Origin of the sequence: Xanthomonas prunicola (assembly GCF_002846205.1) — a bacterium.
In the GTDB taxonomy this organism is placed as follows: domain Bacteria; phylum Pseudomonadota; class Gammaproteobacteria; order Xanthomonadales; family Xanthomonadaceae; genus Xanthomonas; species Xanthomonas prunicola.
The window spans coordinates 57,672-103,618 of record NZ_PHKV01000010.1; the positions used below are offsets into that span (position 1 = coordinate 57,672).

Annotated in this window: 38 protein-coding genes and 1 pseudogene (1 of these 39 only partly in view); 11 read left to right on the top strand and 28 right to left on the bottom strand. The window is 65.5% G+C overall.

The window, feature by feature from the left end:
* A protein-coding gene (locus XpruCFBP8353_RS19960; RefSeq protein WP_243391172.1) for a helix-turn-helix domain-containing protein crosses the window boundary here: on the top strand, positions 1-264 show its 3' portion. 30 nt of this gene lie to the left of the window's left edge; 264 of the gene's 294 nt are visible here — the last part of the coding sequence; the start codon falls outside the window, past its left edge; the stop codon is at positions 262-264.
* A gap of 24 nt (positions 265-288) precedes the next feature.
* Positions 289-1,587, top strand: a complete 1,299-nt coding sequence (locus XpruCFBP8353_RS19965) for a type II toxin-antitoxin system HipA family toxin (protein WP_341475820.1) — start codon at positions 289-291, stop codon at positions 1,585-1,587.
* A 47-nt stretch (positions 1,588-1,634) separates the two neighbouring features.
* Here XpruCFBP8353_RS19965 and egtD read toward each other — a convergent pair whose 3' ends face one another.
* Together egtD and egtB are read right to left on the bottom strand one after the other, a co-directional pair.
* Positions 1,635-2,621, bottom strand: a complete 987-nt coding sequence (gene egtD, locus XpruCFBP8353_RS19970; protein WP_101364790.1) for an L-histidine N(alpha)-methyltransferase — start codon at positions 2,619-2,621, stop codon at positions 1,635-1,637.
* Complete coding sequence (gene egtB / locus XpruCFBP8353_RS19975) at positions 2,618-3,907, bottom strand: ergothioneine biosynthesis protein EgtB (protein ID WP_101364791.1); 1,290 nt, start codon at positions 3,905-3,907, stop codon at positions 2,618-2,620. The genes egtD and egtB overlap by 4 nt, the downstream gene beginning before the upstream one ends.
* 65 nt (positions 3,908-3,972) lie before the next feature.
* Between egtB and XpruCFBP8353_RS19980 the strand changes: the two genes are divergently transcribed.
* Positions 3,973-5,154 (top strand): aminotransferase class V-fold PLP-dependent enzyme, encoded by a 1,182-nt coding sequence (locus XpruCFBP8353_RS19980; RefSeq protein ID WP_101364792.1) that lies wholly within the window; start codon positions 3,973-3,975, stop codon positions 5,152-5,154.
* Positions 5,155-5,235: 81 nt separating this feature from the next.
* On the opposite strand, the gene XpruCFBP8353_RS19985 is transcribed toward XpruCFBP8353_RS19980, so the two are convergent.
* From XpruCFBP8353_RS19985 to XpruCFBP8353_RS20000, 4 genes are read right to left on the bottom strand one after another with little or no spacing between them, the layout of a single operon-like run.
* Positions 5,236-6,708, bottom strand: coding sequence for an ABC transporter permease/substrate-binding protein (locus tag XpruCFBP8353_RS19985; protein ID WP_101364793.1), 1,473 nt, complete (start codon positions 6,706-6,708; stop codon positions 5,236-5,238).
* The gene (locus XpruCFBP8353_RS19990) at positions 6,705-7,442 is read right to left on the bottom strand and encodes an ATP-binding cassette domain-containing protein (protein ID WP_101364794.1); all 738 of its coding nucleotides are present in this window, start codon (positions 7,440-7,442) and stop codon (positions 6,705-6,707) included. Before XpruCFBP8353_RS19990 ends, XpruCFBP8353_RS19985 begins: the two co-directional genes overlap by 4 nt.
* 48 nt (positions 7,443-7,490) lie before the next feature.
* Positions 7,491-7,886 (bottom strand): EF-hand domain-containing protein, encoded by a 396-nt coding sequence (locus XpruCFBP8353_RS19995; RefSeq protein ID WP_162301131.1) that lies wholly within the window; start codon positions 7,884-7,886, stop codon positions 7,491-7,493.
* Complete coding sequence (locus tag XpruCFBP8353_RS20000; protein ID WP_101364822.1) at positions 7,876-9,081, bottom strand: DesA family fatty acid desaturase; 1,206 nt, start codon at positions 9,079-9,081, stop codon at positions 7,876-7,878. The genes XpruCFBP8353_RS19995 and XpruCFBP8353_RS20000 overlap by 11 nt, the downstream gene beginning before the upstream one ends.
* Positions 9,082-9,232: 151 nt before the next feature.
* On the opposite strand from XpruCFBP8353_RS20000, the gene XpruCFBP8353_RS20005 reads away from it, so the two are divergent.
* The 3 genes from XpruCFBP8353_RS20005 (at position 9,233) to XpruCFBP8353_RS20015 (ending at position 12,640) form a co-directional block, all read left to right on the top strand.
* Complete coding sequence (locus tag XpruCFBP8353_RS20005; RefSeq protein ID WP_101364795.1) at positions 9,233-10,069, top strand: ABC transporter ATP-binding protein; 837 nt, start codon at positions 9,233-9,235, stop codon at positions 10,067-10,069.
* Positions 10,070-10,165: 96 nt separating this feature from the next.
* Positions 10,166-11,176 carry a TIGR00266 family protein gene (locus tag XpruCFBP8353_RS20010; RefSeq protein WP_101364796.1) on the top strand — a complete coding sequence of 337 codons (1,011 nt, stop codon included), beginning with the start codon at positions 10,166-10,168 and terminating at the stop codon, positions 11,174-11,176.
* A 426-nt stretch (positions 11,177-11,602) separates the two neighbouring features.
* The gene (locus XpruCFBP8353_RS20015; RefSeq protein ID WP_101364797.1) at positions 11,603-12,640 is read left to right on the top strand and encodes a patatin-like phospholipase family protein; all 1,038 of its coding nucleotides are present in this window, start codon (positions 11,603-11,605) and stop codon (positions 12,638-12,640) included.
* Between the two features lie 220 nt (positions 12,641-12,860).
* Here XpruCFBP8353_RS20015 and XpruCFBP8353_RS20020 read toward each other — a convergent pair whose 3' ends face one another.
* Together XpruCFBP8353_RS20020 and XpruCFBP8353_RS20025 are read right to left on the bottom strand one after the other, a co-directional pair.
* The gene (locus XpruCFBP8353_RS20020; RefSeq protein WP_101364798.1) at positions 12,861-15,074 is read right to left on the bottom strand and encodes a TonB-dependent siderophore receptor; all 2,214 of its coding nucleotides are present in this window, start codon (positions 15,072-15,074) and stop codon (positions 12,861-12,863) included.
* 293 nt (positions 15,075-15,367) lie between these two features.
* Complete coding sequence (locus XpruCFBP8353_RS20025; RefSeq protein WP_101364799.1) at positions 15,368-15,850, bottom strand: Lrp/AsnC family transcriptional regulator; 483 nt, start codon at positions 15,848-15,850, stop codon at positions 15,368-15,370.
* Positions 15,851-15,978: 128 nt separating this feature from the next.
* On the opposite strand from XpruCFBP8353_RS20025, the gene phhA reads away from it, so the two are divergent.
* Together phhA and XpruCFBP8353_RS20035 are read left to right on the top strand one after the other, a co-directional pair.
* Positions 15,979-16,869, top strand: a complete 891-nt coding sequence (phhA, locus tag XpruCFBP8353_RS20030; protein ID WP_101364800.1) for a phenylalanine 4-monooxygenase — start codon at positions 15,979-15,981, stop codon at positions 16,867-16,869.
* 129 nt (positions 16,870-16,998) lie between these two features.
* Positions 16,999-17,643 (top strand): DMP19 family protein, encoded by a 645-nt coding sequence (locus XpruCFBP8353_RS20035; protein ID WP_101364801.1) that lies wholly within the window; start codon positions 16,999-17,001, stop codon positions 17,641-17,643.
* 122 nt (positions 17,644-17,765) lie between these two features.
* On the opposite strand, the gene XpruCFBP8353_RS20040 is transcribed toward XpruCFBP8353_RS20035, so the two are convergent.
* From XpruCFBP8353_RS20040 to XpruCFBP8353_RS20110, 14 genes are all read right to left on the bottom strand, one after another.
* The gene (locus XpruCFBP8353_RS20040; RefSeq protein ID WP_243391171.1) at positions 17,766-19,115 is read right to left on the bottom strand and encodes a diguanylate cyclase domain-containing protein; all 1,350 of its coding nucleotides are present in this window, start codon (positions 19,113-19,115) and stop codon (positions 17,766-17,768) included.
* Between the two features lie 268 nt (positions 19,116-19,383).
* Entirely contained in the window at positions 19,384-20,847 is a 1,464-nt protein-coding gene (locus XpruCFBP8353_RS20045) for an ATPase domain-containing protein (RefSeq protein ID WP_101364802.1), read from the bottom strand.
* Positions 20,844-21,182, bottom strand: coding sequence for a hypothetical protein (locus XpruCFBP8353_RS20050; RefSeq protein ID WP_244298189.1), 339 nt, complete (start codon positions 21,180-21,182; stop codon positions 20,844-20,846). Before XpruCFBP8353_RS20050 ends, XpruCFBP8353_RS20045 begins: the two co-directional genes overlap by 4 nt.
* A gap of 713 nt (positions 21,183-21,895) precedes the next feature.
* On the bottom strand, positions 21,896-23,629 hold the full coding sequence (locus XpruCFBP8353_RS20055; protein WP_101364824.1) for a M61 family metallopeptidase: 1,734 nt from the start codon (positions 23,627-23,629) through the stop codon (positions 21,896-21,898).
* Between the two features lie 439 nt (positions 23,630-24,068).
* Entirely contained in the window at positions 24,069-25,181 is a 1,113-nt protein-coding gene (locus tag XpruCFBP8353_RS20060; RefSeq protein ID WP_162301132.1) for a GDSL-type esterase/lipase family protein, read from the bottom strand.
* A gap of 550 nt (positions 25,182-25,731) precedes the next feature.
* Positions 25,732-26,388, bottom strand: coding sequence for an RpiB/LacA/LacB family sugar-phosphate isomerase (locus XpruCFBP8353_RS20065; RefSeq protein WP_101364803.1), 657 nt, complete (start codon positions 26,386-26,388; stop codon positions 25,732-25,734).
* Positions 26,389-26,697: 309 nt separating this feature from the next.
* On the bottom strand, positions 26,698-27,453 hold the full coding sequence (kduD, locus tag XpruCFBP8353_RS20070) for a 2-dehydro-3-deoxy-D-gluconate 5-dehydrogenase KduD (RefSeq protein WP_101364804.1): 756 nt from the start codon (positions 27,451-27,453) through the stop codon (positions 26,698-26,700).
* Positions 27,454-27,634: 181 nt separating this feature from the next.
* On the bottom strand, positions 27,635-28,489 hold the full coding sequence (gene kduI, locus XpruCFBP8353_RS20075) for a 5-dehydro-4-deoxy-D-glucuronate isomerase (RefSeq protein WP_101364805.1): 855 nt from the start codon (positions 28,487-28,489) through the stop codon (positions 27,635-27,637).
* Between the two features lie 1,008 nt (positions 28,490-29,497).
* Positions 29,498-30,556 (bottom strand): LacI family DNA-binding transcriptional regulator, encoded by a 1,059-nt coding sequence (locus tag XpruCFBP8353_RS20085; RefSeq protein ID WP_162301133.1) that lies wholly within the window; start codon positions 30,554-30,556, stop codon positions 29,498-29,500.
* A gap of 141 nt (positions 30,557-30,697) precedes the next feature.
* Positions 30,698-32,281 (bottom strand): family 43 glycosylhydrolase, encoded by a 1,584-nt coding sequence (locus XpruCFBP8353_RS20090; RefSeq protein WP_101364808.1) that lies wholly within the window; start codon positions 32,279-32,281, stop codon positions 30,698-30,700.
* A 199-nt stretch (positions 32,282-32,480) separates the two neighbouring features.
* Positions 32,481-33,764, bottom strand: coding sequence for a TRAP transporter large permease (locus XpruCFBP8353_RS20095; RefSeq protein ID WP_101364809.1), 1,284 nt, complete (start codon positions 33,762-33,764; stop codon positions 32,481-32,483).
* Positions 33,764-34,285 (bottom strand): TRAP transporter small permease, encoded by a 522-nt coding sequence (locus tag XpruCFBP8353_RS20100; RefSeq protein WP_162301134.1) that lies wholly within the window; start codon positions 34,283-34,285, stop codon positions 33,764-33,766. Before XpruCFBP8353_RS20100 ends, XpruCFBP8353_RS20095 begins: the two co-directional genes overlap by 1 nt.
* 10 nt (positions 34,286-34,295) lie before the next feature.
* Positions 34,296-35,294: a TRAP transporter substrate-binding protein gene (locus tag XpruCFBP8353_RS20105; RefSeq protein WP_101364810.1), complete on the bottom strand. Its 999-nt coding sequence runs from the start codon at positions 35,292-35,294 to the stop codon at positions 34,296-34,298.
* A gap of 37 nt (positions 35,295-35,331) precedes the next feature.
* Positions 35,332-36,153, bottom strand: coding sequence for a 2-keto-4-pentenoate hydratase (locus XpruCFBP8353_RS20110; RefSeq protein WP_101364811.1), 822 nt, complete (start codon positions 36,151-36,153; stop codon positions 35,332-35,334).
* A gap of 139 nt (positions 36,154-36,292) precedes the next feature.
* Between XpruCFBP8353_RS20110 and XpruCFBP8353_RS20115 the strand changes: the two genes are divergently transcribed.
* From XpruCFBP8353_RS20115 to XpruCFBP8353_RS20125, 3 genes and pseudogenes are all read left to right on the top strand, one after another.
* The gene (locus XpruCFBP8353_RS20115) at positions 36,293-37,369 is read left to right on the top strand and encodes an alpha/beta hydrolase (RefSeq protein ID WP_101364812.1); all 1,077 of its coding nucleotides are present in this window, start codon (positions 36,293-36,295) and stop codon (positions 37,367-37,369) included.
* Positions 37,366-38,988 (top strand): carboxylesterase/lipase family protein, encoded by a 1,623-nt coding sequence (locus XpruCFBP8353_RS20120; protein ID WP_101364813.1) that lies wholly within the window; start codon positions 37,366-37,368, stop codon positions 38,986-38,988. The genes XpruCFBP8353_RS20115 and XpruCFBP8353_RS20120 overlap by 4 nt, the downstream gene beginning before the upstream one ends.
* 160 nt (positions 38,989-39,148) lie before the next feature.
* Positions 39,149-40,078: pseudogene (locus XpruCFBP8353_RS20125) on the top strand (rhamnogalacturonan acetylesterase).
* A 147-nt stretch (positions 40,079-40,225) separates the two neighbouring features.
* Here the strand turns inward: XpruCFBP8353_RS20125 and XpruCFBP8353_RS20130 are convergent.
* From XpruCFBP8353_RS20130 to XpruCFBP8353_RS20155, 6 genes are all read right to left on the bottom strand, one after another.
* Positions 40,226-40,432, bottom strand: a complete 207-nt coding sequence (locus XpruCFBP8353_RS20130; protein WP_243391169.1) for a hypothetical protein — start codon at positions 40,430-40,432, stop codon at positions 40,226-40,228.
* A gap of 552 nt (positions 40,433-40,984) precedes the next feature.
* On the bottom strand, positions 40,985-41,137 hold the full coding sequence (locus XpruCFBP8353_RS23750) for a hypothetical protein (RefSeq protein WP_157935131.1): 153 nt from the start codon (positions 41,135-41,137) through the stop codon (positions 40,985-40,987).
* A gap of 41 nt (positions 41,138-41,178) precedes the next feature.
* Positions 41,179-41,721, bottom strand: coding sequence for a hypothetical protein (locus XpruCFBP8353_RS20140; RefSeq protein WP_101364814.1), 543 nt, complete (start codon positions 41,719-41,721; stop codon positions 41,179-41,181).
* A gap of 231 nt (positions 41,722-41,952) precedes the next feature.
* Entirely contained in the window at positions 41,953-42,447 is a 495-nt protein-coding gene (locus tag XpruCFBP8353_RS20145) for a metallophosphoesterase family protein (protein WP_101364815.1), read from the bottom strand.
* Positions 42,448-42,633: 186 nt separating this feature from the next.
* On the bottom strand, positions 42,634-44,817 hold the full coding sequence (glgB, locus tag XpruCFBP8353_RS20150; RefSeq protein ID WP_101364816.1) for a 1,4-alpha-glucan branching protein GlgB: 2,184 nt from the start codon (positions 44,815-44,817) through the stop codon (positions 42,634-42,636).
* A gap of 11 nt (positions 44,818-44,828) precedes the next feature.
* Positions 44,829-45,947: putative maltokinase (locus XpruCFBP8353_RS20155; protein ID WP_165789579.1), on the bottom strand; the 1,119-nt coding region annotated here is incomplete at its 5' end.

Sequence of the window (45,947 nt, forward strand, 5' to 3'; positions counted from 1 at the left end):
ACGATGGGTATCACCGTGTTCCCCATCCAGACGACGCAACAACTGGGTCCTCTGCTCAAGGCGCTGCGCAAGCAGCAAGGCCTAACCCAGGATCAGTTGGCCGAGCAGTTGGGCATTACCCGCCAAGCGGTCAGCGCACTGGAACGCAAGCCTGAGGGCGCCACATTCGAACGCTTGATGCGCGTCTGGGCGATTCTGAACGTGGAGGTTTCGCTGAACCTGCGCAACAACGGCTCCTCGAATCCCTCCGAAGAGGCTTGGTAGGGCGTGGCCGAACTGTGCGTATGGATGAATGGATTGCGCGTCGCTCGTTGGCGAGAGGATGTGCAAGGAGCGCGGCTGACCTACCTCTCCGAATGGCTCCACTCGCCCCAGGCACGGCCACTGTCCCTATCACTTCCGTTGTTGCCCGAAGGACAGTCGCATCGCGGTGATGTCGTCACCCATTATTTCGACAATCTGCTGCCCGATAGCACGGACATCCGTCGTCGTATGCGGGAACGTTTCAAAACCGACTCGGCCGGCACATTCGACCTGCTTCAGGCGGTCGGCCGCGATTGTGTCGGCGCAATCCAGTTGCTTGCAATTGATGCCGAACCCGAGCATTTGCGCAGCATCCAGAGCAGAGCACTGAGCGATACCGAGGTTGCCGCTGTGCTGCGCGGCGTCACCGCGCCGCTGCTGCCCGGCCAGCATGGCGATAACGACGACTTCCGGCTGTCATTGGCAGGCGCTCAGGAAAAAACTGCGCTATTACATCATCAGCATCAGTGGTGCGTGCCCCTGGGGAGCACGCCGAGCACGCACATCTTCAAGCTGCCGCTGGGGCTGGTCGGCAACATGCGCGCGGACATGCAGGCCTCAGTGGAAAACGAATGGCTGTGCGCGCAGCTGCTCGCCGCATTTGGCATTCCCGTGGCTGTCACCACGTTGGGAAGGTTCCAAGAGCAGCGCGCCCTGATAGTTGAACGTTTCGACCGGCGTCTATCGCCGGACGGACAGTGGTGGATGCGCCTTCCCCAGGAAGACCTGTGCCAGGCATTCGGTGTGTCTTCGTCGAAAAAGTACGAGAACGACGGCGGCCCCGGCATCGTGGCGATCATGGAGTTACTCAGGCAGTCGAGCCAACCTTCCGACCGTGAAATCTTCTTCAAGGCGCAGATCCTGTTCTGGCTGATCGCCGCAACTGACGGACACGCCAAGAATTTCAGTCTGATGATTGAGCCCGGCGGCCGTTTCCGCATGACGCCGCTCTACGACGTTTTATCCGTTTATCCCATCCTCGGACGCGGCGCACAGCAGCTAGATCCACATCGCGCGGCATTGGCGATGGCCGTGGTTGGAAAAAATAGGCATCGTCGCTTGAAAGATATCCGCCGTCGCCATTGGAACGACACTGCACGTGCCTGTGGGGTGCGTGCTGGTGCCGAACCCTGGATCGAAGAATTAATGGAACAGCTGGAAAGCGCATTGGATTTTGTTGCAAACACGCTTCCAGCAGAGTTTCCGGTCCCCCTGGCAGATACTGTCTTCAGTGGCATGAGAGAAGCGGCCAAGCATCTGCGTGAGATGCCATCTGATCGCTAATCGCAACCGAACACGCGTTTTGACTGTTCGGACTTTGCGCTGCAACCTTACAACGGCCGCAACAAGCGCAGCCCGAACCAATCCTTGGCATCGTTCCAGCCATGCGTCACCTTGAGCCCGGCGGCTGCAGCCAGTTCGGCAAAGCGCGCGTCGGTGTACTTGCAGCTGTATTCGACCTGCATCGCTTCGCCGTCGGCAAATTCCACATCCTTGCCGCCGACCTGCACGCGCTGCGCGCGTTGGCTGATCAGGAAGGTTTCGATGCGGCCGCGCTCACGCGCATACACCGCGTGGTGACGGAATCCTTCCAGATCGAAATTGCTGCCGATCTCGCGGTTGAGCCGCGCCAGCAGGTTCAGGGTGAACTCGGCAGTGACGCCGGCCGCATCGTTATAGGCGGCTTCGATCAGCCCCACGTCCTTGTCCAGATCGATGCCGATCAGGGCGCAGCCATCACTGCCCATGGTCTGGCGCATCGCATCCAGCAACTCGATAGCCGCAGCGTCGGCGAAGTTGCCCAACGTGGAGCCGGGGAAGAACACCACGTGGCGCCGCGCCGGGCGCTGCGCATCGGGCAGACGCAGCGGCTTTGTGAAGTCGGTGCACACCGGCAGCATCTGGATCTGTGGAAATTGCTGTGTCAGTCGCGCGGTGCTTTCCAACAGCGCGGTGCGCGAGATTTCCAGCGGCGTGTAGGCCACCACATCGCGCAGGCCCTGCAGCAGCAATTCGGTCTTGCGCCCGCTGCCGCTGCCGTATTCGACCACGTGCACGCTGGCACCGATCGCTTGCGCGATCGAGGTCATGCTGGCCTCCAACAAACCGAGTTCGGTGCTGGTGAGGTAATACTCCGGCTGCTGCGTAATGGCTTCGAACAACTGCGAACCACGCGCATCGTAGAAATATTTCGACGGCAGCGTCTTGGGCGTTTGCGACAACCCCGTCAATGCATCGGCAGTGATGTCGTCCGGTTGAGGGCGCAGGTCGGTCAGCGCAGCGTACGCGCGTTGCAGGGCATGGGCGGCGGCGTTCAAGGCAGATCCTTGGCAAGGCGCACGCCGGCAAATTGCCAACGCGCATCGGAGGGGAAGAAGTTGCGGTAACTGGCACGCAGGTGGCTAGCCGGGCTGGCGCAACTGCCGCCGCGTAGTACCCACTGCGCATTCATGAATTTGCCGTTGTATTCGCCCAGCGATCCGGGCCAGGGGGTAAAACCGGGATACGGCAGATACGCGCTGCCGGTCCATTCCCAGACATCGCCGAACAGCTGCTGGATGCCGGTGTCCACTGCTGCAGCCCCGCGCGGATGCAACGCATCGGTGTCGACGAAGTTGCCCTGCACCGACACGCCGATCGCGGCCTGTTCCCACTCGGCTTCGGTGGGCAAGCGCGCACCGGCCCAGCGCGCGAATGCGTCGGCTTCGAACAGACTCAGATGGCAGACCGGTGCATGCGGATCGCGCGTGCGCCAACCGTTCAGCGTGAACTCGCGGCCCGCCGCATCCCAGTACAAGGGATGCTGCCAACCTTGCGCCTGCACCATCGCCCAGCCATCGCTGAGCCAGGCACCGGCGCTGCGATAACCGCCGGCCTCGATGAATTGCTGGAACTCGGCGTTCGTCACCACGCGGTTCGCCAACGCATGCGCGCCGACCAGCACGCGGTGGCGCGGCGATTCGTTGTCGTAGGCAAAGGTAGCGGCCTGTGGCCAGGGTGCAGCGCCCATCTCGACGATCTGTTCGTCGCGCGTATGCCAGCGCAACGTGCTGGCAACGGCCGCCGGTGGCGCAGCGGCATCACGATAGGCCGGCTGCAACGGGTTGCTCCACAACGCATGCTTGATGTCGGTGAGCAACAACTCCTGATGCTGCTGCTCGTGCTGGATGCCGAGCTGCACGATGGTGCAAGCCTGCGCATCGAGCAGGCCATCGCGCAGGCGCTGCTGCATTTGCGCATCGACCGCAGCGCGGTAATCGCGCACCTGCTGCAACGAGGGCCGTGACAGCACCCCACGGCGCGCGCGCGCATGCATCGGGCCGACGCTTTGGTAGTAGCTGTTGAACAGGAAATCCCAGGCTGGGTCGAACACGCGGTACGCCGGATCGGCTTGCAATACGAAGCGTTCGAAAAACCACGTGGTATGCGCCAGATGCCATTTGCTGGGACTCGCATCGGGCATGCTCTGCACCATCGCGTCTTCGGCGCTCAAGGGTGCGGCGAGACGATCGCTCAACGCGCGGGTCTGCGCGTAACGTTCCAGCAGCGTCAACTGCTGTGGCTGGTGGTGGCCCAGCAGAGATGAGAGTGCAGACATCGCCATATGCTTGAGGAGCGCCTGTGAACGCGCCGTGTCGGCAGCGTGGCAGCCAGCGGTAAGCTGTCGCCATGTCTTCTTTTTCTCTGTCCAGCCTGCTCCCCGCGCCCGTCGAATGGGAACACCGCCAGCAGGCATTTGCGTTACCTGCCGACATCACCTATCTGGATGCCGCCTCGCGCGGCCCGCTGCTGCGCGCGGTGCAAGCGGTCGCGCATCAGGCGGTGGATGCGCTGGCCACCCCGTGGCAGCTGCCGTTCGATGCCTGGCTGCAGGACATCGAGCATTTGCGCATGCTCGCTGCAGGCCTGTTCGACGCCGATGCCGACGGCGTGGCGATGCTGCCCTCGGCCGCGCACGGCCTGGCGACCGCCGCACGCAACCTGCCGCTGCAACGCGGCGAGGCGGTGCTGCTGCTGGAAGGCCAGTTCCCCTCGAACCTGCTGATCTGGCAACGCCGCTGTGCCGAGGTGGGTGCGCACATCGTGGCGGTGTCCACGGCCGGTGGCGATGCCTTGACCGCAGCGGTGCTGCAGGCCATCGCCCAGACACCGGCCTTGCGCATCGTCACCTTGCCGCATGCGTATTGGCTGGATGGACGACAGCTCGATCTGGACCGCATCAGCGCCGCGGTGCACGCACGCGGTGCGGCGCTGGTGCTGGATCTGAGCCAGAGCCTGGGCGTGCTGCCGACCGACCTGCCGCGCTGGCGGCCGGATTTCGTGGTCAGCGTCGGCCACAAATGGCTGCTGGGGCCGATGGGGCTGGCCTGGCTGTGGGTGGCCCCGCACTGGCGGGTGCACGGCGTGCCGATCGAAGAACACTGGATCGGCCGCGATGCCGGCAGCAGCTGGGAATTTCCGGTCGCCCAGGCGCCGTCCTATCGCAGCGGTGCGCGCCGGTTCGATGCCGGCGGCGTTGCCGATCCAATGCGGATCGCGATGGCGACGGTGGCCTTGCAGCAGGTCGCTGCCTGGCGACCGGCGCGCATCGCGCAGGCGCTGGGCGCGCTCACCGCGCGCTGGGATGCGGCGCTGCAGGCACGCGGTCTGGGCAGTTGGTGCACGCCCGCCCACGCGGCGCATCTGACCGCGTTGCAGCCGCCAGCCAATCAGCTGGATGCGGTGGCGACGGCGTTCGGCGCGCGCGGGGCGATCTGTACACGCCGACACGGACGTTTGCGTATCGCACCGCACCTCAATGTCACCGAGGATGCGCTCTCAGCCCTGATCGCAGCGCTGCCAGCCGCATAACCCGTAGGAGCGGACCCGGCCGCGACGGGGCTTACCCGATAGCGCCCAGTCGCGGCCGGGTCCGGGTACGCTCCTACGGGCTCAGCCGCGCTGGCGGATGCGCAGCCCACGCGGCGTGACCCAGCGCTCCAGGCCTTCGAACAGCGCCTGCACGATCAGTGCGAGCACCGCCGCAGGAATCGCGCCTTCCAGGATCAAGCCGATGTCGTCCAGGCGGATGCCAGTGAGGATCGGTTGGCCGTAGCCGCCTGCGCCGATCAACGCGCCCAGCGTGGCGGTGCCCACGTTGATCACCGCCGCGGTCTGGATGCCGGCCACGACGGTGCGACGCGCCAGCGGCAGTTCCACCCGCCACAGGCGCGTCCATGCCGGCAGCCCGATCGCCTCGGCGGTCTGGCGCAACTCGCGCGGGATCGAGGTCAGCCCGGCATGCGTGTTGCGCACGATCGGCAGCAGGCTGTAGAGAAACAACGCAGCAATCGCCGGTTTGGCGCCAATGCCGAACAACGGAATCATGAAGACGAACACCGCCAGCGATGGCAAGGTCTGCAGCACGCCGGTCAACGACAGCACCACCTGCCCGAGCCGCGGCCGCCGGGCCGCCAGCACGCCCAGCGGCAACGCGATCAGCAAGGCAAGGCCCAACGAGATGCCGACCAGGGCCAGATGCTCGCGCGTATGCCGCAGCAGACGCGCCACACGCGAGTCGGCTGCCGATGCCGGCGCAACGCCCAGCCACTGCGCAGCCACCGCCGCCTCGGACTGACGCTCCAGCTTCACCTGTGCGTTGAGCCGCTGCATGGTCGCCTCGTCGATGCGCCCCTGCAGCCCCTGCAATGTCTTGAGCATCGCCGGCGAGCGCTGCGCCAGGTCCTTGCGATATAAAAAAATCGCTTGGTAATCGGGGAAATAGTGGCGGTCGTCGCGCAGCACCTGCAGCTGGTAATACGGAATTTCCGCATCGGTGCTGTACAGATCGGTGACCTCGATCGCTCCGCTCTGCAGCGCGCGATAGGCCAGATCGTGATCCAGCCCGGTCGCGGTCTGCGGCAGTGCATAGGCGGCGCGCACGCCCGGCCAGCCATCGGCGCGCTGCATGAATTCGTTGCTCAGCCCGATCTTGAGCGATGGATGCCGTGCCAGATCCGACATCGATGCGATGCCAAGCGCCTGCGCGCGCTCGACGCGCATGCCGAAGGCATAGGTGTTCTGGAAGCCGAGCGAGTCGGTCATCGCCAGCCCGCGTGCATCCAGTGCGGCGCGCAGTTCGGCCTGGCTGGCCTTGGGCAGCTGCAGCAGTTCCTGCGCCAGCGTGCCGGTGTATTCGGCGTACGCATCGATCTGCCCGGTTTCCAGCGCGCGCCACAGGATGCGCGTGCCACCGAGCTGCGCGCGGTGTTGCACATCCACGCCGTCGCGCTGCCCGGCGGCGGTGGCGATCTCGCCCAGCAGCACGGCCTCGGTGAAGTTCTTCGAGCCGATGGTGACCTGCGCGGCCTGCGCGCCGAGACTGCAGATCAGCAACACCGCAGCGATGAGCGCACGCGCCATCATGCGGCATCGCCGATGCTGCGCTGGGCGGTGAGGAAGCGCTGCACGAACGCATCGGCTGGCTGCTCCAGCAAATCGCGCGCAGTGCCTTGCTGCACAACGCGGCCAGCGCGCATCAGCACCAGACTATCGGCCAGGTAAGCCGCTTCGGCGACGTCATGCGTCACCACCACCACGGCCTTGCCCAGCTGCGCAAACAGTTCGCGCATCTGCGCCTGCAGGTCGTACCGCACGATGGGGTCGAGCGCACCGAGCGGTTCGTCCAGCAACAAGGCCGGTGGGTCCAGCATCAATGCGCGAATCAGGCCGACACGCTGGCGTTGACCACCGGAGAGTTCGGCCGGGTAGCGCGCCAGCAACTCCGTTGGCAGTTGGCACAATGCGCATAGCGTCTCCAGGCGCGCATTGATGCGCTCACGCGTCCAGCCCAGCGTCTGTGCCAGCAAGGTCACGTTGCTGCGCGCGTCCAGATGCGGAAACAACCCGCCTTCCTGGATCACGTAGCCGATACGTTGCCGCTGCGCCTGCAGGTTGGCGCGCTGCAATGGCGTGCCGTCGAAGGCGACCGTGCCGCTGTCCGGCCACTCCAGCCCGACCAGCAAGCGCAACACGGTGGATTTGCCGGCGCCGCTGGGGCCGATCAACGCCGTCGTGATGCCGCTGGCGAAAGTCAGCGAGACCGCGTCGAGCGCGATGGCCTGGCCGTAGCGACGGCTGACCTGGTCGAGAGTGAACATGCGCGCGAGCTTGCAGAACGCGACGTCAGACGCGCGCGAAGATGCGCATCAACGCGGCGGCGCCAGCAATTCGCGTGCGCTCAGATAGCCATCGCCGTTGGCGTCCTGGCGTGCGAAGCGCTCGATCAAGGTGGCGCGATGCGCGGCGCGGGTGATCGGCTTGCCGCGGCGGCCGGGCAGTTCATCGCCTTGCAGCACGCCATCGTGATTGGTATCGCGCTGGTCGAAGGCATAACTCATCCAGGCCAGATACTCGTCAAGACTCACCCGCCCATCGCCATCGGTATCCATGCGTTGCAGATATTGCTGGCTGTCCTGCACCTGGGACTGCGCTGCAACTGCAGGCAGCAATGCAAGACCTGCGATCAGTACCGTACGTACGATCACGCCGCACCCGCCATGTGCACGCAACCTTGCGCGCCTGCCGCCCGCTTTACGCACCACTCAGCGCATACCCTTTGAGTCGCGCCGCATACGCCTGCAGGGCAGCATTACCGCTGGCTTCGGCCTCGTGACACCACTGCTGCAACTGCCTGAGCCGTTCGGACGCATCATGGCTACGCGCTTCCAGCACAGCGGTCAGCCGCGCGCGATACTCGACCAGGGTGCGCATGCGCGGGCGCTGCGCCACCCAGGACTGCAACTGCGCGCGCGCATCCGGCTTGAGCCAGCGCCCGTCATCGACCAGACCCTTGCGCAAACGCCGTGGCAACAACTCGCGCAGCTTGGCGCCGGTGGCGGCGGCTTCCTCGCGCAAGGCCGGCTTGAGCACGTTGCGCTGGTAGTCGGTCATGGCCTGGAAGCGGTGCGACAGCAGTGCCTTGAGCGTATCGGCATCGGGCACGGCGATATTGGGGCGGATATCCAGCGACGGCGCCACGCGCAGTACTTTGGCCAGACCCACGGCCTGCAATCCGCGAATCGCAATCCAGCCGATATCCAGTTCCCAACGCCGCATCGAAAATCGTGCCGAACTCGGGAATGCGTGATGGTTGTTGTGCAGTTCTTCGCCGCCGATCCACAGCGCCCACGGCGTGAGGTTGGTGGAGGTGTCGGCGGATTCGAAATTGCGATAGCCCCACCAATGGCCCAGACCATTGACCACGCCGGCAGCCCAGAACGGAATCCACGCCATCTGGATCGCCCATAGCGCGATGCCCGGCAACCCGAACAACACGGAATTGATCACCAGCAAGGCGATCGGGCCGGCATTGGCATGCGGGGTGTACAGATGCCGCTCGATCCAGTCGGTCGGCGCACCCTTGCCGTACTGCTCGATATCGGCGCGCTGCGTACGGGCCTCGCGATACAACTCCACGCCGCGCCAGAACACCTGCCTGATGCCCTTGGTCTGCGGGCTGTGCGGGTCTTCCTCGGTCTCCACCCTGGCGTGGTGCTTGCGATGGATGGCCACCCATTCGCGGGTGATCATCGAGGTGGTGAGCCAGGTCCAGAAACGGAAGAAGTGCGCCACCACTGGATGGAAATCCACGCCACGGTGCGCCTGGCTGCGATGCAGGTACAAGGTCACCGCAAAGATGGTGAGCTGGGTGAACACCAGCAGCACCGCCAGCATGCCCCACACACCCAGCCCGGCCACGCCGGCGGTCAGGAAGTCGATGATCGTATCGGACAGCATCGGCAGTTCCACGGTGGCGGTGTCTCGTTGGTCGATGCAGACATGATGGGGGCGATCGCGGCAAACTTCACCCTTCGGATGCGTAGGGTGATGCCTGCTTTCTAAAGCGGTTCACACGTGCCTTCTTTCCCCACTGCCAGATGTCCTACGTATGACTGCTGCCACCGATGTTGCCGATTCTTTTGCCGATGCGGATGCGCTGATCGAACTCGACCAGGCAAGTGTGATGCGCGGCCAGGTCCGTGTGCTGCATGCATTGCGTTTGCGCATCGCACTGGGCCAGCACACCGCCATCCTTGGCCCCAACGGCTGCGGTAAGTCGTCTTTCATCAAGCTCATCACGCGCGAGCTGTATCCGTTGGCGCGGGGCGATGGCCAGCCTGCGGTGAAGGTGCTGGGACAGGCGCGTTGGCAGGTGGATCGGTTGCGCTCGCAGCTGGGGATCGTCACCGGCGATCTGAGCGTCAACCTGGCCGACACGCCGGGGCTGGATGTGGAAAGCGCGGTGCTGTCGGGGTTTTTCGCCAGCTACGTGGTACCGCCGCATCGCGAGATCAGCGACGACATGCGTGCGCGTGCACGCGAAGCGCTTGCCCTGGCACACGCATTGCCGCTGCTGGACCGGCCATTTGCCGAGTTGTCGGCCGGCGAGACCCGCCGCGTGCTGATCGCGCGCGCCCTGGTCAACCGCCCGCAGGCGCTGTTGCTGGACGAGCCGTCCACCGGCCTGGATCTGGTGGCGCGCCAGCACCTGCTCGAGACGATGCGGCACCTCGCCCGGCAAGGCATCACGCTGGTGCTGGTAACCCATCACATCGAGGAAATCGTGCCGGAGATCGCACGGGTGATCCTGCTGCGCGCCGGCAAGGTGGTCGCCGACGGCCCGCGCGATGCGCTGCTCACCGATGCCAGCCTGTCGGCCGTATTCGACGGCCCGGTGCGGGTGCAGCGCGACGGCGAGCGCTGTTGGGCGACGGTTGGGGAGTGACACCGCGCGGGAGTGCGAACGCATGACCTTGGACACGGGACGCCGCCGCGGCGGTTGCGCTTAGACTCGCCGCACACACAGACAGGAGTCGTCCCGATGGCCCAGTGGTATTTCCATAATCCTGGACAGGCCGAGCGTATCGGCCCGCTCGACGATGCCAGCGCCCGCGCGCATGCGCAGCGCCAACCCGATGCGTTGACCTGGCGCGATGGGCTCGATGGCTGGACCCCGGCCCGTCAGCTGGCCGAGCTGCAGGGCGGCGGCAGCGCGCCGCCACCGCTGACCGGCATGGCCGGGCGCGCGGATGAGATCGACTACCGCATCGTCGGCAACGACATGCAGTTCGTCGAAGTCGAGCTGGACCCGGGAGAAAGCGCGATCGCCGAGGCTGGCGCGCTGATGTACAAGGACGCCGCCGTGCAGATGGACACCGTGTTCGGCGACGGCTCGCATGCCGGCCAGAGCGGCGGCGGCGGGCTGATGGGCAAACTGGTATCGGCCGGCAAACGCGTGGTCACTGGCGAAAGCATGTTTACCACCGTGTTCACCCACGCAGGCAGCGGCAAGGCCAAGGTCGCGTTCGCAGCGCCCTACCCGGGCACGGTGCTGGCGCTGCGCCTGTCCGAGCATGGTGGCCAGCTGATCTGCCAGAAAGACAGCTTTTTGGCCGGCGCACGCGGCGTGTCGCTGGGCATCGCCTTCCAAAAGAAAATCCTCACCGGCCTGTTCGGCGGCGAGGGCTTCATCATGCAGAAACTCGAAGGCGACGGCTGGGTGTTCGTGCATGCCGGCGGCACCGTGGTGGAACGCGAGCTCGGCCCAGGCGAGCGCATCGACGTGGACACCGGCTGCGTGGTCGCCTATCACGCCGGCGTGGACATGGACGTGCGCCGCGTCACCGGCCTGAAGAGCATGTTCTTCGGCGGCGAAGGCGTGTTCCTGGCCACCCTCACCGGCCCGGGCAAGGTCTGGCTGCAATCGCTGCCGTTCTCGCGCATGGCCGGCCGCATGCTGCAGGCCGCCCCGCAAGCCGGCGGCCAGCAACGTGGCGAAGGCTCGGTGCTGGGCGGCTTGGGCCGCTTGCTGGATGGCGATAACCGGTTTTGATGGGGTGAAGCGGCAGGCGGGTGTGCTGTCACCCTTCTCCCGCCGGGAAAAGGTGGCGCGTAGCGCCGGATGAGGGGACGGGCGAAGCCTGCTGCGGTCTCATTCCCCTGCGGCTTCGCTCCGCACCCTCACCCCCTCTCCGCGCCCCGGCCTGCGCTTGCGACACGGGCGCTCCAAGGCACGCGCGCCGTGGCGCGCAAGCGGTGCCTTCTCGCCCCGCGGGGAGAGGTGCTCTGGTTCCGTGCTGCATGCAGGTGGCTGCGGTCATCGCACGCATGAACCGGCGCGCCCTTCTCCCGCCGGAACAAGGGAGTGCAGCGCTTGCAGACGATGCCGTTCTGAATGAGCTCCACTCACGCCAACCACCAGCGCCACAGTGACGGCGCGCGTGTATTCTCCCTCGCCTTTCCCATCGACGTTTTCGCCATGATCGCGCCCCGCTGCTCTCGCTTGCTCGCCCTGTTGTCCATGCTCGGTCTGCTCAGCGCCTGCGGGGGCGAGCCGCGTCCGGCGGCGCCGGCGCCCGTGGTGCAGACGCCTTCGGACGCGCCCCCCAAGCCGGTCAAGATCGGTATCGCGCTCGGTGGCGGGGCGGCCAAGGGCTTTGCGCATATCGGGGTGATCAAGATGCTCGAGGCCAACGGCTTCGCACCGGTGGTGGTGTCCGGCACCAGCGCCGGCAGCGTGGTGGGCGCGTTGTACGCCAGCGGCATGGATGCGTTCGAAATGCAGGAAAAGGCCGTCGCGCTCGACCAGACCAGCATCCGCGATGTGCGGCTGTTTTCCGGCGGCCTGGTGCAAGGCCAGAAACTGCAGGACTACGTCAACGATCAACTCGGCGGCAAGCCCATCGAGAAGTTGCGCAAGCCATTCGCGGCGGTTGCCACGCGGCTGGAAGATGGCGAGCGCACCGTGTTCGTGCGCGGCAACGCCGGTCAGGCGGTGCGTGCGTCCAGCAGCATTCCGGGCGTGTTCGAGCCGGTGACCATCGGCAAATACCACTTCGTCGATGGCGGCGTGGTCAGTCCCGTGCCGGTGGATGCGGCGCGCCAGCTGGGTGCCGAATTCGTGGTGGCGGTGGATATTTCCAGCAAGGCCAGTGGCAAGAACCCGGGCGATCTGCTGGGCACGGTGAACCAGTCGATTTCGATCATGGGCCAGCGCCTGGGCGAGGCCGAACTCAAACGTGCCGACGTGGTCGTTCGCCCCAAGGTCAACGATATCGGCTCGGCCGATTTCAACCAGCGTGCTGCGGCAATCCTGGAAGGCGAGCGCGCTGCAATGGCGGTGATGCCGCAGATTCGCGCCAAGATCGCGCAGCTGCAGGCCGCGCGCAGCAGCGCGACACGGACTGCTGCCGATCAGGCGAAAGCGGCCAAGCAGCAAGCCTACGAACGCTGCCTGGAACAACGCTCGCGTTGGGAAAAATTGCGCGGCAAGCAAGAGGCCTGCGTGGCGCCGTGAAGCGGGCGCTAGGCTTCGCGACATGGCCGTGCGATGCGACTGCCACGCGGGTGATTTGATGCAGGAGTTGTAACGCCGTGAGGTCGGGCGTCGCGCGGTGGGTTGCTGCGTTATGCCGCGTTGGCGCATATCAAGACGGCATCGCAGCCTTGGCCGCGATGCTATCCCGATAACCGTGCTGCCGGTGTTGCACCGTTATGGAACAAGCCTTGCCTTTGCCTCAATACCGCCAGCGCAGCGACACACTGACAAAGCGCGGTTCGCCGTAGTTCTGATAATCCAGATTCGCCCAATAGGTTTTATCGAACGCGTTGCGCACAGCAAGCGATGCGGTCCACTGGTCGCTGATGCGGTAGTTGGCGTTGAAATGCACCAGCGCGTACGGGTTCTGCACTACAGTGACTGGCGTGGTGGCACCGCTGCCGTCACCGGTGGGCCGTTCGATATTGAAGCCGCGTACCGCGCTCTGCCAGCTCACGCCGCCGCCGATGCTCAACCGATCCCACGCACCCGGCAGGCGCCATTGGGTGGAGAGCTGCAGATAGTCTTCCGGCAGATTGGCGTAGATCGCATCGGTCGGCGCGCGGGTGACCTTGACGTGGGTATAGCCGGCGTTGATGGTCCAGCCGGGTCGCACTTCGCCATTGAAGTCCACTTCCCAGCCACGGCTCTTGGTGCCGTCCACACCGATGTAGGCCGAGCTGCCATCCGGTAGCGAGGCTTCCGGCTGGCTCATGTCGCGCACCGCGTAGTTGTCCTGCTTGGCTTCGAACACGGCGGCGGTGGCCATCGCATGACCATCGAACAACTGCGCCTTGATGCCGGCTTCCAGGTTGGACCCTTCCACCGGTGCGAGCAGGTTGTTGTCCTTGTCGCGGTAATTCTGCGGGTTGAAGATTTCGGTGTAGCTGGCATAAACCGATACATCCGGCACGATGTCGTACACAAGCCCCACATATGGAGTGACCTCGTCGCTCACTTCATAGCGGCCGCTGGTGCCGGTGTAAGTGCCGTTGCCATCGAAGGCCTGGGTGCGGGTTTCCCAGGAACTCAGTCGTGCGCCGGCAATCAACGACAGCGGGTCGGCCAGCCGGAAGCGCGTGGATGCATACACCCCGCGCTGCGTGGTGCGCGCCTGGCGACGCGCGCCGGTGCGCGTATACGTCACTTCGGATGCATCGCCATTCCAGTTGCGGATGTTGGGAATGAAATAGCAGCGCTCGGGTGGGCCAAAGGCGTTGGCGCAGCTGGCCCAATCGGTGGGATAGGTCTGCGCCACGCCATACGTAGTCGATTGCAGGTCTTGCCAGCTGCCGCCGACCACCACATCGTGCTGGCGGCCAAACAAGGCAAACCCGCCGGACAGATATACATCCACGCTATCGCGCGTGTCCTGCGTTTCGCCGGCGCTGGTGCGCAGAAACACACCGCTGCCATCGGCGGCCGGGTAACCGGTGCCGTAGACGCGCAGACTCTGCACGGCGCCCTTGGTGTGGGCGGTGTTGACGCGCAGCAACCAGTCTTCGCCGAAGCGCTGTTCCAGGTTCGCGAACGCGGTGCTGGTGTCGCGCTGCCAGCGCGTCCATTCCGGCGCCATGTTGGTCGAACGCGCCAGATTGGCGAAGGAGCCATCGGTAGCGAAGAACGGCACCGTGCCCCATGTCGAACCAACCGGGGTATTGTCCTGGCGCTGGTAGCCCACGGTGAGCGTGCCGCTGTCGGTCAGGTCGCCTTCCAGCACCGCCATGCCTGACATCTTGGTGTCGTGGTAGCGGTCGTAGTAATAATCGCGATCCTGCCAGGCGGCGACAACGCGGCTGCGAAAACGCCCGTCTTCGGTCAGCGGTGCGTTGACGTCGGCCTGCATGCGGCGGAAGTCCCAGGTGCCTGCGCTCACTCCAAACGAGGCGTCAAAGTCCTTGCCCGGACGCTTGCGCAGCAGGTTGACCGTGGCCGAAGGAATGCCCGCCCCGGTGAGCAGGCCATTGGCACCGCGGATCACTTCGATGCGGTCGTAGAAGACCGTGTCGTATTCCTGATTGGTCGCGCCGCTGTAGGTCGGTAGGCCGTCGACCTGGAAATCGGTGATCTGGAAGCCGCGCGCGAAATACAGTGGCCGCTGGGTGTCATAGAACGACACGTTGACGCCAGTGACGTGACGCATCACATCGTCGATGCTGAAAAGCGATTGCTCTTCCAGCCGCTGCAACCCGATCACGCTGACCGACTGCGGCGTTTCCTGCAGCGTCAGCGGCAGTCGCGTCGTGGTGGCCGGTTGCGCGCGGCTCACCGTGCCGTTGACGCTGACCTGGTCGAGCGTCGTGGCGTTGGTCGCATCGGCCGCCTCGGCGGCATGCACGGTGGGAGTCAGTGTCGATAGCGCGCACAGCAGCGCGGCAGACAACAGGCCAAGGGGAGCGATGGCAGCAGACATGGGGCGTTCTCGTCGATCGCTGCGGACGCAGCGCGTCACGCAACAGGGAAAGGCACAGGCACACGCGGGCGTCCACTCGAACCGGCTGGCTGACCCTGCATGGGCTGGCGATGCGACACGAACGACGTGGCCGGACGCGGCCAAGAGATGAGCTAAATGTAAATCGTTATCGTTTGGCAGGCAAGCAACCCGACGCTTCTTGCATGCGCGCGGGAACCTGCGGCACACGTTGGTGCTGCCTGCAGCGTTGCATCACCCGCGCAAGGCAAGGCGCATCCGATCCTTCGGCCCGCTTATGCCAGATGCGCCAGCGGCAGACCTTCCGGCGCTTTCACGGTGCGCAGAACGAAGCTGGAATTCACATCCGACACGCCAGTGGCATTGAGCAGACGATCGAGCAGAAACCGCGAGAAGTGTTCGAGGTCGCGCACCTGCACCTGCAGCAGATAATCCATGTCGCCGGTCAGCGCCCAACACGCCACGACCTCATCCCAGCCGCGCACGCCTTCGGCGAAATGTTCGATATCGGCCTGCCCGTGCTGCTCCAGCTGCACGCGCACGAAGGCCTGCAGACCTAATCCCAGCGCGCGCGCATCCAGGCGCGCGCCATAGCCGGCGATGATCCCGGCAGCCTCCAGCCGCTGGGTGCGCCGCAGGCAGGCCGACGCCGACAGATTCACCTGCACGGCGAGCTCGGCGTTGCTGGTGCGCCCCTGCGTCTGCAGCAGGGCAAGCATCCGCAGATCGGTGCGGTCCAGCGCGATAGGTTGGTCCATATGTTGCGCAGCAGCAGGTCAAGACGCACGAATCTTGCGCGTAAGCAGGCGTGTTGCGCAAGATTCGCAATCCTGTTGCGCGGCGATCCGGCTAAGGTGATCCCCTGTCGCTACGGAAGTCCTGCCGCATGAACACTGCCCCGCGCCGCGTCGAAAACCAGCTGACCGACAAGGGCTACGTGCCGGTCTACACCACTGCCGTGGTCGACCAGCCATGGGACGGCTACAGCAGCGACGACCATGCCACCTGGGGCACGCTGTATCGCCGCCAGCGTGCGTTGCTGGTGGGCCGCGCCTGCGATGAGTTCCTGCAGGCGCAGGACGCCATGGGCATGGACGACCGCCAGATCCCCCGCTTCGACGCGCTCAACGCGGTACTGCAGGCGGCCACCGGCTGGACCTTGGTCGGCGTGGAAGGCCTGCTGCCTGAGCTGGATTTTTTCGATCACCTGGCCAACAAACGCTTCCCGGTGACCTGGTGGATCCGTCGCCCCGATCAGATCGATTACATCGCAGAACCCGATCTGTTCCATGACCTGTTCGGGCACGTGCCGCTGTTGATGAACCCGCTGTTTGCCGACTTCATGCAGGCCTATGGCCGTGGCGGAGTCAAGGCGCACGGCATCGGCCCGGACGCGCTGCAGAACCTCACCCGGCTGTACTGGTACACGGTGGAATTCGGCCTGATCGCCACGCCGCAGGGCCTGCGCATCTACGGCGCCGGCATCGTCTCGTCGAAGGGCGAATCGCTGTATTCGCTGGACTCGCCCGCACCCAACCGCATCGGCTTCGATCTGCAGCGCATCATGCGCACGCGCTACCGCATCGACAGCTTCCAGAAGACCTATTTCGTCATCGACAGCTTTGCGCAGTTGATGGAGGCGACCAGCCCGGACTTCACTCCGATCTACGCTGCATTGGCGCAACAGGCGCAGGTGCCGGCCGGCGATGTGCTCGCTAGCGATGCGGTGATCCAGCGCGGCAGTGGCGAGGGCTGGAGCCGCGACGGCGACGTATGAGGCAACTGCTGCAATAAGCGCAGCCGGATGCTGCGCGGCGCGGCGGTGAAGCTGCAATGTGACGTGCGCCGACTCGACACTGTCGCCAACGCGGACTAAGGTCGAACCTCCCCCTACCGCCTTCGCTCAATGGACCTGACGCATCTGCGCATCCGGCGCTTGGAGCTGGACGACACCCGCCTGCTGTTCACCCTGGCCAACGGCATCCGTATCGACGAGCCCATCCAGGCGCATCGGTTGTTGCTCAAGGCATCGCCGCCGCAGCGCGCGCAATGGCAGATCACCGAAGACGGTTTCGGGGTGAATTGGCCCGCGGTCGCACCGCCCACCCCGGAAGGCCTGCTCAACATGCCCGAGCTGCTGTGGCGCCGTCGCGCCGCACGCGCGCAGGCAAAGCTGGCCAGCTTGCGCGGACGTCCGGACGGGCTGTCGACTGGCGAACGCGAGCTGGTCGCACTCGCGCGGCTGGATGCGGACATGACCGAGAGCGGCTACGCCCGCTATTTCGACCGCTGGGATGCGGCCACCCGCAGCGATGCGGTGCGCGGTCTGACGGCGATGGGCGCAGCGCAGACCCGACAGGCCATCGAAGGCCTGGGCGCAGTGTTCGAACGGCTGGAAGAAGACCCCGACCTGCTCAGCATCGAGGACATCCTCGACGCGATGAACGAAGCCGACCGCCAACGCGTGCAGGGCTGGGAAGAGGTCTATTACCGCCGCTCCGGCGACCTGGCGCGGCTGGGGTTGGTGCATTACGGCGTTGACAAGGCGTAGCACGCGCCTCCCACCGCCAGGCGCACGCGGACCGCGTCATGCTGCCGCCCCTTCGAATGGATACGGCTGTCAGGGACGTGCCGACTGACACCAGCTTGCGCACGACAAGCACCACCATCGACTCACTGGCCGAGGGACAGCCGTGTACCACGCGGACGCGGGGCTAACGGTAACGACAACGTGATGGTGCAGCCCTTGCCTATTCCGGCGCTGCTAGCAACGACGCTGCCGCCGTGCGCCTGGATGATCTGCTGCACCACCGCCAGGCCGATCCCCAATCCTGCACCGTTGAAACCCACCGCACGGCTGTCCTGCATGAACGGTTCGAAGATGCGTTGCAGCGCGTCGTCGTCGATGCCGATGCCGTTGTCGCTGACCACGATGATGGCGCGGCGTCCGTGCAAGCTCAGCTGCAGGCCGATGCTGCCGCCTTCGGGGGTGTATTTGGATGCGTTGTCCAGCAGGTTGCGCAGCACTTGCGACAGGCGGACACCGTCGCCGCGCAGCAGGGTTGGCTGCGGCGGCAAACGCAGCGCGAACGAGTGCTGGCGTTCGGTGATCAGTGGCAGACACGCCGCCGCGGCCTCCTCGATCACCACGTGCAGATCGATGGATTGCTTGAGGATGCGCAGTTTACCGGTGCGCACGCGCGACAGATCGAGCAGGTCGCCGATCAAGCGGGTCATGTGCTGCACCTCGTGCTCGATGATGTGCCGCATCCGCGGCAGCTCCACGCTGGGCAAGCTGTTGAGCATCGAGCTGGCGACCAGGATCGGGGTCAGTGGATTGCGCAATTCATGGGCGACGAAGGCGAGCATCTCGTTTTGCCGTTGGACCCCCTGCTCGGCTGCCGCATGCAATTGCTGAGCACTCAGCGCGGCCAGGATCAATGCGCTGTTGGCCTGACGCAGCGTGTCGTGCGGGTCGTCCCACAGGCGGCGCGCATCTGCAGCGGCCGGCGCCGCACCGGGGTGCACAAGGTCCAGGCCGATGCAATCGCGATAGAACATGAAACGTGCTGCCGCAGTGCGCTTGGCACAGTACATCGCATCGTCCGCATGCTGCAGCAGCGCCATCCCGGTCTCGCCATCGTCAGGATACATGCTGATGCCGATGCTCGCGCCCAGGTGTAGTTCGTGCTTGCCGACCAGGCAAGGTGTGTCCAGGCTTCGCATCAGTTGGCCAGTGATCGCCGCAGCTGCATCGTGACTGTCAACGCGATCCAGCAATACCACGAATTCGTCGCCGCCATAGCGCGCCACCATGCCCGAAAGCGCCGCCGCGGCAGTCAGTCGTTGCGCGACCAGACACAGGAATTCATCGCCGACGCTGTGTCCGAACTGATCGTTGATGCGCTTGAAATCGTTCAGATCCACGAACAGCACGGCAAGGCGCGTGTTGTGATGCAGCGCGCCAGCGATGGACTGTTCCAATCGCTCGAACAGCAGTAGGCGGTTCGGCAACTGGGTCAACGGATCACGGTTGGCATTGTGCGCCGCTTCGCGCAGCGCGCGCGCGTGATCGTCCAGCCTGCTGTGCGCTGCAACGAAGACAGCAACAGCTGTTCGTTGGCAGCGAGCAGATCGGTATGCAGCGCAGACGGCAATTGCCCTTTCAGGCTAGCCAGATCCTGATGTAGATGTCGCAGCTGCGTCCTGACGCTGCGCGTCTGCCGCCGCAACTCCGACAGCTCGCGCCTGGCGAGGTCCGTGTCGGCATTGCAGGGCGGCCGCTCCATGTTCATCCGCCCTCGGCGGCGGCCGGCTGGCGCGTGGACCTGCCACTGAGCAGGCCTTGCTGCTGCAATAACGGCGCATCGAGATGCAGGCCGGCCTGATCGATATGATATTCACGCAGCTCGTGCGAATGGGCGCTGGCCCGGACCTTGACCACCGCCAGGATGCGCCGCAGCCGGCTGTCCCCTTCGACATAGCGTTGCACGATGATCGCATCGGTCATGAATGCCGTCGCGTAGGGGCTGAACCGCAGATCGGTATAACGGTCCTCCAGTTCGGAGGTCATCACCACGGTCACGCCGGTGCCGGCCAGGGCCACCACCAAGTGCGACAGGGATTCGCGGAAGTCTTCGCGGAAAGTCGGTGCCAGCGCCAGTTCGAATGCGGACAGCGAATCGATCACCACGCGAGTGGCGCCCAATCGGTCGATTTCCTGCAAGAGCAGCGCCAGGATCTCGGAGATCGACAGGTCCGGCGCACGACTGTCCACCACCCCTACCTGACCGCTGGCGATCAGCGCCGACAGCGCCGGCATGCGCGAACGTGGGCCATGCTGTTCGAAGCGCGCCAGCACCCCGGTTTCGCCCTTGCGGGCACCTTCGATCAGAAACGCCGCTGCCAGCAAGCTTTTGCCCGACCCGGACGGTCCGGCCACCAGCAGCGAATAGCCTTGCGGCAACCCGCCACCGAGCATCGCATCGAGCCCGGCGATTCCCATGCCCAGGCGGGGTGCGAGGCGCATCGGCAGTTCGTCCTGGCGGCCGGCACTGGGGATCGGCGCGAACACGCGCAGGCCTGCACTGTCGATGCGGAAGCTGTGCAAGCCGGGCAGGGACGGCCTTCCGCGCATCTTCATGACCTCCAGCTTGCGCACCATCGAGTTGCGCTGCACGCTCTGACGCAGCCAGATCAATCCGTCGGCGACGGTAAACACCGGGTTGGCATCGGTCTCCACGAAGTACTCGCCGATCAGGAAGGTGGTCGCTTGCCAGCTGGTCATCAGCATGCCCAGCTGCTGCACGAAGCGCTGCAGGTTGTTGTGCAAGTTGCCGTCGGCGTTGCTGGCCAGCACCACCGACCGGAACGAATCCACGAGCACCATCGCCGGCCGATGCGCCTGCACCTCGGCCACGATGCGCACCAGCACCTGGTCCAGGTCGCCGGCCAGGGTTTCTTCGGACAGATTGATGAAATGGATCGCGCTGCTGATCGCCTCGGCATCGAAGAAGTCGAACTGCTGCTGGTAACGCAGCATCTTCAAGGGCGGCTCGCCCAGCACGGTGAAATACAGTGCAGGGCGCTCGGGCGTCGCCAATGCGAACATCAGCTGATGCGCCAGCGTGGTCTTGCCGCATCCAGGTGGGCCGGCGATGAGATTGAACGAGAACTCGGGCAATCCTCCACCCAACACCTCATCGAGCCCGGGCACTCCGGTCTGCAGGCAGTGGATGGCGACTTTGCTGCTCATGGAATGTCCTGCGCGGGAATCCCGCTGGAAAAGGTGACCCAGACCGAGCGCAACAACCGCTCGGTCAAGGCTGGGCCGATCATGCTGACCAGCACCACATGAAAGGTATGTACGAAGGCAGCGCCGCCAGCGGCAGCCATCTGCGCGCTCTGCTGGCTCAGCACGATGCCGACGGTCTCGACCGCGTTGCGGTCATCCGACGCCTCGACAGCGGCGAAGGCCTCGTACAGCCACGGAAAATCGTCCTTGGTCAGAAACAGCGCACGCTTGAACAACGCCGCGACACCGCGCGGTCCAAGGATGGGGGCCAGCACCTTGTCGATTTGCTGCAGCATCGCCACGACGGTGGATGCGATCGTCGATGCTTCAGCACCCACAGCGACCCGTCGTTAGAGAACCGCTAAGGCTGCGGCTAGTGCAGGATGATCCATGCCTATCCGCGGGACCTGCGTGAGTGTCGCTCCACTGTATACCTTTGCGGTGCCCGCAACCGGATGCGAACGATGCACCTGCATGAGCCTGCTTCCCACGTACTGCACGCGCCGCGTGCAACAGCACGTGCGCGTCTTCGTTCCCAATCACGCACGCCAGCCGACCTGATGCGCGGAATTCTTGGTCCGACCATGCGACGTAACGTTGGCCGACACCAGTCTTCTTCGTGACTAGCCGGCGGCCGGGACACTCGCACACTTGCGCAATCAATGGGCGGCGCGCGCATGCCTGGCCGCCGCAAGCATCCGACCATCGGACGTGTCCTCTGCGAAAACGGCATGCATGCACGATGGATGCGCATCGAGGGCTGCCACCGGATAGCAGGCCAACCCACTGCGACCTGCCTGCTGCAACTGGTGCGTGCGGCAGTGCGGTTCGCGTAGGCAGACGCATCGATTGCGCCGACCTCACCGCCTGCCCTGCGCCGCCTACAGTTTGCGGCCAGCGTCCGCGTGCCTGATGCCCTGCTGCCGCAATGCGCGGGCGATGATTCTCAGTAGGTCGCGTTCGCAGTGCGCGCCTGCAGCCGCACCCTGCAGGCGCTGATCCACCCGGCCTATAGCCGGCACTGCGCATCCTCCACGCCGGGCACGCGCTCCCACTGCCAGGTGTCCACCTGCTCGCCGCGTGGCAGATAGTCCACGTCGAACTCATTGTCATCGCGACGCAGGCGCAAGTGCAGGTGCTCGGTCTGGTTGCCCTGGATTCCATCCTGCGGCACCGGCCGCACAATTTCATCGCCGTTGCGCACACCCGCCCGGGCGGCAGCGGAGTCTGCTATCAGGCCACGCACGACACGTTTGGGCTCGGCCAGCACCGCCGGCTCGAATCCCAGCACATACCGCCGTAGCGGCTTGCTGGTGCGGCGAAAGCACGGCCCGAACGCGTCCGATGCCGGCAGCGGCGCAGTCCCGGCCAGGAAGGCGTGGAAGTCCTGCACCGCCGTGTCGCCCAGCTCTGCTTTCAACAAGGCCTCCCAATCGGCCTGGGTTGCCTCGCGCTGCTGCCCGATCGCCAGCAACGCACGCAACAGGTCATCCAGCGAACGCCTGCCCTGCGATCGCTTGCGCAGCGCATCGTTGACCGTGGCCAGATACAACATGCCGCGGTCGTAGGCGAGCGTGCGGATACGGGTGTCCTTCCAGAATCCCTCGTCGATGCGCGCGTTCGGCAGATTTCCCAGCGCATTGGTGTAGTAACGCGCTGCGGTGATGTTGAGGGAATCCAGAAACTGCTGTGGGGTGAGCAAACCGAATCGCAACGGCAGCAGCGCCTCGTAAAACACCGCCGAGCCTTCGCTGAACCAGGTCGTGGACTCGGCCGCGTGCTGGGCAAGGCGCGGCTGGTAGGTATGGAACATCTCATGCGACAAGGTGATCTTGATCAGGTCCAGATCTGCCCCGTCACCTTCGCCATAGGTGGTGACGAAGGACTGGTTCAATGCGGTTCCGCCGCCGGCATTGACCGGGTTGTAGCGCAGGAAGATCGTGTAGGGCCCGGACTCGCGCTGCGGAAACGCCAGCTCGAACTGGTCGTGCAGCTTGCCCACCCACGCGGACAAGGCATTCGCGTCGAAGGGAGGTTGCCCCTGCCAGGCGACCGAAAACCTGTCCGCACGCGGCACGCCTGGCCAGTGTCCGATCTGCCCGGCCATGAAGAACAGCCCGGACAGACCACCGCTACCGATCTCCCCGACCCGCACATCGCCCTCGCCGAACGAGCTCACGCCCTTGGCACCGTCGGGCAGATGCGACAGATCCCAATCGATGTTCAGGAGGTAGGTCTGCCGCTTCGGGGGCACCACCAAAAACACACTGGCCGCCGCAGAAAATGCCTGGTCATCGTTGCGGAACGCGATCGGCGGTGCCGGGCCGCGCGGAGGCCGCGTCGCATTGGCAGGCACCCGGTAGCGCAAGGTCAGCGGGCCGCTGAGCGCACGTGGCGCAGTCCACACGCGCAACGGCTGATCCTCGCTTTCTTCCGCAGTGGAGGCGCGTGCTGCAAGTTGTACCGTGCCCTGCGCATCGCTCGCCTCGATGGAGGCAATGCTTTCGGCAGCGGTATCGACATTGACCGCCATCATCGGCAGGTACACGACGATCTCGTCGCGCGCGATGGTGGCCGTCGCAAAGCGCAGACGCACCTCCAGCGTGTTCACCTCACCCTTGTCCGCATAGGGAACAAGTTGCAGGTCCAGGGCGACCGGTGCAGGGACAACCGGCGCCGGCCTGGCCAGCGCGCCGGCTGCCACGGTGGTGAGTAGGAACAGCAGGGACCGGGGAGTGTTCATGGGGTGCGCATTCTGGGTTGGCCGATCATGCCGCCGGTCGCGCCCGCCTGCCAGGATGCCGAGGGTCATGACGCCTGCGGCGCTTGCGGCAGACGGTGGCGGCTGTCTGAGCCCGCTCGGCGCCAGATTCAGGCACCGGGCGGTCACCTGCGCAACGATTGCCGTCTCACCGCCGCTGCCCGGACGCGCAACCCATCGGCTTGTCATGCCGGCGTTGGATGCCAGGTTTCAGGTACCTTCACACTCTTGCCGGTCATCGGCAAAGCACATTCGACGCCCCGCGCAATGCGTCCGCGTCTGCGCTGGCGGACCCGCTGAGTGCTAAGGAAGTTATGCCGTGTGGCGATCTGCCCAGCACTGCTCACTCCTGCCGACCCATCGGCCGCCATGCACGAGGCAGCGCCTGGCTCCTGCGGCTAGATCGCGTGGTGAGCGGCGCCTAGCGGGATGCGGTATACGCCAGCAACAGCACCAACGGGTCTTCCCCGGTTTGCTGTAACGCATGCGTGCTGCCCGGCCGCGTCAGCAGCGCGTCGCCTGCAGCGACCTCGTACTGCTTGCCATCCAGCGCATACAGGCCGCGGCCGCTGACGATGTAATAGATCTCGTCCTTGTCGTGCAGATGCAGGCCGATGCCAGCCCCTTTGGGCAGCACGCGTTTGCGCAGCACGAATTTCAACTCTGGTGCGTCGGCGAAGAACGGATACGCCGTGGTCGGGCCGGCGCCACCATGCGGGCCGGGTTGTTCGCGGGCGAGATCGCGCTCGTGCACCACCAGCGAGGGATGTGCCTGTGCAGCGCGTTGCGTAGCAGTGTCGGACGCGGCACCGCAATCGGCGTCGCGGCGCAACTGCGGCTTCAGTGCTGGCTGCAGCTGCAACCAGCCGTGCACCACCAAGCAGGCGATCGCGGTGGCGCCGGCATGGCTGAAGTGGGTGCCGTCTGCCTTGTTCTGTTCGGGCACGAACAGGAAATACGGCTTGGCCGCCTGTTCGCCGAGCGCACGAATCCAGTCGCTGGAACTGGCGTTGAGATCGATCAGGCCGACATGTTCTTCGGCAGCCAGTTGCTGCATGGCCAGGGTGTAGCGGCCATGCGTGTCGAGCAACGCGCCGAAGTCGTACACCAACCGGGCGGTCGGGGTGATCAGGATGGGCGTGGCCCCCTGATCACGCGCAACGGCGATATAGCGGCGCAGAAACTGCACGTAGTCGGTCGTTGGGTCGGTGTAGCGCGTGGGATCTTCGCGCTTGGCGTCGTTGTGGCCAAACTGGATCAGCAACACATCGCCGCGTTGCACTTCTTTTGCGATGGCGTCCAGGCGTCCTTCGGCGATGAAACTGCGGGTACTGCGGCCGCCTTTGGCGTGGTTGTGCACTTGCCACTGCGCCGGGTCGAACCAGTCCTGCAGCATCTGGCCCCAACCGGCCTGTGGAGCGCGCTCGGCGGCGTATTCGGCGGCGGTGGAATCGCCGGCGATCAAGATGCGCTGTGGAGCGGCGTGGGCGATGCCGGTGCACAGCAACAGCATGGCGATGAGCAGTCGATGCATGAGGGGCTCCGCTGAGTGAGCGTGCTGTTGCCTGGTGGTGTTGCGGTTTGCGAGACGGTGCTGACGCATGAAGCGCGTGCGTGGTCTTGGGCGAGGGATTGCGCTTCGCGCGCCACCTGGGCTCAGCAGAGCGACGCGTTGATGCTGCTGGTGAGCGATGCAACGCCTCTGGCCCTTCGCCCAATGGCTAGCCGCGCGCGCCTCACCGCCTGGGTTGGCTGTCTTCCGAAGTACCTTCCCCCCCCGCTCCACGCCTTGCAGCGTGGGCGCTCAAAGGCAGGCGCACCGATGGCGCTAGCCCTGCCTTTTCGCCCCGCCGGGAGAGGGCTACATGCGTGCAAGCGTGTTGCCTGCGTGCGCGTAGTGGCACCCTCAGTAACAGAGGCGTCAAACGTCAACGTTGCCGGATCAAGCCATGCCCCTGATGAAACGCCCTTCTCCATCAGGGGCCCACGCGGCCTTGTATGCAGCTCAGACAAGATCTACTGCATCGCGGTACTGGCGCATGCCTGCTCCTTCAACAGGATGAGGCATGCGCGTGCAGCATTACTCAGGCAGCAGCGGCTTCGGTCTTGCCCAGCAGGCCGGCGACGAAGCTGCGGATCTCCGCATCCTGCGCGTTGTCGAAGAAGCACTGCTGGAAGCGCTCGCCACCGATGGCCTGCTTGACCAGCTCCGGGTCGATGGCGCGCAGGCCGTCGAGGTAGGACTTGGCGGTGGCCTGCTTGACCTGGGTCAGGATGCCGGCGTTGGCGGCCTGCGATTCGCGACGCTCGGCCGGGTAACCCAGGCCGCGCTCGCCGCTGAAGGCTTTTTCGAAGATGTAGCGCACGTTGATTTCCGCGCCCCAGCCGTAGCCCTTGGCGAACGCCAGCGACAGCGCGTTGCCATTGTTGACCTGGGCGAACAGGTAGGCGTCGGTCGGCTCGATGCAGTAACCGCAGAACACACCCGGATGCGCATTGAGCGACATCATCGCGCCCTGGCCGGTGCCGCAGCCGGCAACGACGAAGTCCACGGCCTTGGAGTTCAGCAGCAGGCTGGCGACGATGCCCAGGTGGATGTAGGTCAGGCGGTGGTCGTTGTCGCCGTCCATGCCGACGTTGAACACGTTGTGGCCCTGCTCGCCGGCGACGTCGTTGAGCTGCTGCAGGATCACCGGGTTCTTGGCGGCCTGACTAAACTCGTTCATGAGTGCGATTTTCATGGGAATGCTCCGATTGGTTGGGGAAGTTTTTTTTAAGAAGGACTTTCTAAACAGCGGTGAACAGCGTGTGCTTGGTTGCCGATCTTTCCAGTGCGAGCGCGTTGTTCGTTGATGCGACCAACGCGCGGATGCAGGACAGAAAGCAGATGACTTGGCAGGCAGCATGCGTCTGATCGATGTGCGTGTTGACCGACCCTCGTCCGCCCTGTGGGCACCTTCTCCCGCGCGCGGGAGAAGGACGTGGCATCGCGGGATACCAGGGGCGGCTGCACGCGTCGGACGGTGCACGCCATCGCCGTGCGATCTGGATCAGCGCGCCAGCCAGCCGCCGTCGACCGGAATGATCGCGCCGTTGACGTAGTCCGAGGCGCTGCTGGCCAGGAACACCGCGGTGCCGCCGAGGTCGGCCGGCACGCCCCAGCGCGCGGCCGGGATGCGGTCCAGGATGGCCTTGTTGCGGTCCTGGTCGGCTCGCAGCTGGGCGGTGTTGTCGGTCGCCATGTAGCCCGGCGCGATGGCGTTGGTGGTCACGCCCTTGCTGGCCCATTCGTTGGCCAGCAGACGGGTGATGCCGGCGATGCCCGACTTGCTGGCGGTGTAGGAGGGCACGCGGATGCCGCCCTGGAACGACAGCATCGAGGCGATGTTGATGATCTTGCCGCGGCCCTGCGCGATGAAATGCCGGCCGGCGGCCTGCGCCATGAAGAACGCCGACTTGAGGTTGACGTTGAGCACGTCGTCCCAGTCCTGCTCGCTGAAATCCACCGCGTCGGTGCGCCGGATCAGACCGGCGTTGTTGACCAGGATGTCCAACCCGCCCAGGCCGGCGATGGTCTCGTCGACGATGCGCTGCACCGGCTCGATGCTGATCAGGTTGGCTTCGATGGCGATGAAGCGACGGCCCAGCGCCTTGACCTTTTCTTCGGTCTCGGTGGGCGCCGGAATGCCGGCGGCGGCGATGTCGGCGCCGGCCTCGGCCAATGCCAGCGCAATGCCCTGGCCCAAGCCGGTGTTGGCACCGGTGACCAGTGCGACCTTGCCTTCGAGACTGAACGGATTGCTCATTACCTTATCGCTCCTGCTGGGTGTGCCACGTTGTGATGAGTGAGCCGCGCTGGGCGCGGCAGAGTGCGTTGATGTGGTTTGAACTGCTGCACCGCCACCGCCCGAGATGGGGCGCGCCGACGGTGCCGGTGCCGGCCTGGGCGCAGGCGTCACCGAAGCGAACGGTGTGCTGGAACCGGGCTTACTTGAGCTGGCAGATGTCCAGCACATGCATGTCGGTGTAGTCGAGGTTTTCGCCGCCCATCGCCCAGATGAAGGCGTAGTTGCTGGTGCCGGCGCCCATGTGGATGGACCACGGCGGCGAAACCACCGCTTCGTTGTTCTGGATCACGATATGGCGCTGCGCATCGGGCTCGCCCATGAAGTGATACACGCGGTCGTTGGCACCGAGGTCGAAGTAGAAATACACCTCGCTGCGGCGATCGTGCAGATGCGGCGGCATGGTGTTCCAGACGCTGCCGGGCTTGAGCACGGTCAGGCCGAGCAACAGCTGCGACGACTGGCAGGTGGCCGGCACGATGTACTGGTAAATGGTGCGCTCGTTGCTGGTTTCCAGCGCGCCACGCTCCAGTGCCACCGCATCCTTGATCGAGAGCTGCTTGGTTTCGAAGCGCGCGTGCGCTGGCGTGGACGCGAGATAGAACCTGGCCGGGTTGGCGGCATCGTCCGAGGCGAAGCTGACATCGGCGCTGCCCATCGCCACGTACAGGCCATCCTTCGGCCCCAGCGTGTAGGCAGTGCCGTCCACGGTCACCGTGCCGGTGCCGGCGCCGACGTTGAGAATGCCTAGTTCGCGGCGCTCCAGAAACGGATGCCCGGCGGCCGAGGCCGGCTCGGTCTGTTTGGGGAGGTCCAGCGTCTTGCCCAGCGGCGCGGCACCACCGAGCACGAAGCGCTCGTAGTGGGTGTATTTGAGGGTCACCGCATCGTCGACGAACAGGCCATCGAGCAGATAGAGCTCGCGCAGGTCGTCGTTGCTGGCGCCCTTGATGGCGTCGGGATGGGTGGCGTAGTGCGTTTTGCAGTACAGGGACATGGCACATCTCCGAGGCAAGCGAGGGGGAACATGGGCTTGCACTGGGCTAGTCTAACGGCTCTGGTTAACCGGTGTCATTGCGCAGTGCACGATAGTGGTTTCGGTGGTCCGGCGGCCTCGTCCCTGGTCCCGTCGGGAGAAGGTGGCGCACAAGCACCGCATGAGCATGCGAGGCCACGCGCTGTGGTGGGGTGCGCGGCTTGCGTGGCGAGGGGTCCTACTGCGTTTCCAGCGCATGCCTAAGTTGTACTCAGATGGCTGTCTGCCGCCGTGCCCTCACCCCAACCCCCGCTCCGCGCCCCGGCCCGCGCTTGCGGCGCGGGCGCTCCAAGGCACGCGCGCCAGTGGCGCGCAAGCCGTGCCTTCTCGCCCCGCAGGCGGGAGAGGGGCTTCACGGCAGCGCTCGGCGGACTGCCTTCCCTCACCCGCGACTGCCTTCCCCCGCCTGCCACTGGCTTCCCCTACCTGCGACTGCCTTCCCCCGCCCGCGGGGGAAGGTGCCCGAAGGGCGGATGGGGGCCCGCCGTGGGCCGATCAAGCCAGCTGTTCTCACCCTGCTGGGCACAACGCCCTGCAAGGTGGAGCGGAGTGTTGGGTGCGCGGCTTGAGCGGTGAGGGGTGTCCTGGCGCGTTTCCAGCGCATGTCTACGTTGTGCTCAGATCGCTGTCTGCCAGCGTGCCCTCACCCCAACCCCCGCTCCGCGCCCCGGCCCGCGCTTGCGGCGCGGGCGCTCCAAGGCACGCGCGCCCGTGGCGCGCAAGCCGTGCCTTCTCGCCCCGCAGGCGGGAGAGGGGCTTCACGGCAGCGATGGCGGACTGCCTTCCCCCGCCTGCCACTGGCTTCCCCTACCTGCCACTGCCTTCCCCCGCCCGCGGGGGAAGGTGCCCGAAGGGCGGATGGGGGCCCGCCGTGGGCCGATCAAGCCAGCTGTTCCCACCCTGACCGGCACAACGCCCTGCAAGGTGGCCCGCAAGTCCCGCGCCGCGTGGGGTCGCGGCGCGCGGTGCTCAATCTTCCGGCGGTTGGCAGGAATCTCTGACGATCAAGTGCGGGCGCACGCTGGCGGTGGGCAGCTGCGGGGCATTGTCGGGCTGGATCAGCATCGCCGCGGCAGTGCGGCCGGTGTCGCGGGTATGGCGGCGCACCGAGGTCAGCGGCGGCCACAGGCGCGAGGCCAGCGAGCTGTCGTCGTAGCCGATCACCGAGAGCTGGCGCGGGATGTTGATGCCGGCGCGCAGGGCGACCTTGTAGATACCGGCGGCCATTTCGTCGTTACCGGTGAAGATGGCGGTGGGGCGCTTCTTGCCCAGCAGCAGCTTTTCGGCGGCGGCCACGCCCGATTCAAAGGTGTAGCCGGCTTCGACGATGCGCTCGGGCGGCAGTTCGATGCCGCGCCGGGTCAGCGCGTCGGCAAAGCCGGAGGTGCGCTCGATCGAGGAGCGGTAGGCGCTGGGGCCGGTGACCAGGGCGATGTCGCGGTGGCCGAGCGAGAGCAGGTAATCGGCCGCTTCCGCGGCGCCGTCGCGGTCGTGGGTGATGACCGTCTGCGAGGTGGTGTCCAGCGCGATCGAGGCGATGCGGGTGTAGCGGCAGCCGATCTCGGCCAGCATGTCGGCCAGCGCCTGGTCCTCGGAGGCGCGCGGCACCAGGATCACCCCGTGCAGCTTCTGCGCCTGCGCAAACCGGCGCACGCCTTCGATGTAGCCGGGGCTGCGGCTGTCGCAGGGGTGCACCACCAGCTCGAAACTGGAACCGCGCAGCGCGTCCAGCGCGCCGTACTGCATGTCCACGATGTACTGCGCGGTGGGGTTGTCGTAGACCATGCCGATCAGGAACGAGCGCCGGAACGCCAGCCCGCGCGCCAGCGGGTCGGGCGCGTAGCCGACCTCGCGCATCAGCGCCTCGACCTTCTCGCGGGTGTCCTGCCGCACCAGCGGCGAATTGTTGATGATCCGCGAGACGGTCTTCTTGGACACGCCCGACATTCGCGCAATGTCGTTGATCGTCGCAACCTTGCCCTTCGGCAGGCCAGGTATTCCTTCTTCAGGCATCTTGCGGGCGGGCATAGCGGTCAACCAGTGAAGTTGATTGGATTCTACCGGCCCCTGGGGCAGTAGACCTGAGCGACGCCTGCCGCTGCACCGGATCCGCCAGGTCGGGCCTGCCACAACAGGCAGCGCCACGACATGCCCGCCGATGCAGAACGGTCAGTCCAGGGCGCGGTAGCGGAAGTTGCGGAATTCCACCTGGCCCGCGCCGGCGGCGTACAGCGCCGGCTTCAGGGCCAGGAACTTGCCGGCCACGTTGTGGTGGTAACCGGACACTTCCATCTGCACCGGGTACTTGGTCCAGGTGGTGCCGTCGGTGCTGCTGTGGATGGTGACGATGTGGCGATCGTTGGTGACCCGCAGCCACAGGGTGCCACCGGTCGCACTGGAGGCCAGCGTGCCGGGGCGTTCCTCGCCGTAGCGGTGCATGACGAAATTCTCGCCATTGCTGCCCACGCCGGCGTAGAGCTTGTCGCTGTAGAACAGCAGCGCCCCGCCCTGCCCGCCCGGCGCCACGGTCATCTGCACCTCGAACTGGTAGGCCGGGTCGGTGGCGATCACCGTCAGCGGCGAGGCATCGCGCGGCGCGCTGCCCTTGCCTTGCAGGCGCAACACGCCATCGCCGACCTGCAGGCGCTTGGCCTCGTCGGCGGCCGGGTTGAAGAAGGCCCACTGCGGGCCCAGCGTGGCGGCGCGGAAATCATCCGACAGCGCCAGACCGTGGGCCAGTGCCTGGCCGCTGGGCTTCTTCAGCGGGGTGCCCAGATCGCCGCCCTTGGCGACGAACCAGCCGTCCGGGGTCCATTCGATCGGGTCCAGCAGGGCCTGCCGGCCCAGGGTCCAGAAGCCGTGCTCGTAACCGTGATACAGCATCCACCAGCGTGTATCGGTGCCTTCCACCAGGGTGGCGTGGCCACGCGACCACCACGGCTCGTCGGCGCTCTTGGTGCGGGTGATCGGGTTGTTGGGCGCGTTCTGCCAGGGGCCGTGGATGGAGCGCGAGCGCGCGGTGATCACCATGTGCCCGGTCGGCGGGCCGGCGGTGCCGCCGACGGCGGTGGTCATGTAGTACCAGCCATTATGGCGGGTGATCTTGGGGCCTTCCTGCGCGTAGCCTTCCACGTCCCAGCTTTCCGGGTATTTCCAGCCGTCATAGACATGCCTGGGCGTGCCGACCACCTTGAGGCCGTCGTCGGAGAGCTGCACGTAATCGCCGCCGCTCAGGAACAGATAGCGCTTGCCGTCCTCGCCCACCGCGTGGCCGGGGTCGATGTACTTGCCCAGGCCGATATCGATCGGGGCGCTCCACGGGCCGGTGATGTCGTCGGCCCAGACCACGAAGTTGCTGCGCTCGCCCTGGTCGCCGCGCCGTGCCGGGAAATAGATGTAGTAGCGCTTGCCGTGCTTGATCAGGTCTGGCGCCCAGACCGCGCCGACGTTCTGGGTGATGGCATGGCCCAGCGGCTGCCAGTTGACCAGATCGCGCGAGTGCCAGATCGGCAGACCCGGATACGCATCGAACGAGGACAGCGTGAGGTAATAGTCATCGCCATCCTTGAGCACCGACGGGTCGGGATGGTCGCCGGCCAGCACCGGATTGAGAAAGGTGCCATTGCCCTGGTCGGCAATGCGCTGGTGTTCGATACCACGCTTCCAGTCCGCCGCAGCGCTCACGCCTGCGCACAGCAGCAATCCGCCGGCAAGCAGCCAACGCCATCGGGATGAAGCGGTACGCACACGCATGCTCTCTCCTCATCCCGGATGCCGGGCTTTACCACGACCGGCGGTCAATGCCACCGGTTAACCAGATGCGGCAGAACACTCCCTCCGACAGCGATGCCTGACGCATTCGCAAGGCACCACAGGTGGATGGCAGACGATCGATACGACGCGACACGCCGTACCGATCACCCGCCTGCCAATCACGCAGTCGCTGGAGTCCTCAGGCGCGCAGCGCGTGAGGCAACCACAGCGACAATTCGGGGAAAAACGCCACGATCAACAGCACGCACAGCGCCGCCAGCCAGAACGGCCAGATGGTGCGCATGCTTTGCGCGATGGTGATCTGCCCGATGGAGGTCCCGATGAACAGCACCGAGCCGATCGGCGGGGTGATCAGGCCGATCCCGCCGGCCAGCACCATCACCAGGCCGAAGTGGATCGGGTCGATGCCGTAGGCCTTGACCACCGGCAGGAAGATCGGCGTGCAGATCAGGATCTTCGGTGCCAGATCCATGAACATGCCCAGCAACAGCAGCATCACCACGATCATCAGCAGCACCGTGTTCTTGCTGTCGGCGATGGCCTGCAGGAACTTCACCGCCGCCGCCGGCACCTGCAGGTAGGCCAGCAACCAGCCGAACACTGCCGCAGTGGCGATCACGAACAGGATCACGCCGGTGGTGCGTGCGGCATGCGTGACGGCGGCGAAGAACTCGGCCCAGCGCAACTGGCGATACAGCAGCGCGGTGACGATCAACGCGTAGACCACGGCGATCGCCGCGCTCTCCACCGCAGTGAAAATGCCCGCACGGATACCGATGAAGATCAACGCCACCAGGCCCAGGCCCGGCAATGCGCCGAATAGGCGCAAGGCCACCGCGCGCCAGCCCGGGAACGGCTCGGTACCGTAGCCACGGTGGCGCGCCACCGCATAGCCGGTGACCATCATCGCGGCGGTCATCAGCAGCGCCGGCACGATGCCGGCCGCAAACAGATCGGCAATCGACAGGCCGCCACCGGCCGCTGCCGAGAACAGGATCAGGTTGTGCGAAGGCGGTACCAGCAACGCCACCAGGGCGGCGGTCATGCTCACGTTCACTGCGTAATCGCGGTCGTAACCGCGCTTGATCATCTGCGGAATCATGGTGCCGCCGACTGCCGAGACATCGGCAATCGCCGAACCGGAGACGCCGCCGAAGAACAGCGACGACAGCACGCTGACCTGACCCAGACCGCCGCGCACGCGCCCCACCAGCGAGGACGCCAGCGCGATCAGGCGCTCGGAAATGCCACCGCGCAACATCAACTCGCCGGCAAAGATGAACAACGGAATCGCAATCAGCGATGCCGAGCCGCTGCCGGCGGAAATCTGCTGCACCAGCACCACCGTGGGCAGGTCCAGATACAGCAGCGTGGCCAGTGCCGCCGCGCCCAAGGCGTAAGCCACCGGCACGCCGATCAGCAGCAGCACCACGAAGGTTCCCAACAACATGGCGATGCCCATCAGCGCACTCCTCCGACATGGACCGGGCGCAGCACACGCCACAACTTGAACAGGGCGAACAGCACCATCAGCGCACCGCCGATCGACAGCGGCAGGTAGTTGATGCTCTGCGGCATCTGCGCGCCGGCCATCTTGATATCCAGCCCATCGATCAGCAGCGCCGCGCTCCACCACGCCAGCACTGCACCGATGGACATGATCATCAGCGGGCGAATCACTTCGAAAATCTTGCGCACCAGCGGCGGCACGTGTTCGCCCAGCAGGTAGAAACCGAAGTGACGGTTGGTATGCACGCCGGCGGCGGCGCCCAGGCTCAGGGCGGTGCTCAGCAGGAGCAACGTCACCGGCTCGGTCCAGCTGGGCGAATCGTTGAGGACGTAGCGGGTGAACACCTGCCAGCCCTGCACGACCACCAGGCCCAGCAGCGCCAGCGATGCCACGCCAACTGCGATATCGGACACGCGGTCCAGCGCGCGCTGCAACGGCGCGACCGGGACGGCGAGGGTCTCGGGTTCGGTCATCGGGTCACCTCTATGCGAAATCGCGGATGCGGCGGTACAGCGCTTCGATCTCCGGCTGCTTGCGGTATTCGGCCAGCAGCGGGGCGGCGGCGGCACGGAACGCCGGCATGTCGACCTGGTTGAGCTTCACGCCGTAGTCGATCACCTGTTTGCGCGCGATCGTCTCGGAGGCATCCCACAAGTTGCGCATCACCGGCACCGACGCGCGCGCCAGTTCCACCACCAGGCCGCGGTCGGCCGGGCGCAGCGATTCGAAGCTCTTGCGCGACATCACCAGGATGTCCGGCGCGTAGGAATGCTCGCTCTGCGACCAGTAGTGCGCGGCTTCGAAATGCCGGCTGGACTGGAAGCTGCGCATGTTGTTTTCCGCACCGTCGATCATGTGCGTTTCCATCGCCGAGAACGTTTCGCCCAGCGACATCGGGGTGGGGTTGGCGCCCAGCATGCGCATCAACTTGAGGAAGATGTCCGACGAGGCCACCCGCAGTTTCAGGCCCCTGAGATCGTCCGGGCGGTGCAGCGGATGCTTGGTGTTATAGAAGCAGCGCGCGCCCGAATCGTAGATGGCAAGACCGACCAGATCGCGCTGCTCGAAGCTGCGCAACACGCTGTCGCCCACATGCCCGTCGATGGCGCGACGCAGATGCGGCACCGAGTCGAACACATACGGCAGGCATAACGCTTGAGTGAGCGGAAAGGTGTTGTTCAACGCGCCCGAATACACCCGGGTGATGTCGATGGCGCCAAAGCGCGCCATGTCGATCGCCTCCGACTCGCGGCCCAGTTGGCCGGAGTGGTATTGGCGCAGCTTGAGCCGGCCGTTGGTGCGTTCTTCGAGCTGCTTGCCGAACCAGCGCACCGCTTCCACGGTGGGATAGTCGCCAACGTGCACGTCGGTGGCGGTCAGCAACTGCCCGCCGGGGATCGGCGTGGTGGCGCCGGCACCCAACCAGGGGCCAGCGGCGGCGGCGCCGAGTCCAGCACCGAGAAAATCTCTGCGTGTGATCATTGGCGCCCTCCCAAGCGTCTGGTCACGGGGACCGCCGTTAACTGGCGGACACAGCCGTACAAGAAATATCGCCGATGCCGGCGAAGCGAATCAGGGCACGCTGCCCCACTTCGATGTCATGGATACCGGTGGCATTGCCGGTGGCAATGAGATCACCCCGCTTGAGCGGACGCCCGCGCTGTGCCGAACGGCTGAGCGCAAATGCGTAGGCAGCGCGCAGGCCGCCTGGCAGTGTGGTGGCCCCGCCAGTGCCGACCACCTGGTCGTCGATCAGGGTTTGGACAGTCAGCGCCGCCTCGTCGCGCGCCAGCCAATCGGTCACTTCCGGCCCCAGAATCAAGCCGTTGTTGTTGCCGAAGTCGGAAATCACCACGCGCGGACCCAGCTGATTGATCGTCGCCAGCGGGCTGCTGGCGATTTCCACACCGATGAATAGCGTGGCCGGCAGCTGCGCAGCCTGCTCCGGGGTGAAGTGGGTTTGCTCGGCCGGGGCATCGGCGCCGAGCATCAGCACATATTCGGCTTCCACCGCGCCGAAGCCGCCAACAAAGACCGGAAACTCGGTTGTTCCACCGGTAGCATTCCAGAGCTTCTGGGCGAAGATCGGGCCCAGCAGACGCTCGTCGCCGGAAGCGTCCCGGCGCTCGGCGGCGATATACCCCACCTTCCAGCCGACGACCTGGTCGTGCCACTGGCTGATGGCGATGTCCTGCACCTGGTAGGCGGTGACCAGATCGTCGGGGATTTGCCCGGGAAAGTCAGGCAGCGATGCCCCTGCACGGCGTGCTTCCACAAAGCGCTGGGCGATGGCGGACAGCGTGGATGTGGACGATGGCGGAGTGGCGGCGTCGTTGCTCAAGGGTGTCTCCCCGATAGGTGTTTTGTTGCACTGCCAATCGACAGCGGCACGGTGTGCTGTATATGGTAAACCGGTGTCATTGGCAATGTGCACTGCGGCAATTGTGGCCGCCGTGACGAAGTGGCCCTGGGAGGGGTGAATGAAACAGACACGCCACATGCGCGTTTTTGCTGCGTTTTCGCGTGCCGCACGGCGCGGCTTGGCCATGCTGTTGTTCGGCACGCTGGCCGGCACGGCGCAGGCCGCCGAGCGGCCCAGCGCCGACACCGCCGCCGAACAGGCTAGCCGGATCGCGCTGTGGCCCACGCCCTTGGCCCCGGGTGACACGGCGTTGCCGCAACCGCAACGCATCGTCGAGCGCAGCAGCGATCCAGCGCAGCCGGATCGCTACATCCAGCAGGTCAGTGCGCCGTATCTGGTGGTCTACCGGCCCAAACAGCCCAACGGCACCGCCCTGCTGGTGACGCCCGGCGGCGGCTACCAGCGCATCGTGCTGGACAACGAGGGCAGCGCGCTGGTGCCCGGCTTTGTCGACACTGCCGGCATCACCTTGTTCGTGCTGCGCTACCGGCTGCCCGGCGAAGGCCATCCCAATGGGGCCGACGTGCCGCTGGCAGATGCGCAACGTGCCTTGCGACTGATCCGCGCCAACGCGGCGCGCTATGGCATCGATGCGCAGCGCGTGGGCGTGATGGGCTTTTCGGCCGGCGGCCATGTCGCCGCCAGCCTGGGCACGCGCTATGCCGCGCAGGTGTATCCGCACGTCGATGCGGCCGATGCGCTGAGCGCGCGCCCGGACTTTCAGTTGCTGATCTACCCGGTCATCGACATGGACGGCGCCAACGCGCATATGGGCTCGCGCGAACGCCTGATCGGCAATGCTCCGAGCCAGGCGCTGGTACAGGCCTATTCGCCGCAACTGCATGTAGATGCACGCACGCCGCCCACCTTTCTATTGCATGCGCAGGACGACACCGTGGTGTCGGTGCGCAACAGCCTGCTGATGCACAACGCGCTACTGCGCGCCGGGGTGCCGAGCGAGCTGCATGTGTTCCCACAGGGCGGCCATGGCTTCGGCACTGCCAGCGGCACCGGTCTTACCGTGGCCGCATGGCCGCAGCTGGCGCAAGCCTGGATCGCGCATGTCACCAAACCGCAGACGCCCGCATATAAATCTGCACCGCTACCTGCACCCGCAAAGGGGGTGACGCGATGACAACGCAAGGCGCCCCTGACACGCGACGCCGCATCCTGCTACGCGGTGGCCTGCTCGTCACTGCTGCGGCAGCCCTCCCCGGCTTCGCTGTTGCGCGCATGCCCCCACCGCCACGCGACGACGGCACGCCGCTGGCACGCGTGCGTAGCGGCGCGCTGCGCGGTTACCGCGAGCAGGGCATCTGCGTATTCAAGGGCATTCCGTATGGCGGCGACACCGCCGCGCGACGCTTCCAGGCACCGCTGCAGGAAACGCCATGGCAGGACGTGCGCGATGCCAGCCAGTTCGGCGCGGCCGCGCCACAGCTCAAGGCTAGCGAGCCCACCAGTGAGGACTGCCTGTTCCTCAATGTGTGGACGCCCGGCCTACGCGATGGCGGCAAGCGGCCAGTGGTGTTCTATCTCCATGGTGGCGGCTACACCACCGGCTCCGGCAGCGACCCGCTTTACGATGGCGTGCGCCTGTGCAAGCGCGGCGACGTGGTGGTGGTCACCGTCAATCACCGGCTCAATCTGTTTGGCTATCTGTCGTTGGCGCAGTTGGGCGATGCCAGTTTTGCCGACTCCGGCAATGCCGGGCAGCTGGATCTGATCCAGGCGCTGCACTGGGTGCGCCAACATGCGGCCGAATTCGGCGGCGATGCCGGCAATGTCACCGTGTTCGGTCAGTCCGGTGGCGGCGCCAAGATTGCCACGCTGATGGCCATGCCCGCCGCACGCGGCCTGTTCCATCGCGCCTGGACCATGAGTGGGCAACAGGTCACCGTGGCAGGGCCGCGTGCGGCCACCCAGCGCACGCAACTGCTGCTGGATGCGTTGAAAATTTCGCCAAGTCAGATCGCACGTATGCGCATGCTGCCGGTGGCCCAGCTGCTGGCCGCCGCGCAAGTCCGCGACCCGTCGCGGGTGGAAAACAACGCACTGTATTTCGGCCCGGTGCTGGATGCGCGCAACGTGCCGGTGCATCCGTTCTGGCCCACCGCGCCGCTGCAGTCGGCGACGATTCCGATGGTGATCGGCAATACGCGCGATGAAACACGCGGCTTTCTCGGCAACGATACGAAGAATTTCGCGTTGAGTTGGGACGAGTTGCCGGCCAAGCTGGAAGCGCAGCAATACGTGGATCTGTTGGCACAGGTGGTCATTGCCGAATACCGGCGGCTCTATCCGCAGTACACGCCGTCGCAGGTATTCTTCGCGGCGACCACCGCCGGTCGCTCATGGCGCGGCGCTATCGAAGAGGCCGAAGCACGTGCCCGTCAGGGCGCGCCCACCTGGGCCTACCAACTCGATTGGAGCTCGCCGCTGGAGGGCGGCAAATTCGGCGCCTTCCATACCCTGGATATTCCGCTGGTGTTCGACACCATCGGCCAGCCCGGCTCCCGCACTGGCGACAGCGCCGATGCGCAGCGCATGGCCGACCAGATGAGCGCTGCCTTGATCGCGTTCGCGCGGCATGGCGACCCCAATCATCGCGGTGCCCCACGCTGGCGGCGGTACTCGTTGCAACGCCGCGAGACGTTGCTGTTCGATGTGCCGAGCCGGATGGCGAACGACCCGCGCGGTGGCGAACGTCGGCTGTATCAGCAAGCGCCATTCATTCAACGCGGCACGTTCTGAGCGCTTGCCGTGTCGAGCTGACGACGGGAAGGGCGGGCGCCATCCGCGTGCGGACCGCGCCCGCTCAATCGCAGGGCCGCAGCGATCCAGACGTACTCGTGCGCCTGCCACGCTCCACCCGCAATCGCCCGGCAGTGTCGATTGGATCCTGAGGTGATCCATGCGTCGCGACGCCGTTGCCCCATCGCTGCTGCTGACTGCGCTGGCAGTGGCATGCCTTCCGTTCGCTGATGCCGCCGCTGCGGCGCTGGTCGACTCGCCGCTCGTCTCCGGGGCAGCTACCACCAGCAGCTCCAGCAGCAACGCGCCGGCCGCGACAGCTGCGTTTGCCGCCAGCAAGATCGTGCTGGTGGGCGATTCCACCACGGCGGTGCAAGGCGGCTGGGGCCCGAGCGTCTGCGCGCAGCATGTGACCTCGTTCCTGAGCGGCCTCAACCTGGCGCGCGGGGGGCGCAGCACCTCGACCTATCGCGCCGAAGGGTCGTGGGACATCGCGCTCAAGGAACTGCGCAGCGGCGGTTATCGCCAGGTGGTGGTGTTGATCCAGTTCGGCCACAACGATCAACCGGGCAAACCGGGGCGTTCGACGGACCTGGCGACCGAATTCCCGACCAATCTGCGCCGCTACGTGGCCGAGGCGCGTGCTGCCGGTGCCGTGCCGGGCTGGTAACGCTGTTGACGCGGCGGCAGTTCGAGGCCGGCCAGTTGGTGGACGACCTGGGCCCAGGCCACGCGTGCGGTGGCGCGCGAACTGCAGGTGCCGTTGGTGGACCTGCATGCGCGCAGCCGCGCCCTGGTGCAGGCCATGGGCCCGGTGTTGGCGATGCGGCTGGCGCAGCGCCCGGCCGAACCGGCGCAGATCGTTGCCGCGCAAGCGGGCACCGCCATCGGCAAGACGCCGGCGCAGACGGTGGCGCCATCCCCAGCGGCCATCGTGCAGGACAACGCCAGCACCGAGCCGATGGGCCAGGCCAAATTCGCATTCGACTACACGCATCTCGGCCCGGACGGAGCGGACCTGTTTGCCGCCATCGTGGCCGACGAACTGGCGCAGCAGCTGCCTGCGCTGCGGCCGTTGCTGATTGCCTAGGACCAAACCGGCAAGGGTCAAACCGGCATCTGCCAACAGACGCCCTCCCCGGACCGACCCGGCGTGTCGCTCAGCCGCTCAGCCGGTCAGGTCACCCGGTACGCCGTTCGCGACACCAGCACAACGCCCAGCCTAGCGCCCCGCCGATCAAGCCTCCCACCACGATGCCATGCGCGAAATGCTATGAGCCACCAGCGCACCGATCGCCATGCACGGCAGCGAGATCCCCGCCACCCAGCGGCGCTGCGCAAGGCTGCGCGCCTGCGCGGCACGCGTGCGCTCGCGCTGCAGCTGCGCAAGTGGCTCTGGCAGCATGAGGGCTTCGGCGATGGCATCGGCTTGCGTGCGATCCATGCAGGACGCGTCCTCGAGGTCGGTGATGGCACCCGCCGCGATGGCGGACTCTGCCGCGGAGTATCGATGCCCCCGGCGTGCTGCACAAGCAAGAAACAGAGCAATGGTGCACATGGCGATCGATACGCGGAGACATCCGCTCGCCGTCCAGGTGACGCCCGGCAAAGGGCCGGAACGTGCGCAGGTCCGTTCGTTGGCCCAGGACGTCCCACATGCGACCGGCGAAGCGATCAAGATTGCTTGTGTAGATCAGGGCTATGTCGGCCAGGCGCAGGCGGCAAAGGACGATGGCATCGGATTGCATGTGACCAAGCTGCAAGAAGCCAAGGAAGGCAGGCGATTTCTTGCTGCCGCGCCTCTGGGGTTGTCCAGCACAGCTTGGGATGGGTCAGTCGTTTCAGACGACTGCTACGCGACTGCGAGCGACTGCCCGAAACCTTGGTTGGCTTGCACGTCGTTGTCTTCAGGATACCCATGCTGGAAATGCAGCAACGCTCTTTCGACATTCATAAAACGCTCCCGGAAGGATCTGAGCAACGCACCCGTGAACTTTCAACCGATAACCGCGGCGACGACCGAGGCAATCTCCATCAAGCACGGTGTTGGTTTGTCAGCAAATCGAAGGCAGAGGTTCCTGATCGCGGCGCCTGCCAGGGTTTCACGCGGCGAACCGATGATTTTTCCTGGCAAATCCATCTTCGCCATCAACCCTCCCCGACCAGGGAATGGATCCCAAACCTGCAGTGCTACGGGAGACCGGAGAAACGCTGGTACACCCAGTAAAGCCTTGATGTCTCGGTGTCGTAGGCCAGGACATTAATTGCCTTTAAAGAAGCTGGAACGTTCGGACCAAGATCATCCGCTGGGTTCGACACCGAGGCGAAGAAAAAGCGCGAGGAATTGACTCCAGGGGCGACAGGACACCCCTGGAGGTCATCTGGCGGCATTTCGAATTTGAATACATGAAATTCATCATACGTGTCAGGACCTCGGTGCCAAATCCCGCGCGCCGCACGACTTTCCCAGAACGTGTCTGGAATACCCGCCACATCGACAGCGTACGAGTAGTACATGTCTCCGAAAAAGTAATCGGTTTTCCCGCAGACTTGCGGTATCCCGCGCAAGGACGTGACCTGCCCGAGTCCACTGCGCTGCAACTGTTCGTGCATGCTGACGATGGCATCAACGCGTTGCTGGAGTCCCAAGACCATCCACAGATGCACACCCGCTGCTGCGACGATCCCACATACCAGCACAAGACGCTTCAATAGTTTGATCAGATTGCGCATCGATCACCCCGAGAGTCGATGGCATTACCATCGCATGGCGGCGCCTGCCACGCTAGCGTCCGGGCTTTTCAGCGGCGTCGAATTGGCTGGCGCGGCTGCGCTTGCGTCGCAGACCGTTGCTTGCGCCTGCGCAAGCTCAGCATCTTCGGAATCGCACAGCGACAGACCGGCGGAACGTGCGCGTGCTGCCATGGCTCGCCACTGCGCCACTTGTTGCAATCGTCCATGGAATCAATGCGGTTCGAACACCTGCAATGCCGCGCGCGGTGGTCCATTCCCCAACCACAACGTTGCCACACTGATCGGCAACCTGAAACGACGCGGACCGGCACTACCCGGATTGATATACAGCACGCCATCGCGCGTCTGGATCGAGGGCTTGTGCGAATGCCCGCTGATGATGATATCTGCCGCCACACCCGGTGCCAGCGTTTTCAGATCGTGCAGCACATGCAGGCGCACGCCATCGATCAGCAGATCCAGCGTTTCCGGAAGCTGCGCTGCCCACGGCGTGTTATCGATATTGCCGGCGATCGCATGCACCGGTGCCAGCGCCTGCAGCGCGGCAAGAATCTCCGGCTTGCCCACATCGCCGGCATGGATGATGTGGTGGCAGCCATCGAGCGCAGCAAGCGCCTCGGGCCGCAACAGCCCGTGCGTGTCGGAAATCACACCGATCCGCGTGCCAGTGCCCATCTCGCCATTGCCTCGTTTGAGCACGACCACCTGGATGACCTACTGCGCTAGTCTCGACCTGGAGAAATCAACCGTGTCCCGGTCAAGTCGGGGTATCGGGATGCAATGGGTGCTGGCGCATGACCCAGTCTGTCAACGATGGCGTGATGCAGGACGTCATGCTGCCGCATCCGACCGGGCCAGGGGCCAGCTGCCCGGTGGGATGCGCAGGACGCGTCAACCGTGCGGCGTGAGCACGATGACGCCCAGCGGCGGCAGCAGCAGCGGCAACGACTGGGCGTGGCCATGCATGGATTGCTGCTCGGCGGTCACCACACCGCCGTTGCCCAGATTGGCACCGCCATAGACGGCCGCATCGCTGTTGAACACTTCGCGCCATTGCCCGCTCTGTGGCACGCCGATGCGATAGCCATGCTGTACGACCGGGGTGAAATTGATCACCACCAGCACCGGCGCATCACCGCGTTTGCCCTTGCGCAGGAACGCCACCACGCTATTGGCCGCGTCGTCACCGACCACCCAGGCGAAACCGGCCGGGTCGTCGTCCTGCGCGTGCAATGCGGGATATTCGGCGTACATCCGGTTCAGATCGCGCACCAGTGTCTGCACACCGCGATGGCGCGGGTCGTCGAGCAGATGCCAGGGGATGCCGCCGTCGTGATTCCATTCGGTGGGCTGACCGAATTCGCAGCCCATGAACAGCAACTTGCGTCCCGGGTGGGTGAACATGAAGCCCAGGTACGCGCGCAGATTGGCGAACCGCTGCCAATCGTCGCCCGGCATGCGGCCCAGCAACGAACCCTTGCCGTGCACCACTTCGTCATGCGAGATCGGCAGGACGAAGCGCTCCGAATACGCATAGACCATGCTGAAGGTCAGCTCGCCGTGGTGGTAGCGGCGGTAGATCGGGTCCAGCCCGGCGTAATGCAGGGTGTCGTGCATCCAGCCCATGTTCCACTTGTAGTGGAAGCCCAGGCCGCCGTGCGCCACATCGGCAGTGACGCCGGGAAACGCAGTGGATTCCTCGGCAATCATCACCGCACCCGGGGTGTGCTCGCGCACCACCTCGTTGAGCCGGCGCAGGAAGGCGATGGTTTCGTAGTTCTCGCGCCCGCCATGGATATTGGGCACCCACTCGCCGGCATTGCGGCTGTAGTCGCGGTACAGCATCGAGGCCACCGCATCCACGCGCAGGCCGTCGACATGGAACCGCTGCAGGAACTCCAGCGCGCTGGCGATCAGGAACCCGGACACCTCGCGGCGGCCGTGGTTGTAGATCAGCGTGTTCCAGTCGCGATGGAAGCCTTCGCGCGGGTCGGCGTGTTCGTACAGCGCGGTACCGTCGAAGTGCGCCAGGCCGTGCGCGTCGGTGGGAAAGTGCGCCGGTACCCAGTCCACGATCACGCCGATGCCTTCGCGGTGGCAGCGATCGACGAAGCGCGCAAAGCCATCCGGCGAGCCGAAGCGCGCGGTCGGTGCGAACAGGCCCAGCGGTTGATAGCCCCACGAGCCGCCGAACGGATGCTCGGTGACCGGCATCAACTCGACGTGGGTGAAGCCCATGTCGGCCACGTACGGAATCAGGCGGTCGGCCAGACCATCCCAATCCAGATCCACGCCTTCTTCGCGCAACCAGGAGCCTGCATGTATCTCGTAGATGCTCATCGGTGCGTCGTGCGCCTGGCGGCGTGCACGCGTGGCCATCCAGCCGTCGTCGCTCCACTGGTGCGGCGTGGGGTCGGCCACGATCGAGGCCGTGCCCGGCGCAAGCTCGGCGCGACGCGCGACCGGGTCCGCCTTGGCCGGCAGCTCATGGCCATGCGGGCCGCGCAGCTGGTACTTGTAATGCGCGCCGGGACCGACGTCGGGCACGAACAGCTCCCACACGCCGGACTGGTGCCGCAACCGCATCGGGTGGCGGCGTGCATCCCAACTATTGAAGTCGCCCACCACCGCCACGCGCGAGGCATTGGGTGCCCACACCGCAAAGCGTGTGCCGCGTACACCGTCCACCTCGACCACGTTCGCGCCCAGCGCGTCGGCCAGTTGCAGATGGTGGCCTTCGCTGATCAGGTGCAGGTCGAAGTCGCTCAGTTGTGGACCGAAGGCGTACGGGTCGGCAGTCTCCTGCTCGCCACCGGGCCAGCCAATGCGCAGCCGATACCTGCCCTGTGCCGGCAACTCACCGGCAAACAGACCCGGCTCCGGGCCAGCGTCCAGTTTCACCACCTGCCCGTCGTCGAGCATCGCACTGACGCGTTCGGCGCCAGGCAGATAGGTGCGCAACAGCCGCCCGGTGTCGGTCGGGTGCGCGCCCAATACGGCGAAGGCGTCGCCGTGGCGCGCCTCAGCCAGGGCGCGTATCACGCCGGGATCCCATCGATTACTCACTGCTGTCATTACTCCACTCATCATGTGTCTCCTGCACCGGCGCGTGCGCGTTGCAGGATGCGTCGCAAACCTTCGATCGGCACCATCAACCAGCCAGGGCGATTGGTGGCCTCATAACGCACTTCGTAGCAAGCCTTTTCCACCAGGAACAACAAGGTGGCTGCGTTGAACGCCGCCGGCGCAATCCACGGATGGGCGCTGGCGTCGAGCACGGCATGGTAAGCGTCCAGGAAGGCCTGTGTGGAGCGGCGGCGGAATTGCACCAGAAATTCGTCCAGATGCGTGTCCACACCCACACCCGCGCGGGCGGCGGTGCCCTCCTCCCCACGTGCCGACACTTCGCTGGCGTAATCGAGCGAACGCAGGAACCCGGCCACATCGCGTAACGGGCTGGCCTTGGCGCGACGCTCGGCCAGCGGCTTGGCCGGCTCGCCTTCGAAGTCGATCAACACCACATCGTCGAAGGCCACCAGGATCTGGCCCAGGTGGAAGTCGCCATGCACGCGCGTGAGTAACGAATCGGCCAACACGCGCGGCGCTTTCGCGAGCAAGGCATCCAGCTGCGGGCGCTCGGCCAGCACCGCTTCCAGCGCCTCGCGTTCGCCGCTGTCTTCGCTGCTGACCAGGCGCGCATTGACGGTGTCCCACATCTCTTCGACCTGGCGTCCCACACCGGCCACCACATCGTTGGCGGTGGGCAGATCGATCCGCTGCGGTGCGAAGTCCGCATCGTCCGTCTGCCGCGACAACGCTTCGTGCAACTCCGCCAGGCGCTTGCCGACCACCGCCGCAAACGCGTCGTAGCCGGCAATGGCTTCGGCGCGTGCTTCGTCGGTCTGCGCGGTGGCGTATTCGTCGAAGCTGCGGGCCAGATGGTCCAGCGTCCAGCGCCAGGCATCGCCTTGATTGCGGATGAAGCCCTGCAACAGCGCAATCGTGGTGAGGGTGCCCTGCCCGTCGACGCGGCTCACGCTGCCGAGCAGCGGCGCCGCGTTGGCGTAACCCAGCTCGGTCAGGCGGCGGCCGATTTCGATCTCCGGGTTCGCGCCGACCGCCACGTGCCGCAGCAGCTTGAACACGGCCTTGTCGGCGACCACCAGCGAGCTGTTGCTCTGTTCGGCCGACAACCAGCGGATGTC

Excerpts from the sequence above, each read along its gene's own strand:
- XpruCFBP8353_RS19965 (WP_341475820.1), top strand. The coding sequence starts at position 289 with ATGAATGGATTGCGCGTCGCTCGTTGGCGAGAGGATGTGCAAGGAGCG.
- egtB (WP_101364791.1), bottom strand. The coding sequence starts at position 3,907 with ATGGCGATGTCTGCACTCTCATCTCTGCTGGGCCACCACCAGCCACAG.
- XpruCFBP8353_RS19980 (WP_101364792.1), top strand. The coding sequence starts at position 3,973 with ATGTCTTCTTTTTCTCTGTCCAGCCTGCTCCCCGCGCCCGTCGAATGG.
- XpruCFBP8353_RS19985 (WP_101364793.1), bottom strand. The coding sequence starts at position 6,708 with ATGATGGCGCGTGCGCTCATCGCTGCGGTGTTGCTGATCTGCAGTCTC.
- XpruCFBP8353_RS19990 (WP_101364794.1), bottom strand. The coding sequence starts at position 7,442 with ATGTTCACTCTCGACCAGGTCAGCCGTCGCTACGGCCAGGCCATCGCG.
- XpruCFBP8353_RS20000 (WP_101364822.1), bottom strand. The coding sequence starts at position 9,081 with ATGCTGTCCGATACGATCATCGACTTCCTGACCGCCGGCGTGGCCGGG.
- XpruCFBP8353_RS20005 (WP_101364795.1), top strand. The coding sequence starts at position 9,233 with ATGACTGCTGCCACCGATGTTGCCGATTCTTTTGCCGATGCGGATGCG.
- XpruCFBP8353_RS20010 (WP_101364796.1), top strand. The coding sequence starts at position 10,166 with ATGGCCCAGTGGTATTTCCATAATCCTGGACAGGCCGAGCGTATCGGC.
- XpruCFBP8353_RS20015 (WP_101364797.1), top strand. The coding sequence starts at position 11,603 with ATGATCGCGCCCCGCTGCTCTCGCTTGCTCGCCCTGTTGTCCATGCTC.
- XpruCFBP8353_RS20020 (WP_101364798.1), bottom strand. The coding sequence starts at position 15,074 with ATGTCTGCTGCCATCGCTCCCCTTGGCCTGTTGTCTGCCGCGCTGCTG.
- XpruCFBP8353_RS20025 (WP_101364799.1), bottom strand. The coding sequence starts at position 15,850 with ATGGACCAACCTATCGCGCTGGACCGCACCGATCTGCGGATGCTTGCC.
- phhA (WP_101364800.1), top strand. The coding sequence starts at position 15,979 with ATGAACACTGCCCCGCGCCGCGTCGAAAACCAGCTGACCGACAAGGGC.
- XpruCFBP8353_RS20035 (WP_101364801.1), top strand. The coding sequence starts at position 16,999 with ATGGACCTGACGCATCTGCGCATCCGGCGCTTGGAGCTGGACGACACC.
- XpruCFBP8353_RS20045 (WP_101364802.1), bottom strand. The coding sequence starts at position 20,847 with ATGAGCAGCAAAGTCGCCATCCACTGCCTGCAGACCGGAGTGCCCGGG.
- XpruCFBP8353_RS20050 (WP_244298189.1), bottom strand. The coding sequence starts at position 21,182 with ATGCTGCAGCAAATCGACAAGGTGCTGGCCCCCATCCTTGGACCGCGC.
- XpruCFBP8353_RS20055 (WP_101364824.1), bottom strand. The coding sequence starts at position 23,629 with ATGAACACTCCCCGGTCCCTGCTGTTCCTACTCACCACCGTGGCAGCC.
- XpruCFBP8353_RS20060 (WP_162301132.1), bottom strand. The coding sequence starts at position 25,181 with ATGCATCGACTGCTCATCGCCATGCTGTTGCTGTGCACCGGCATCGCC.
- XpruCFBP8353_RS20065 (WP_101364803.1), bottom strand. The coding sequence starts at position 26,388 with ATGAAAATCGCACTCATGAACGAGTTTAGTCAGGCCGCCAAGAACCCG.
- kduD (WP_101364804.1), bottom strand. The coding sequence starts at position 27,453 with ATGAGCAATCCGTTCAGTCTCGAAGGCAAGGTCGCACTGGTCACCGGT.
- kduI (WP_101364805.1), bottom strand. The coding sequence starts at position 28,489 with ATGTCCCTGTACTGCAAAACGCACTACGCCACCCATCCCGACGCCATC.
- XpruCFBP8353_RS20085 (WP_162301133.1), bottom strand. The coding sequence starts at position 30,556 with ATGCCCGCCCGCAAGATGCCTGAAGAAGGAATACCTGGCCTGCCGAAG.
- XpruCFBP8353_RS20090 (WP_101364808.1), bottom strand. The coding sequence starts at position 32,281 with ATGCGTGTGCGTACCGCTTCATCCCGATGGCGTTGGCTGCTTGCCGGC.
- XpruCFBP8353_RS20095 (WP_101364809.1), bottom strand. The coding sequence starts at position 33,764 with ATGGGCATCGCCATGTTGTTGGGAACCTTCGTGGTGCTGCTGCTGATC.
- XpruCFBP8353_RS20100 (WP_162301134.1), bottom strand. The coding sequence starts at position 34,285 with ATGACCGAACCCGAGACCCTCGCCGTCCCGGTCGCGCCGTTGCAGCGC.
- XpruCFBP8353_RS20105 (WP_101364810.1), bottom strand. The coding sequence starts at position 35,294 with ATGATCACACGCAGAGATTTTCTCGGTGCTGGACTCGGCGCCGCCGCC.
- XpruCFBP8353_RS20115 (WP_101364812.1), top strand. The coding sequence starts at position 36,293 with ATGAAACAGACACGCCACATGCGCGTTTTTGCTGCGTTTTCGCGTGCC.
- XpruCFBP8353_RS20120 (WP_101364813.1), top strand. The coding sequence starts at position 37,366 with ATGACAACGCAAGGCGCCCCTGACACGCGACGCCGCATCCTGCTACGC.
- XpruCFBP8353_RS20130 (WP_243391169.1), bottom strand. The coding sequence starts at position 40,432 with ATGGATCGCACGCAAGCCGATGCCATCGCCGAAGCCCTCATGCTGCCA.
- XpruCFBP8353_RS23750 (WP_157935131.1), bottom strand. The coding sequence starts at position 41,137 with ATGGCGAAGATGGATTTGCCAGGAAAAATCATCGGTTCGCCGCGTGAA.
- XpruCFBP8353_RS20140 (WP_101364814.1), bottom strand. The coding sequence starts at position 41,721 with ATGCGCAATCTGATCAAACTATTGAAGCGTCTTGTGCTGGTATGTGGG.
- glgB (WP_101364816.1), bottom strand. The coding sequence starts at position 44,817 with ATGACAGCAGTGAGTAATCGATGGGATCCCGGCGTGATACGCGCCCTG.